The sequence below is a fragment of the Allomuricauda sp. CP2A genome, from assembly GCF_001683915.1.
Lineage (GTDB): Bacteria > Bacteroidota > Bacteroidia > Flavobacteriales > Flavobacteriaceae > Flagellimonas.
Window position 1 is genome coordinate 1 of the sequence record NZ_LXTT01000071.1, and the last position, 49,104, is coordinate 49,104.

A 49,104-nucleotide genomic window follows, 5' to 3' on the forward strand; every position below is an offset into this window, starting at 1 on the left:
TAGAAGCTGTGAATGGTATCACCACCAATTGCAATACTTGAGAACTGCCCAATCTTCATGGCTGTTCCACATCCAAATGCTATTATAAAGTGTTTTTCACCAATATAAAGGTGTTTTCGGTTCACCCCTTGCTTTAGGTGATGCCAGTGGAGTAGCATAAAAGAAATAATGCCAAGCTTATGGAATAGGGTTTCATGATCGTTTGTTTTTAGTTAACTGTTGTTTGATTTTAATCGTTCAATTTATTTAGTATTCTAAAATAGTCGAAATCAGCATATCCACCTGCTTCCTTTGTGGCATAATTAAAAAGCCCAAAGCGATACCCCATAAAATGCGGCAAGGTGTACGACATTTTCAGTCGGGTGCCCATCCTGACCCATTTATCGCCATCCAAACTATAGTAGAAATCAGCTACATCCTTTAAATCAGTGAAGTCGCACACAGCCCTAAGGTAGACTATATTTTGATCGTGTTGTAAAGCCAAACTTTCCATTTCTTCGGGTTTATCGTTCTGCGAACTCACCATCACCAATTTCTTTGTCCCATTTTCATATTTTACCCCAATTTGTCCATAGTTCTTTTGGAGCAACGCCAACCCCGCAAAATCGCCTTCCTTCATATTTGAAACATCCAAAGCGGTTGCTCCTGAACATACCGGCCCTATGGTTCTTTGGGTCAGTGTATTTCTGGCCTGAACAAAATTTTCATCTGTACGCCCGGTTGTCAATCTCAGATATCCTTTTCTATCGGTCAATGACCACAGACTGTCCACAGGGTTGTGGTTCCATTGCCAGACCAAGGGTAATTTGTGGTCATTTTCTTTTCTATTGAATTCATCACTGGCCACAATATTGGGAATCAAACCGGTACTTGCAGGCAAATCCAAAGTCTGGGGAACTTTACCGTCCACACCCAAAATGGGCCATCCATCCTCCCACGTCACTGGAGCCAGATACGGTATTCTTCCTACGGAACCATAATCCCTGAACAGGTAGGTGAACCACTTGCCATCAGGCGTATCAATCAACCCACCTTGGGCTATACCCCTATCCTGCAAGGCCACTTTGCCCTCGTATGGCCCATAAATGTTATCGGCACGGTACACCAATACGGTTCGCATACCCCCACGGGGCCATGTAATGTTAAAAAGGTAGTACTTTCCATTTACCTTGAACAGTTGGGAACCCTCTGCTCCCAACATGATGTTGTCACCTGCGGGGGCACTGGCATTTTCCATAAGCACCCTCTCGGTACCAGCCTTTACCCCGGATAAATCATCTTGCAATTCAGCGATCATCAGCTTTCCGTTGCCCCATATCATGTAGACCTTCCCGTCTTCATCAAAATGTACCGTAAGGTCGTGATATGAGGGTTCAAAAGATTTGACTTCCCATGGTCCCTTTTCAATATCTTTTGTGGAAAACACATAGGTTTTTCCTGTTGTTGCTGCAAAGGTGAACACGTAGAACATACCATTATGATACCGAATACAACTGGCCCAAGACCCTCTCCCATAGGCGTTTTTCCCATTTTCTAAAACTAGTGCATCAACATTTGCCAAGGTATCGTATGCATAGTTGACCAATTTCCAATTGACCAAATCCGTGGATTTCATGATGGGAACACCCGGACTCATGTGCATGGTTGTACTACTCATGTAGTAGGTATCCCCCACCCGTACCATGGACATGTCGGGCACATCGGCAAAAATGATGGGGTTTTGTGCTTTTTCGTTTTGTGCGCTTCCCATATGGAAGATGAGAAGCATGAGAAAAAGAACCATTAGTTTCATTTGTGAAACCAGTTGATGAACTGAATCATTCACTTTTCTGAAATTCGATACAACAGTCTTACTTTTTATCATTTTGCAAAAATGTATCTTATGAACAACCGTAAATTGTTCCCTTCTATTTTTGAGCATCCAATATAAGTGTTTATTTAACACATTGGTGTTCAATATCCAACAAATTATAGGAAATTGTTTTTTTGGCTTGCTCTATTCCTTCTCTTTTCTCAAGACGATAAGGGGAGAATTTCTAACGATTCCCAGACTGTTTCCCACTCCCAAAACAAATACCAGAAGAATTATTAGCGGCATTATCACAAGGAATGGCACTGATGAAGGTGTAAATGTCATATCAAACAGTACCCAAGCCAATAAAAAGTTGGCCAAAACGGCAAGTACCACTCCCATAAAGGCACCCAAGAACCCCAAAATGGCATATTCAATGGAGATGATGCTTAAAATCTGTGTTCCCTTGGCCCCCAAGGTTCTTAACAAAGCGCCCTGTTTGACCCGTTGGTGCTTACTGCTATAAATGGCCCCCATAAGAACCGCCACTCCCACAAAAATGCTGAAGAAGGCCATAAAGTTTATCACCCAGCTGATTTTACCCAAAATATCCTCCAAAAGGGTCAACATACGTTTTAGATCCAGAATGGAAACATTGGGAAAGGCTTCAACCAGTTCTTGTTGCAGCTTTGCCGAACTTTCATCGTCCCCCGTCCTAGTCGTCATAACTTTAAATTGAGGAGCGTTCTCAAGAACACGAGAAGGAAAAACCACTGAAAAATTAGGTTGCAATCTACTCCAATCCACCTCCCGTATACTCTGTACTTCTGTTTCCATTATCCTCCCTTGAACATTGAAGGAAACTTTATCGCCTATACCCACCATTGCCCTGTTTGCAAAATCTTCGCTGACTGAAATGGGAACATCAGCGTCCTTAACAACAGAAGCAGTCCATTCGCCATTAATGATCCGTTCAGAATTGATAAGACTGTCCCTGTACGTTACCCTGAATTCATGGTTCAATATCCAACGGCTCACTTGGGAAGTAGTATCCCTTCGAATCTCTTCTATATGCTTTCCTTTCAAGCTTTCAACCCGCATGGTCACAATGGGAATTTCATCAATAACAGAAAACCCTGAGGTTTCAATCGTATTTGATATTGCTTCTGCCTGCTCACTTTGAATGTCCATTAAAATCATATTGGCGCTATTGGCACTATCCTCAATGGATGCTTTTTGTAGGAGCATATCCTTGGTAAAATACAGCGTACTGATCAAAAAGGTTCCGATTCCAATGGCCAACACCAAAATAAGGGTCTGGTTTTGTGGCCTGAACAGATTACGTAACCCCTGTCTGGCCGTAAAACTCCACGAGTATGGAAAAAATCGTTTCAACAGCCCCATAAAGAATTTGGCGACCCCGGTAAGAATCAAGAAAACAGCGCTTAAACCTATCACAAAATATAAGGATCGCTCAAAATCTCCCAGAAGCCAAAATGAAAACCCAAGCACAAAAAGAACAATGCCCGCACCCACAGCCAAGGTTGCTTTGGATGAACGAGATTTGCCCTCTTCCACCACACGTAGCGCTTGCAATGGAGAAACATACAATGTCCTGATCAAAGGGTACAGTGCAAATAAAACGGACATGGTGACCCCTAATGCGAGTCCCAAAACAGCATTTTGGAAGGAAAACGATATCCCAACATCAATGGGCAGTAAATCTCCAAGCAGTACCGGAAACAATCGCTGAATGAAATACCCGGCCAAACTGCCCAACAGACCACCAATGATACCCATACAGGCTATTTGGACAAAAAATATGAGATAACTCTGGTATTTTGTCGCCCCCAAACATTTGAGCACCGCAATGGACTTCAGTTTCATTCGGATGTAGATACTCATTCCGCTGGCGATGCCCACACATCCCAAAAGCAGGGAAATGAACCCAACCAAGTTCAAGAACTTTCCGAAGTTTTCGTACCGTCTGCCCATACGTCTCGCCTCGGATACATGGGTGTCAATATCAGCATCCTCATTGTCAAGGACGGGGTCGAGCTCATCGTTCAGAGCCTCCATATCCTGCCCCGCATCGGCCTTAAAATAATATTTGTAGTCAATTCGGCTTCCCGTTTGAACGAGACCCGTTGCCTCAATAAAATTGAGAGGGACAAGTACCGGGGGGGCTATGGCACCAAATACGGAATTACTACCGGGCACTGTTTTTAACGCTCCAGAAATGGGAAATGTAACCGCCCCCAACTTAATACTATCACCCACTTTTAGGTTGAATTGGAGCATGGTTGTGGCATCGACCAATGCCCCATCCTTCCGAAAATCATTGACGGCCGTTTTGGGGTCGGCCTCCAAACCTCCATAAAATGGAAAATCCCCGTCAACACCACGGACTTCCATCAATTTTGTACCCTCATTGCCCGGGAATGCACCCATGGAAAGAAAATTGATTTCCCGTGCATCGGCTCCACCCAAGGAATCCATTATGCCCATGACCCGATCATTGACCGGTTTATCACTTTCAATGACAAAATCGGCGCCCAAAAGGGCCTTTGACTGCAATGAAATATTTTCTTTTAGGAGTCCACTGAACGAGTGGACACTCACAACTGCTGCTACACCAAGGGTTATGGAAAAGATGAACAACAATAGTTTACCATAGCTGGCTTTTCCATCTCGCCATGCCATTTTGAACAACCACAATACCCCCGTTCCATTTTTTTGTCCCACACTCATTAACTATAACTTTCCTCTATTTTACCCGACCTCAATCGGATACTTTTATCGGTCTTTTGGGCCAATTCCAGATCATGGGTTACAATGACCAGAGCGGTACCTTGTTCTTTGTTGAGTTCAAAGAGCAGTTTTTCAATTTTGGCTCCTGTTTCATCATCCAAATTTCCTGTGGGTTCATCGGCAAACAATATTGAGGGTTTATTGGCAAAGGCACGGGCCAAGGCCACTCGCTGTTGCTCCCCTCCCGAGAGTTGGGAAGGATAGTGTCCAGACCGATCTTCCAATCCCACTTTTGCCAATAGCTCTTTTCCTTGTTCCGAAGCTTTTTTTACGCCCCTGAGTTCCAAGGGGACAATTACATTTTCCAATGCGGTAAGGGTTGGCAATAATTGAAAGTCCTGAAAAACAAATCCAACCTTCTGATTCCTCAACCTCGCTCTTCCGTCCTCATCAAGACTGGCCAAATGGTGATCGCACAGCCAAATATCTCCTTCATCCGTAATGTCAAGACCCGCACACAATCCCAACAATGTTGTTTTCCCACTTCCTGATGGCCCAACAATGGCAAAGGTTTCGCCTCTGTCCACTTCAAAAGAAACATCGTTTAATACGGTGAGGTCGTGTTCTCCACTCCGATACGTTTTATGGAGGTGTTGAACTTTTAATATCTTTGACATAAAATGCTTTTGGTTAAAACTCTCAAAATACTAAAATTGACCCTCACCAAAAAAATTCCCCACCCCTCCAAGCAGTTAATGTTTTGTTATTTTTTAACATTCCTACTATTGGGCTGCGGTGAAAAAACCCCAGAAAAAAAAGCAGTTGAAGAATCACAAGTGGAAGAGGAAGCTGTTTCCGTTGTCAGTGATTCCAAAAATAAGATTCTCTTTTTTGGGGATAGCCTCACAGCGGGTTATGGCCTTGAAATGGGACAGTCCTACCCCTCCGTCATTCAACAAAAGATTGATTCATTGGGTTTGGATTACCAAGTTATCAATGCTGGTTTGAGCGGTGAGACCACGGCTAGTGGTAAAAATAGGTTGGAATGGGTCTTGGAGGAAGATATTTCCATCGTAATCATTGAATTGGGTGCAAATGATGGACTTAGGGGGGTGCCGCTTAAAGAAACTGAGTCCAATTTGCGTTCCATGGTGGATATGGTCCAAGTGAAGCTGCCCAATGCCAAAATTGTTCTCGCCGGAATGAAAATTCCACCAAACATGGGGCCAGAATACACCTCCAGATTTGAAAACATTTTCCCTGAACTGGCAGAAGAGGAAAATGTTCACCTGATTCCGTTCCTTCTTGAAAATGTAGGGGGAATACCAGATCTGAACCAAAGTGATGGGATACACCCTACCGAAGAGGGACAAAAAATAGTGGCCCAGAATGTTTGGGATGTTTTAGGGCCAATTCTTTAGCGGAGTCTTCTTAAAAGGTCCAAACGACCAGGAATCCCATTCAATACTGCATTCATAGTTTTTTGATTTCCAATATTGGTTGGTTCACTACCCCTTATTATGCAAACATTTCTTATTCCAGATTCACCGGTAAGGTCAAATAATCTGCTCTCTTCTTTAAAAAACTCCTCGGGTTTGTCCCAGCCAATTTCTTGAATTCCCTGATAAAATGGGATTGGTCGGCAAAGCCGTGTTCATAGGATACTTCGGTGAGGTTGATGGAGTTGGGTACCTGCATGTACTGCTGAACGGCGTTGAGCCGAGAGAGCCGCATATATTCCTTGGCGGTTATACCAAACTTTTTCTTGAACTCTCTTTGCAACTGCCTTGGACTGATGTGGACTTTTTGAATAAGTTCTTCCAAACTCAGCAAACCATGGGACTTGCGAATGATTTCGGATGCCATCCGGACATAATCGTACCCTTTGGCGTTATCCAGCATATTCTTCAACAGGAACGCTTCAGTCAAACGTATTCGTTGTTGAATATTTGTTGATTCCCTTAAACGGGAACAGTAATCCTTAAACTCATTCCCCAATACATCTGTACTATTCTCAAAGGTTGCGGTAAAAAGTGCCGGAGGAACCCCAAAAATATGGTAAATCCCTTCTGGGTTGAACCGCACACCAAATATCTGCACCTGTTCATTGAACCTAACTTCATAAGGTTTGGTCTGCAATCCTATCAAGGTGAATTCCGGGGATTTGCCCCATGTGTCTTCCTTGACCAGTTCGCAATGGTCATGGGTAAGGTGAATGATCAATTCAATACAGCCATTGGGCACTACGGATTGTACAAAGTTGTTTTCAGAATACAGGTTAAAATCTCCTGTATAAAAAGCTTGAACGTATGAGCCCAATGCTGGGGAAGGCCTGTATTCTGAAAACTTGACGTTCATTTTAAACTAATTCCGTCTATTTAATTATACTGTTGAATGTGCAAAACTAATTATAAACCGTTATATATCAACTAAAAAGCAAAGAAGTATCCACTACATTGGATTCAGTGGGCAGCATTTCATTGTCAAACGTTGCCACAATATTATTGGCCCCTCCAAAAACACCAAGCACCTTGGCTGTGGTCTCTCCGATATTCTTGAGGTCGTGGGGAACCATTTCCGGGATGAGCACCAATGCCCCTTTCCCGGCTTTTTGCTTTTCGGTTCCCACCAAAGCTTCCACTTGTCCGTCCAATATCACCAAAAGTTCCTCTGCACTATCGGTGTGCCTGCCCAAATGGTCCCCTGGTTCCAATTCAAAATAAACCGTGGCCAATTTTTTTGAGCCGTGGGCTCCCACCAATGGAAATGTAGCTTTACAATGTTGTTCCTTGTCCTCTTTTCCAATAAACTCGTTCAGTTCAATTTCAGTAACATTTACAGTTGTCATTTTGTTCGTTTTTAAATTAAATATCCTTTTACGTTTGCCTTGCCCGTATTAAAATCAACAGCTCCCAAACCAGCCACTTGTGCACGGTTTACCCATTCATATCTTTCGTCATTGGTGTGGAACTTCATGTTCAATTTTAAAGTGCCCAGATCATTGATCCCAGTTTCCTCCACTAGAATGCTGGCTCCGTCATCGGTTATGATGGTTGCATGTAGATTGAGGAAAAACCGTCCATCGGCCCTTACCTCCAAATAATCGACCCCAGTGATTTTACCATTGATCTTGTCCCCCATGACATCACCCTCAAAATAGATATCGAAACGTGCTCCACTTTTGGGAATAGGCTTACCCTCAATTACATCTTGCATACTGAACCCATATTCCACAAAATCGGTAAGGGCAACATGTTCTTCAAACAAAAGTTCCAAATCGGTTTTTTCCATTACATCCTTCATTGTCTTGATTTAAAAGTTTAAACAAAACTACAGCGACCGACAAAGGCTAAATTGGAGAAAAACGACATATTAAAGAGGATCTACGTGCAAGGTAATAGGAATCATGCCTTCCCTTTAATCGTAAAGCCTAATTTGAACTTAGAGGTTGATGATAGATTCTACAAATTCGTTTGCCTTAAACCATGGCAATTTCCACCTTCTCGAATTCAGGCTTTTCTGCTCCACAAACCAAGCAGGTGTAGTCTTCAGGCAAGTCCTCAAATTTCGTGTTTGGGTCAATTTGGGATTGGGGCTCACCAATATCTTCATCATACACCGTTAAACAGTTCTGACATTGGTGGACCGTATGTTGCGCTTGTTCCTTTTTTGTTGTCTTTTTTGTAGCTGTGGTTTTTTCTTGGCCAAGTTGTTGAAAGTATTCTTTGCTCAATTCAATCAAAAGATTGGGCAATTCTTTTTTATCCACATCTTGGGCATAGACCAAATACTGCCTTGTGTTGGGGTCAAAATCCTTAAAATAACAGACATTATAGGTCGGTCTTACCTGATAATCCAATCCGATCTGGGTCGATGGATTCCTCTCAATGACTATGGATGAAAAATGGGAACGCTTACCTACATCTTTGCTTATGCCAAAGGTAAGTCCATAAGTACTGATGTCGTTCTGATCAAAATTATTGACCAAATATCGTTTAAGTTCCAATGCTTCCTCATCATCTACGGGCAAATGCCAGTTCATTTCCAATTGGGAGTGCCGTACATTGATCCCCCTTTGGCCAAGGAATCTTTCCAGTTCGGGTCGACTTTCTTTGGAAATTCCCTTTACAATGAACGATTTCCATGGTGTGATGCATATTTTTCCGATGCTGTTGTCCAGACAGAATCCGCAGAATTCCTTTAAAAACTGAAGGTCATAACGATTGTTGCGCCAATAGAGGCCCAACCAGAATTGGTCCAATCCCATTCGGTTCATTCCCTCGTAGTAAGGAAACGTAACAAAAGGAATCTGAAGTTCCTTTTTTATGGTTTTGTTGTTATGGGTCTGTAATTTTTGGTTCAGTATGGCAAAGAGTTGATCCACATTGTCCATCGTATGGTACACTTCTTCTATGGCACTGCAAACGGAAACGATGTCCCAGCTATAGATCAATACAGGGTAATACGCACTTTTCTTCCAATGGGGCAACAGGACGTTCAAATACCAATAATCTTCCTCATCGGAAGCCACAAAATTGAGGTTCCCGCTAAAAATGGGCACCAACCGTTGTTTTGGGTCGGTGATATTGATCTTTAGCCTTGGCATAAAATCAAACTGTTCCAAAAGGTACAAGTACGTGGAACCTTTGAGCCAATGCGTAGCATCAAAAATATCCGCAGAGACATAGGAGCAGACAATATTTTGGTACAATCGATCTGCAACAATATCCGTTTTATACTTTGAGGTCTTTACCAATTGTCCTTTTTTGATGCTGTCCAATGGAAAGAGCAAATCCTGTCTTGAGCCAAAATAAACTTCCGATAGCCCTGCTGCCTCAAGCATGGCAATACTGTCTTTGAGCTCGCCCGGTGAAGTGATTCCTCCACTTATCAATATTCTGTGCAAATCGTCGTTCATAGCCTTAAACCAATGTTGTTTTCAGTTGTCCGTTCAATAATGCCTGAACTTCGGGCTTGCAACTTCCACATCCCAATCCGGCCCCTGTTTGGGAACATAACTGGGCAAAATCCGTGCATCCTCCCGCTATGGCATCTTTAATGTTTCCATCACCCACTTGACTACAGGAACAGACCAAACTTCCTTTGAGCGGCTCCATGGTTGATGAACCCCGCAGCAATTCCTCCCTTTTTTCAGAGAGCTCAATCTCTTCTTCTATGAGCCGTTTAAACTCTGCGAACTCATTTTTATCCCCCATTAAAATGGCCCCCTTCAGCGTATCATCCTTTACAATGCATTTTTTGTAAAACCTCTTGCTTACATCCATCAGTAAAATCTCTTCGTAGGTGGAATCGTTCTTCGGGGCATTTACCATCCCGATACTGCACAGGTCCAGATTCTCAAACTTCAAAATATTCATCAACACAGAACCGCTATAAATGCTTCCCAAATCACCGAGGATATAATTTGCGGCCACGTCGGCCTGTTGTTCCGCTGCCGAAGTGATCCCATAGAGTGCATTCTCAAACTCTGCAATTTCTCCCAATGCAAAAATGGACGGGTCGCTCGTCTTCAGATAGGCATTCACCAAAACCCCTCTTCTGGTTTCCAGCCCGGCACTTGTTGCCAAAGACATATTGGGTCTGGTTCCAATCGCATAAACAATGGCATTGCAGCGTAAGGTGCGGCCGGTCTTAAGATTGACCATCAATGTGTATTGGGATTCCTCATCCTCAAAAATGGTACTGACCTCATTGTCAAAAAACAATTGGATTCCCCTTTCGGAAACATCCTCGGCCAATAATTTACTGGAAACAGGGTCCAACTGACGTTCCATTAATCTGGGGGCACGCTGTATGATGCTGATGTTGATATTGATTTTCTTCAGGGCTGCGGCGAGCTCTAGTCCGAGCAAACCTCCCCCCACGATTACCACATGCTGTTCACTGGGGGGAAGCTTTGTTTTTGACAGATAATTTTTAAGCCTGTCCGCATCGCCTCTTTCCCGCATGGTAAATCTACCGGGTAGATCCATTCGCACCTCATTGGGCACAAATGCCCTACTTCCCGTGGCCATTACCATCAAATCGTAATCGTGTACCTCTCCCAAATTATCAGTAACTGTCTTTTCCTTGGGATTAATATTCTGGATACTATTATTGGGGTACAGCCTAATCTTGAGTTTTTCCAGTTCTCCCTGCTTTAATTTTTGAAGGGCCTCCCATGACAGTTCCTCGTTTACATACTCGGGAAGCAGCACACGGTTGTAAAAAGGATGTTCTTCTTTGGAAAACACATGGATCTCGTCCGTTCTGTTCTTTTCCCGATAGGTTTGGATAAAACGATACGCGGCGGCCCCTGCTCCCACAATCACTATTTTTTGTGCGGGCTTCTTGTATTTTTCCACCTGAACGGCGCAGTACTTGAAATCGGGTTCTTTGGAAATGGGGTCCACGATATCATTGGTAAGATTGTTGGCCCTACTAAAATCATCATTCAAGATCTTGCCCCAATGCATCGGTAAAAAAACCACTCTTTCCCTAATATCATAATTGATTTTTACCTTGACCCTTACACTTCCCCGCCTGCTTTTTACCTCGGCAATATCACCTTCCTTAAGGTTTCGCAGATAGGCATCCACCTTGTTCATTTCAAGGAAAGGGGATGGAATGTGGGTCAAAAGACGCTTTACTTTTCCCGTTTTGGTTCGGGTATGCCATTGATCTCTGACCCTTCCCGTGTTGAGCACCAATGGAAAATCGGGGGTGGGCATTTCTGATGTATTGTACAGATTTCGTGGTGCATTAAAATGCACTTTTCCATTAGCGGTGAAATACTTCTGATCCTGAAAAAGGCGTGGTGTCCCCTTGTGTTCGGGTGAAGGTACAGGCCATTGAAAGCTGCCCTCTTTTTTGAGGCGCGCGTGAGACAGTCCAGAAATATCAATATTGGTTCCCTTGGTCATCAAACAGTATTCGTCATACACTTCGGAGACGTTGGTATAGTCAAAGCCACCATATCCCATTTCCTGGGCAAACCGCCACAGGATCTCTGCATCGGGCAAGGCCTCGCCGGGAGCATCAATGACTTTGGGCAAATAACTTATCCGGCGTTCGGAATTGGTCATGGTGCCCTCTTTTTCCAACCAACCTGCCGCTGGCAACAGCAAATCGGCATATTCTGTGGTTTCTGAATTATGGGATATATCCTGAACGATGACAAAATTGGCCTTTTCAAGAGCCTTCTCAATTTTTTTGGCATTGGGCAGACTCACTATGGGGTTGGTGCAAATAATCCAAATGGCCTTCATTTTCCCGGATTCCAGAGCATTGAACATTTCCGTTGCCGTAAGACCGGGCTCCCCTTTGATTTCCTTCCCTCCCCAAAATTGCCGAACCTCTTCTCTGTGTTTGGGATTGCCCAAATCCCGATGGGCCGCCAGCAAACTGGCCATCCCTCCTACTTCACGACCTCCCATGGCATTGGGCTGCCCTGTCAACGAAAAAGGACCCGAACCTGGCTTTCCAATATGCCCGGTCAATAAGGAAAGGTTCAACAACGAAACGTTTTTGTCCACTCCAATGACACTTTGGTTCAGCCCCATGGTCCACATACTGATGAATCCCTTCGCATCGGCGATCATTTTGGCCGCTTTGCGTATTTCTTCAGCGGTGATCCCACATTTTTCCGCTGCTTTGCGAATGGAAAGCTCAAAAGCCTTTTGCTTGCACGCTTCAAAATTGGAGGTATGCTTTTGTATGAATGATTTATCTATTTTTTTCTTTTCAATCAACCATCTCGCCATGGCATTGAAGAGGATCACGTCTGTTCCGGGCAATATTTGCAAATGCAGGTCCGCCAATGCACAAGTCTGTGTCTTACGCGGATCCACAACAATCAATTTAACCTTGGGGTTTTGCTCCTTATGTTTTTCAATTCGACGGAACAGGATTGGGTGGCACCAGGCCGGATTTGCACCGGCAATCAGAAAACAGTCCGCCAATTCAATGTCAGCATAAGCAATGGGAACAGCATCGTTGCCCACTGTTTTTTTGTAGCCAACAACGGCGGAACTCATGCAAAGCCGGGAGTTTGTATCAATATTATTGGTACCCAAGAAGCCTTTGGTGAGTTTGTTTGCCAAATAATATTCTTCGGTAAGGCATTGTCCGGAAACATAGAGGCCAACACTATCCGGGCCATGACGATCTATGATACTTCTGAAAACCGCGGCGGCTCTTTTTAAGGCAATATCCCAACTGACCCTTTGCATGGGATGGTTGCGACTCCATCGCATTTCTGGGTACAATATGCGATCATTGGTATCCTGGGCTACGTAGTTCAACGTTTTACCTTTTGAACACAACATCCCCTTGTTGACAGGATAGTCCTCGTCTCCTTTTACGGACAGTACGCCTTTTACATCTTTGGTCACCGTAATACCGCAACCCACTCCACAATACGAACAAATGGTATTATGTTTTTCTTTTTCCTGCATCGTATTCACACCGTATTTTTCGATGTCGAAAATTATAAATTTACGTACAAATACGTAGTAAGAATATGCTAAAAGTGATGCTCTAAATCGAGAGAATGATAAAAATTGTAGTAAAAGGTTGAAAAATTGAAACCTACACTAAATTGTACTTGTTGGCTTTTTTGGAAAGATCCATTAGGTTTTTCACCTCCATTTTCTTCATTAAATTAAAGCGATGCGTCTCGATGGTGCGTTTACTGTTCTGCAATTTTTCTGAAATCTCCTTGTTGGTATACCCTGCCAAGACCAATTCCAATACCTGAAGTTCCTTATTGGTCAGGTCAAAAGGATTGCCCTTGCTTTCTTTGGATGGTGAGGAGCTTGGCTTTTTATCGGAACTGAACAGATTGTTCACAAGTACATTTGAGATATCCCCACTAAAGTACTTCCCGCCTTCTTGAACCATATGGATTGCCTTTACAAACTCAGTTTTACCAGTATCTTTCAGAAGATAGCCATTGGCCCCGGCCTTTACCGATTTAAGAATGTATTCTTCCGAATCGTGCATGGAAAGAATTATGGATTTGGTCTTGGATTTCCCTTTGGCATTTAGGCGCTCCACGGTTTCAATACCGCCCAATTCCGGCATTCGAATATCAATGATCAGAATATCTGGGGATTTTTCATCCACCATTTTAAGCGCGTCCAAGCCATTGGAAACCTCGCCTATTACATCCAAACCTGGTTCTTCCTCCAATAGTGCACGTATACCATCCCTAACCAAAGAGTGGTCATCGGCCAAAACTATGGTAATGGTCTGTTGGTGTTCCGAATCTTGCATTTCACAAAAATAGTCGAATTATTGAAATACTTTGAACATAGAAAAGGCCGCCCCATTTAAAATGGAACAGCCTATAAAACCAACTAACTCTAAATTTTACTTATCCGTTGTAAACAACTTGGGTTTTAGGATCAACATGGCCCACGCCCAATTTTGTGTGCTGGCCGCGTCTGACTCGGTGATGCCCTTAAGCTCGTACATACCGTCTGCTGGAAATAAGTGCGAGTATCCCAGTTTTAGGGCATATCCATTGAATTTTTGGGTAAACACCAAATCCACCTCGGTACCCAATGCGTTTTCTCCGCTGGGCAGGTCTTGTTCTCCCTTGAAATTCAACATCTTGGCCAATAGACCTGATTTCTCACCCAATTTGAAATTGGCACTGGCGTGAATATCAAATATTCCAACAGAGTTGGCATGATTGCCCACATAGAAATAATCCATAAGGCCGTTGAACTTGTGGTTGGTGCCATATAGTGGAAAAAAGGCGGCAGTTTCCCCGGTTGTCTGTCCATCATTTCCACTAATGATTTCAATTCCTGCACCAAGACCTACTGTGCTTGACGCCTTATAGCTGAGGTCGAGTCCCAACAAATAAGCTCCTTTGACGTCCAACTCGCCTTGTCTTTCCCCTGTTTGAAAAAAAGCGTTGGCCGCCAACCCAAAACTTCCTTTTTTATAGGTAAGATGTGCTCCAATGGTCTGCAAATTGCTTACGCCATCCGCGCTATCGTTCTCATCAAAATTTTGAAAGCCATTGTTGAGCAATACCAAGCTTGCCGCAAAGCTTTCCCACTTTTGTTTGAGGTACAGCATCTGCATGGTCTTATAACTGAAAAATCCCATGGTGTTATAGGTATTTCCAATGGATTGGAAACCACTTGGATTGTCATAATCTTGATTGAAGGCAAGGGCAAAATCCAACATAAAATCATTTTTGGAATACCTTATCAAGGCGGCATCATGGTTTCGGGCCTGTTGTGTCCAATCCACTTCACCCAAGATTCGCTGATCATCATAAGAAAGTACCTGCCTACCTAATTTTGTGGACCACCCAGAACCCAGTTGGATTTGGGCCCATGCTTCAAAAATGGCAAAGGAATTGTTCTCATCATCCGGTCGTAGTTGACGGTTTTCGCCCCACACCAAAACATCTTGGAGGCTCACATAAAAGGCATACTTTTCCGTTTGGTATGCTGTATTTAAACGAACCCGCGTAGCGGTTGCAAAACCAGGGTCGGACGCTTTGGGAATCAATCCTCCAAAACCATTTCTATATTCTGTTCTAGGTCGAAACTGCCCATCCACAACAAACTGGGCAAAGGAAAAATGCATTCCCAAAAGGCATAGGCAAACAAGGGATCCTTTTGTATTGATATACTTCATAACGCTTACTTTTTGGTTGAATTAATTAGGGAACTGTATCAGAAGAAACACTAGCCTTCCACGGTGGACATGGCCATTTTGCCCTCCATTTCCTGAAGCACAGCTTCTTCATCGGCGGTAGAGAACCTAATGGCAAAAGCACTTATGGCCGCTACGACCACAAAAACTCCAATAATAAAATATCCGCTCGACACTGCATCGGAGGCCGCGGCAGCTTGCGCGGCCTTTACCGCTTCCTCGCCCAAGGATGCATTGGCCTTTATTGCACTACTTTCTGCAACAGCCGATTTTGACTTTAAGAAAAGTGCTGCCAAAAATGCCCCAACATTACCTCCTGCCCCAACAATTCCAGAGATGGAACCAATAGCTTTTTTATTGATAAAGGGAACTACGGAAAATGTTGCGCCTTCCGCCATTTGTACCGTAAGACTGAATGCGACCAAGAAAATGATTCCCACCGCAAGACTGGTGGTCAATGAGAACACGGAAAGCATGATGCCTTCGGCCATCAAGATAAAAGTAAGAAACAAAACCCGTCCTCGAAGTCCTTTCAACTTTCCGAATCGGTCCCCAAAGAAGCCTCCCAAAGTACGCGCAAAAATATTCATCAAGGCAAAGGACAACACTATATTTCCCGCTGTAATTCTGTCCAATCCGAAAGTATTTTGCAAGTAATCGTCCATGGTGCCATACACGGTAAGTTCCATACCAAAACACGCGGCATATACCAAGAACAAAATCCAAACCCGATAATCTTTTAGAGTGCTTGCAAAGGAAATTTTATCTTTTTTCAAGACCGGCATATTCCCCGTTTTCCGTAATGCAGTAAAATTTCCTTCCGGGGTATCTTGGGTAAAGAAGTAATAGACAAGCCCCATGGAAAAACAAACCATCCCGGCAATGACCATGGAATAGCGCCATGCCATTTCATCGGCTACGCCAAAGCTCACAACCGCGGCTGCAATCAATGGCATACCTAATCTGTTGGCACCACCACCAAGGTTTCCCCATCCTGCAGATGTGGCATTGGCCGTACCTACAATATTGGGGGCAAACATTATGGACGTATGGAATTGGGTAATAACAAAGGAAGCCCCTATAAATCCAATAAAAAACCTACAGAGCAAAAACTGCAAAGGGGTTTGCACCAAACCTATCAGCACCACAGGTATGGCACCAATAATCAACAACCATGTGTAACACAGTCTGGGGCCGTACTTATCGCAAAGCTTACCAATGAGCAATCGGGCAAAAACCGTACCCGTAACAGCTAGAATAATCGAATTCCATTTTTGCGATGGGGTCAACCCTAAATCCCTTACTACATCGGGCATAAAGGGAACGATACCAAACCATGCAAAAAAACAAATGAAGAAGGCAATGGAGGATATCCAGAACGTTCTAATGGGAATACTTTTTAAATTCAATAGATTTAATCGTGTGGCTTTCATAATACGTATATTAGTAGATTAGATATTCAAATCTAAGTATTTATACGTATTTTAATGGTCAAGATGTCAAATAACTACGTATTTTTATAAAATGTTATAAATGATGTCGATCATATTATGTCATCCGAAAATTGAACGTAGGTTTTTTAACAATCTGGGAATTAAAACTTCCTGCTTGGGAAGTCCTATTATATTAAGGTATACGTTTAGAGCTCCATTCCAACAACCCTTTGGATGGCATCTTCAAAAAATAATGGGTGGTCGGCAACCACATCACCTATAACAATGATTCCCGGACACGATAAATCTATTTCATCCAACATGCGGACAGCATCCTTTAATGTGCCCGTAACACAATTCTCATTGGACAACGTTCCGTTCTGAATGATGGCTAGTGGCGTATAACTTTTTCTATATTTCCCTATTTCTCTAGCTATTTCAACCAATTTACGGACACCCATCAAAACAACCAGTGTTGCCGAAGATTGTGCCGCAAATTGAAAATCCTTGGAGAGACCACCCTCTTTTGTGGTGGCGGTCACCACCCAAAAACTGCTGCTCACTCCTCTTTTGGTAATAGATATTCCCTGGCTTGCAGGTACGGCAATAGCACTTGATATGCCCGGAACCACCTCAACAGGAATCCCAAAAGACTCAATATATTCCACTTCCTCCGACCCCCTACCAAACACAAATGGGTCCCCTCCTTTCAATCGCACTACATGACCGTATATAAATGCATTCTCCACAATCAAGGTGTTAATTTTATCTTGGGAAAAGCTATGCTTCCCGCATCGTTTCCCTACGTATATTTTTGGAGTTTGTTCAGGGGCTTCATCCAACAGAGCAGTATCCGTCAGCGCATCGTACAACACCACATCAGCCTGTTGCAAAACTTTTAAACCTCTAACAGAAATAAGGTCTGCCGAACCTGGCCCAGCACCTACCAACGTTACTTTTGCTTCTTTTGAGTATTGCTTCATTATAAATATATGTTTTGAATTTTATGAATCTCGCAACAAGAATACGTATTTATTTTCAAAAAAACACTAAATATATACGTAATTATACTTAGTTTTGATTCGTGTTTCAAAATCATGTGGATATGAAAACTGTAATTGTAGTGGGCAACGGAATGGTAGGGTATAAGTTTTGCGAAAAATTTATCGCAGCCTCCTCCGGTGATGCATATAAGCTTGTGGTTTTTGGGGAAGAACCCAGACCAGCGTATGACAGGGTGCATCTCAGTGAATATTTTGAAAACCAAGATGCAAAAGCCTTGGAACTTGCCCCCGCTTCCTGGTACAAAGAGAATGGCATTGAACTTATTACGGGGCAACGGGTCTCCGATATTAAAAAGGAAGCCAAGGAGATCCACACCGCTTCGGGCAACTCTTACGGATATGATTACTTGGTACTGGCCACAGGCTCCGTACCTTTTGTACCTCCTATCCCCGGTGTTGAAAAGGAAGGGGTCTTTGTCTACCGAACCATTGAGGACTTGGAGGACATGATGGCCTATGCCTCTCAAATCAAAGCCATTAAACCCAATGGAAAAGCAGCTATTCTAGGGGGTGGCCTCTTGGGACTGGAAGCTGGAAAAGCAGTATTCGACATGGGATTGGAACCCCACGTAGTGGAATTTGCCCCAAAATTGATGCCCAGACAATTGGACACGCGAAGCAGCAACGTACTCCGATTAAAATTGGAGTCTATGGGGATTCAGGTTCATTTGAGCAAGGCGACCAACCAAATTTTGGGCGATACGGTGATTGAGGGCATGGAGTTTGGGGAAGATGATCAACTGGACGTGGATATGCTCATCATCTCCGCGGGAATCCGCCCCAGGGATGAACTTGGCAAAACCTGTGGCCTTGAAATGGGTACCCGTGGCGGAATTGTCGTCAACAATAAAATGCAAACATCGGCTAAGGATATATTTGCCATAGGCGAAGTGGCCCTCTACAACCAAATGATCTATGGTCTTGTTGCACCAGGTTATGAAATGGCCGATGTGGCCGTAAACCAAATATTGGGCAGCCAAGACATTATCATGCCAGAAAATATAGACATGTCCACAAAACTCAAATTAATGGGGGTGGATGTGGCCAGTTTTGGCACTCCCTACATGCCAGCGGACAAGGGGTTGTCCATCATTTTTGAAAATAAGACCAAGTTCCTCTACAAGCGAATCAATGTAAGCCATGATGGAAAGACACTCTTGGGAGGAATTCTCGTTGGAGATGCTTCGGACTACAATATTCTGCATCAAATGTACCTGAACGGAATGGCTTTGCCCGATAATGCAGAAGAACTGATCGTGGGAGCACGTGGCGAAGGTGGTTCTGCCTTTGGCAGTGCAATGGATCTACCTGACACTGCCCAGATATGTTCCTGTGAAAGTGTTTCCAAAGGAAACATCTGCTCCTCCCTCCTGAATGGCGAATCGGATTCCCTTAAAGATATTATAAGCTGTACCAAGGCCACCACAGGTTGTGGAGGATGCAAGCCCATGGTCGTGGAGCTGGTCAACGAGACCCTTAAATCCATGGGGAAAGAGGTAAAAGATGTTATTTGCGAACACTTTGAATATACCCGACAAGAGTTGTACGGCATCATCAAAGTAAAGGGCATCACAAGCTATGATGTAGCCCTTGACAAATGTGGCAAAGGTGATGGCTGCGAAGTGTGCAAACCTGCCCTTGCCTCCATTTTTGCCACTATTTATAACGATACGGCCAACAAAGAAGATGTGATCCAGGATTCCAACGACCGTTTTTTGGCCAATATCCAGCGGAATGGAACCTATTCCGTGGTACCAAGGATCCCCGGCGGGGAAATAACCCCCGATAAGCTGATCGTGCTGGGAGATGTGGCCAAAGAATACAAGCTGTACACCAAAATTACAGGTGGGCAGCGCATAGATTTATTTGGGGCTGAGTTGAACGACCTTCCCGCCATCTGGAAAAAATTGATTGATGCAGGGTTTGAAAGCGGACATGCCTACGGGAAAGCATTACGTACCGTAAAAAGCTGTGTAGGTTCCACTTGGTGCCGCTATGGAATGGACGAGAGTGTAAGTTTTGCCATTGAACTTGAAGAACGCTATAAAGGAATTCGGTCACCCCATAAGTTGAAGGGCGGTGTATCTGGGTGCATTCGTGAGTGTGCAGAGGCCCGCGGCAAGGATTTTGGGGTTATTGCCGTGGAAGGCGGTTGGAACCTTTATGTATGCGGAAATGGCGGAGCTACACCAAAGCACGCCCAATTGTTGGCAGAGCAAATTGATAACGAAACGGTCATCAAATATCTGGACCGCTTTTTAATGTACTACATCCGAACCGCTGCCCCATTGATGCGTACCGCAGCTTGGCTGGAAAAACTGGAAGGCGGTATAGACCAACTCAAAAAGGTAGTGGTAGAAGACAGCTTAAACATTGCCAAGGAACTCGAAACGGATATGCAGGCCCTTGTGGACAAATATGAATGCGAATGGAGGCAAGCTGTGGAAAATGAGGAAATCGGTAAGCGTTTCAAGCATTTTGTGAATGCCGATGATAGGGACGACAACTTGGTCTTTGTCCCTATGCGGGAACAGAAAATGCCAGAACCATGGACCAACTAAAAACAAAAACTGATTATCCGTTTAATGTCATAATGGGTGTTTTTGGCGTCATGTTGAACTTGTTTCAACATCTCACCCTGCTGAATATGAGCATCTTTATGTGGCCCTGAATCAAGTTCAGGGTGACGTTAGTGATATTATGACACATTACGGACATCCAAAAAACTAAAAATATGGAAACACTATTTCAACAGTACGCCCCGGTATCTTTGGAAAAAGCAACCGTGTGGTTCAAAGCCTGCCATGAACGGGACATACCTGAAAATGGCGGGGCATGTATCAAATATAAGGACAAGCAAATAGCGGTATATCATTTTAAACGGAAACAAAAATGGTACGCCTGCCAAAACCTGTGCCCCCATAAAATGGAAATGGTACTATCACGAGGCATGATAGGAGATTCCGAAGGCATTGCCAAAGTGGCCTGCCCCATGCACAAAAAAACATTCTCTTTGGAAACCGGGGAAAACCTCAACGGGGATTTGCCCTCCATAGCCACTTTTCCGGTAAAATTGGAAAATGGCTTTGTTTATATTGGTTTTTCTGAATAGATTTAAGAAAACCAATACATATGGGCATGTCCAAAAAACTTTTGGAAGCATTCAAATTATTTGATGAGGCCAATGCACAAGACCCCAACAAGGAAATTTTTGAAGGGGCAGCATATCCTAAAGAACTTTTGTACGCCGAGCGAATGACGGATATTCTGAATGAATTTGAACCCGATGCTTCGGAAGCATTACAGTTAACGGCACGTTGCCAGCACATCTGTAGATGGGAAATACCCAGGGAATCCTATGAAATGAATCGGGTGGGCTACCTAAAGTGGAGACAGGAACTTAAAAAATTTCACGCCGAAAAGGCCAGCTCCATATTACAAAAAGTGGGCTACGATGATGAAACCATTGACAGGGTCTCTTTCCTGTTACTTAAAAAACAATTGAAAAAAGATGAGGAGACCCAGACCTTGGAGGATGTTATCTGCTTGGTATTTTTAAAATATTATTACGAGCCGTTCCAAATAAAGCACGATGACGACAAAATCATCTCCATTTTGCAAAAAACCTGGAAAAAGATGTCTCCAAAGGGTCATAAGGCCGCTTTGGCACTGTCTTTTTCGGAAAGAGGGAAGGAACTGGTCTCCAAAGCCTTATCCAACTAATGCCTAAAATGGGCACAGACAAACAAATGAAAAAGGGTGATCAACAACAAACATTGGATGTCTCAACCTTTTTGAGAATCCGAAAGTGGTATTTGTTGGCACTTTCTGCGATTGCGGTTACCATCATAGTTGCCCAAATCCTGATACAACAGCACCTCAACTCCCAATTGGATGACTCCCGTGTGATCAATGTGGCGGGCAGACAGCGTGCCTACAGCCAAAAATTGGTCAAGGAGGCTTTGCTGCTCAACCAGGAAAATCTAGGGGAAGGTGAGCAACAAGAACTTTTGGAAAAGCTGAAAAGCACTCTTTACATCTGGAAGATATCCCATGAAGGGCTTCAAAAAGGGAACGATAGTATTGGACTCCCCAAAGAGGATAATGTATCCATCTTAAAACATTTTGAAGAACTTTCCCCTCATCACAATGCCATGGTCGGTGCAGTGGAGACCATGCTGTTGCAGAAAGATACCTCAGGACAGGCATTGGCTATTTTATTGGCCAATGAAGAGCGCTTTCTGGAAAAAATGGACACCATTGTCAACGAATACGATGCCATCAGTAAAGAACGTCTACAAAAACTGAAAATTAAGGAATATCTGTTGCTGGCATTTTCTTTGTTGATTTTGATTCTGGAGGTCCTTTTTATCTTCAGGCCGTTGTCCATACAGATCAAGGAAACCATACGGAACCTGGTCAAAAGCCAGTTGCAATCGGAACAGGACGCCCAGGAAATCAAAAAAATATTCGAGGAAAAGGAAAAATCGCTCCAAGAGCTGAAGGAATTGAATTTTGTGATTGACAATGCTGCACTCTTTGCCAGTGCCCGCAGTGATGGAACCGTTGTTTTTATCAGCAAAAAATTCTTGACCCTTTTGGAAGCATCCAACATCCCCCCCAACACACATCTTTCCGAAATATTGACCACCGACGAAGGGCAACGGCAATATCTTGGGGAAGTTTTGACCAAACCCCGAAAGAGCATCAGAACTGAGGAAATTGAAATAAAGACAAAAGCAGGCAACAAATTATGGTTGGACATGTCCATTATCCCCATGCACCAAACAAGTTTAAGGCAAAGCGTGTTATTGCTGTGCTCCGACATCACGGAACGTAAAAGCAACCAAGAAAAGGTGGAACAACTTACCCTTCAGAACTATGAGGACCGTATGCGCCAAAAGCAACTACAGGCCAGTCTCATTGTAGAAGGACAGGAAGAGGAGCGGAAACGTATAGCCAAGGACATCCACGATGGTATTGGACAAATGCTCACCGCATTGCGTTTCAATATTGAATCCATCAATCTGGAACAAAAGGAACGCACCAAGGAGAAAATAGCCTACCTGAAGGAACTCACTTCAGATTTGATCAAAGGGGTGCGTACCGCTACCTTTAATCTTACCCCACCCGAGCTTGGGGATCATGGTATTTTTCCGGCGTTACAAAAAATGACATCGGAATTGAGTAAATTAACGGGTAAAAATATTCTGTTCGAGAACAAGGCCGAAGAGAACATCCGTTTTGATTCACTGGCGGAAACCAATATTTACAGGGTGACCCAAGAAGCCGTGAACAATGCCATTAAATATGCGGATGCGAATTATATTTTGGTGACCATCAACCATACAAACAATTTATTGAGTGTGGTCATTGATGATGATGGAAAAGGTTTTGACTCCTCCATTATTGACAGTCCACCAAAAAACAGTAGTGATGGCGGAATGGGCGTGTTTTTTATGAAGGAGCGCATAAGTTACATCAACGGTAGATTGTTCATCAACTCCAACCCTGGTGAAGGAACCCGGGTCTCCATCAATTACAATTTGGACAATATCGAAAAAACAAAAAAAGAAGAGCATGAAAATCAGGATTAAAGGAAATTCAATACGATATAGATTGACCAAGACCGAGGTAGAGACCTTTTGTGAAACAGGATTGTACAAAGAGACTACCCATTTTGGCAATAGCGTGTTTGCCTATGCCTTAAAAGCCAAAAAAGGGATTGATACTTTGGAGGCTTCTTTTGAGGAAAATACCATAACCCTGTACCTAACCGATGAGGAACGGTCTGGATGGGCCACATCGAACAGGGTTGGCTTTAGCGGCACCATAGATTTGCCAAATGGAGAGCAGCTTTCATTGCTATTGGAAAAGGATTTTGCCTGTCTGGACAATACAACCGAGGACCAATCGGACAACTACCCCAATCCAAAAAGTGGCACCAACGCATGCTAATCCCTTCAGTTTAAAAAGTACCATCCAACCATCAAGAATTTCAAAAGAAAAGATTGCATATTGGGAACTTGGATTACAATGGAAAAAACTCCTCAATATCCTGCTTTCCATCAATCAAATCCAATATCGTAGTGTTTTCAAGAACATTGATGAACTTGGACTTATTGGCCCCCACCAGTTTATGGAGCACACAGGGGTTGTTCATATCACAATCTCTGATACCCATAACGCAGGAGTGCACGCGCTTTTCCCCATCGATCACCCTTACAATATCCATTAAGGTACGCTTTCGGTCATCCTCACTCAAATAGAAACCACCTTTTGGTCCCCGGGCTGACGAAATAATACCATGCCGGGACAGTTCTTGCAATAATTTGGCCAAGTACGCTTCCGACACATGCACCACTTCAAAAATATCCCTGACCATGATTTTATGGTCTTCATTGGAGTTCAAAGCTAAGTAGAGTACTCCCTTTATGGCATATTTGGATGAGTTGGAAAGCATTTCTTATAAATGATGTTCAACAAAGATTAAAAGACATTTTTATCCTTTTTATGATTTATATCATGTTATAGGTCTGTACGGCTATATACTTTTGATTCGAAATTTTAACCATTTAGCCCATGAAAGCAATAGTAAAAAGTATAACGCTACTCTTCGCCCTCATCATGATCAGTTGTGGTGGAAAGAAAGAAGAGAAAAAAGATGACGGATTTAGCGTACAACGCAAAAAGGCTCAAACAGAACAGCCGGCCGAAACCAGCTCCACTGATGAGGTTAAGCCTTCCGAGCGTGTGGACATGACCACAAAGGGAGTTGGTCCCGTTACATCTGTTGAATTATCTCCAGAAATAGACCAAGCTATGGCGGAAAACGGCAAAAAGGTGTACGACCAAATGTGCCTGGCCTGCCACAGAATCGGTAAAAAATTCATTGGCCCACCACCCAATGGAATTTTGGAAAGAAGAACCCCGGAATGGGTCATGAACATGATTTTGAACCCTCAGGAAATGGTACAACAAGACCCTTTGGCAAAAGACCTACTCCAAGAGTTCAACGGATCTCCCATGGCCAACCAAGGATTGACTGAGGAACAGGCCAGAGCCATTCTTGAATATTTCAGAACCTTAAAATAAACGTTATGACATCAACCTTAAAACTTAGTTTAATGGGGCTATTTGCACTGCTGACGATTATGGGCAGCTGTAAAAACGGACCCCAAAACGAAACAAAAGATTCAGGCCAAGGCGAATCAACAGTTGCTTCGGGCTACGATAAGGGGCAAGCCTTTATAGAGGATGATGAATCCACTCCCAATGTACTGCAAATAGCATTGGAATCTCCTGACCATACCACACTTGTTGCTGCCGTACAGGCGGCAAAATTGGAAAATGTATTGGTAAACGCCGGGCCTTTAATGGTATTTGCCCCCACCAATGCTGCTTTTGATGCATTGCCCGAGGGTACCGTGGAAGACCTATTAAAGCCAGAAAACAAAGATGCCCTGGCCAATATCCTTAAATACCATGTAACCCCGGGGAACTACTCAAAGGACTTTTTGATGAATTTCAAAAAATTGGGGCAGGCCAATGATCAAAATGTAGCCGTTGAAGTAAAGGACAATGAAGTCTATATAGGCGGAGCCAAAATAGTTGCCAGTATATCGGCAGGAAATGGAATCGTCCACGTAGTGGACAAGGTAATCCTACCCCCTACCCAATAATAAATCAAAACAAAAAATCCTAATACAATGAAAATTTATAACCGATTAATAATGACCCTGGGAACAGCCTTATTGCTGGTCTCCTGTGGCCAACAAAACAAAAGTTCGAACGGGGCACTCTCATCGAGTGCTGCCGAAAAAGTATACGTAGCTCCGGGTGAGCAAGATGAATTTTACGCCTTTATGTCGGGCGGTTATAGCGGAAACCTTACCGTTTACGGGTTGCCCTCTGGAAGAATGTTCAAGGAAATTCCGGTATTCTCGCAATTCCCAACATCGGGTTATGGCTACTCCGAAGAGACCAAGCCCATGCTCAACACCTCCCACGGTTTTGTACCTTGGGATGATTCCCACCACCCGGACATTTCACAGACCAATGGTGAATTGGATGGGCGCTGGATTTTTATCAATGGGAACAATACGCCAAGGATTGCACGTATCAGTCTAAGCACTTTTGAGACCGAAGAAATCATAGAAGTGCCCAATAGTGCCGGTAACCACAGTTCGTCCTTCATTACGGAGAACACGGAATATGTAGTGGCGGGTACCCGTTTCTCTGTTCCTATCCCACAAAGGGATATGCCCATCAATGAATACAAAAGCAATTTTAAAGGATCATTGTCCTTTATCAGTGTTGATCCAGAGCATGGCCACATGGATATAAAATTCCAATTGATGATGCCCGGTTTCAACTATGACCTTTCCCATCCAGGAAGAGGAAAATCCCACGGTTGGTTCTTCTTTACCACCTATAACACAGAAGAAGCGCACACCTTGCAAGAGGTGAATGCTTCACAAAACGACAAGGACTTTATTGCAGCGGTCAACTGGAAGAAAATTGAGGAATATGTGAACAATGGTGGAGGCACCAAAATGCCTGCCAATTATGCCCATAATTTATATGATGAAAGCACTCATACAGCGACCACAACCATGAAAAAAGAGGTGTTGACGGTGGATCCCTTAAAAGTTCCCGGAGCTGTTTACTTTTTGCCCACCCCAAAATCTCCCCACGGTTGCGATGTGGATCCCTCCGGACAGTACATTATTGGTAACGGTAAATTGTCAGCAGACTTGACCGTACACTCCTTTGATAAAATGATTGCCGCCATTGAAGGCGAAAAATTTGATGGGGAAGCCTACGGTATTCCAATTCTCAAATTTGAAGATGTGTTGGCAGGTCAGGTAAAAAGTGGCGGATTGGGCCCACTCCATACCGAGTTTGATGGAGAAGGAAATGCCTACACCACTTTCTTTATCTCTTCCGAAGTGGTAAAATGGAAGTTGGGAACCTGGGAGGTCATTGACAGGAAACCGACCTACTATTCCGTAGGCCACTTGATGATTCCCGGAGGGAATTCCAGAAAACCTTTCGGCAAATATGTTGTGGCGCTAAACAAGATTACCAAGGACAGGTACTTGCCCACAGGACCTGAAATGGAGCACTCTGCCCAGATTTACGACATCTCTGGTGAAAAAATGGAGTTGATCTATGACTTCCCTACGCATGGTGAACCACACTATGCCGCAGGAATCCCAGCTGAGATTTTGGCGCCAAAATCCAAGAAAATATATAGATTGGATGAGAACAAACACCCCTATGCCGTATTATCCCCCACCGAATCCAAAGTGGTACGGGAAGGAAATGAGGTACATGTATATATGTCCACCATTAGAAGTCACTTTACTCCTGATAATATAGAGGGAATCAAAGTTGGTGATAAGGTATATTTCCACATCACCAACCACGAACAGGATTTTGATGTACCGCACGGCTTTGCCATGATCGGACAGAACACCTCGGAGCTTCTGGTTATGCCGGGACAGACCAAAACCTCGGTTTGGGAGCCCAAACAAGTTGGGGTATGGCCATTCTATTGTACGGATTTCTGTTCTGCACTGCACCAAGAAATGCAAGGATATGTCAGGGTTTCCCCCGCTAACTCCAATGTGGAGCTTAATTGGTCACTTGGTGAATAATTAAGATTGAGTCACCATTACATAAAGCGGGCTGTGTCCATGACCTGCCCGCTTTTCTTACAAATTGGAATACCATCAACCCTCCAAAAGCCACGCTCAATTTGTAACTTATAAATCATAAAAAATGAAAAAGGCTAGTATTTTAATGATTGTTGGCCCTCTCTTCTTATTGGGATTGTACATCTTTCCGCTTTGGAGCATTATGTTGGGTGCCCCGCAGTACCCGGACCCACTGGGATTGAACATCCACATAAGTGGTCTTAAGGGGGTAAGCGAGTTCGATATTCAGAACATTGATGGCCTTAACCACTATATTGGCATGCAGACACTGCCCAAGGCAAACGAAATGTGGGAATTTGGTGCTTTTCCAATTGTTATTGGGGTCATGGTGGCACTTGGGTCATTGATCGGTATTTTGGGCTATTTGAACAAACTAAGCTACAAATGGTTCTTGGGATGGTTCTTGATCATGTCCGTTCTCGGTGTATTGGGCATGTACGATTTCAATGAATGGCTGATCGACTATGGTACCAATTTGGATCCCAATGCCATTATGAAACTGACCAACACCGACGGAAGCCCAATGACCTACAAACCTCCATTGTTGGGACATGTAAAAATGCTCAATTTTGATGTAACCTCTTTACCGGCTTCGGGAGCTTGGTTAATGTTCGCTGGAATGATGCTTACGCTTCTTGCCGCATTCCTTGGGTGGAAAAACCAAAAAACAGTAAAAAGTAGATCATGAAAAAACACATAACATTGCTCTTTGTCGTGCTTATCGGGGGTATAGGATGCTCCGTGGCCCCAAAACCCATTGATTATGGCCATGTGGGCTGTCATTATTGCAGCATGACCATTGTGGACAAACAACATGCCGCACAATTGGTGACCAAAAAAGGCAAGGTCTTTAATTTTGATGCCATTGAATGTATGATGAACCAATTAAAGGATGAAGATGAATCAACCATGGCCCTTTTCTTAGTCAATGATTTTGACCAACCCGGTGAACTGGTGGATGCCAAAGAGGCTACCTATCTGATCAGTGAGAACATTCCCAGTCCCATGGGTGAATACCTAAGTGCCTTTACCAATGAAGAAGCTGCGAAGGAAACTATGACCAAGCAGGGTGGCGAACTTTATACATGGGCTGAAATTAATAAACGATTTAAACTTTGAATATGAGCACAATCGCAGATTTGGAACTGGTAAAATGCACCGGACTTTTGGCAGACAATTATGTGGGACATCTGGCCTACATTGCCAATAATGAACCCCATGTGGTACCGTCGACCTATTTTTTTGATGAGGACCAAAAATGTATTTTGTGTTTTGCATCCAACGGGCATCGAATAAACGCACTCAGAAAATGCAATAAAGTTTCTTTTCAAGTGGATAGTATCGAGTCGTTTCGTCATTGGCAATCGGTACAAGTACATGGTGTTTTTCAAGAGCTTACAGGAGATTGCGCCAAGTTATGTTTAAAGCGTTTTGCAGACGGCGTACAGCGAACCATAGATCATAAAAATGCTGAACGCCCCCATTTTTTAAGTCACTTTTCCGGAAAATTGCAAGAATCGGAAATGCCCGTGGTATATCGTATTGCAGTAACCAAAATAACAGGAAAGTCAGTAGAGAATTTTAGATAAATCAGATATAATGGAAACTGTACCTATCGGCAAAGCATATCATCGGGGTCGCCACTGTTTCGGTCTTGTTTATATTGGTAGAGTTTAGTGCACGAAGCAGAGTTATAGTATGAAATTAGATGTACAACATATAAAACGTATTCTAGGGTTTGTTTTTTTGATAGGCTTTCAAATAGGCTTGGCAAACACCTGGACCGTCTGTAGCAACTGCGAGAACAGTTCCATCAAGGAAACAATTTTACGTGCTGCTCCCCACGATACCCTATTGATTGAAAAAGGTACGTACAAAGAATTTGAGATTTTGGTGGACAAGCCCTTGGTCATCAAAGGGATTGGTTACCCCATTGTTGATGGCGAAAAAAAGGGGGAAATCTTTAGGATCACATCGGATGATGTTACGTTGGATGGACTTTTCGTCATCAATGTAGGGGTGAGCTACACCAAGGACAACGCGGCCATACGGGTGGTGCAAAGCAAAAATTTCCTCATTCAGAATATGGTATTGGAGCAATTGTTCTTTGGTATCTATTTGGAAAAATCATCACACGGCAAGGTCTACCACAATAGGATTATTGGCGAAGCTGTGGACGAATATAACTCGGGCAATGGCATTCAACTTTGGTATTCCTCGGATATAGAAGTGGCCAAAAACCATGTCCAGGGCACTCGGGATGGTATCTATCTGGAGTTTTCCGACCGAATCACCATCTCCGATAATGTGAGCATGGACAATCTCCGCTACGGACTCCATTTTATGTTTTCCAACCATGATGTGTATACCCGCAACACCTTCGAAAACAACGGTGCCGGGGTTGCCGTGATGTTCTCCAAGTTCATCACCATGAAAAACAACACTTTTCGCAAGAATTGGGGCACAGCGGCCTACGGCATGCTTTTGAAAGAAATCACTGATGCAGAAATTGTTGGGAATATTTTTGAGGAAAACACCATCGGTATTAATATTGAGGGATCTAACCGAATCAAGTATCTCAATAACGATTTTATAGGCAATGGTTGGGCCATACGAGTGGTTGGAGCCTGCTATACCAATAGTTTTAAGGGCAACAATTTTTTGTACAACTCTTTTGATATCTCCTACAACAGCAAACTGAACGATAATGTGTTCGAGGGTAACTTTTGGAGCAGCTACACGGGCTATGACCTGGACAAAGACGGTGTTGGGGATGTACCCTATCGGCCTGTCAAGTTATTTTCCTATGTGGTGAACCGCACCCCCGAGACCATTGTACTTTTACGGAGCCTGTTCATGGATATTATTGATTTTTCCGAACGGGTATCTCCCGTTTTTACGCCCGATAATTTAAAAGATGCCCAGCCCTTAATGAAAATACGACCATGACCATAGCAATAAACAACCTTCATAAACGATTTGGCAAAAACCAAGTATTGAAAGGAATAGACCTGTCCATTGACGAGGGCCGCATTTATGCCATCCTTGGACCGAACGGTTCGGGAAAAACCACTTTGATCAAGAGTATTCTGGGTATGGTAATTCCCGATAAAGGAGAAATATCCGTGTTGGAACAATCCATTAAAAAAGGGTGGAAGTACCGCAAAAAAATCGACTACCTGCCCCAGATTGCCAATTTCCCCCCAAATATCAAGGTCAAGGAATTGATCAACATGATCAAGGATCTGAGAAACGCCCCAAGTACCGAAGCAGAACTTATCCAGCTTTTTGGATTGGAACCTTTTTTGAACAAAAAACTATCCACCCTTTCCGGGGGTACCAAGCAAAAAGTGAACATTATATTAACCTTTATGTTCGATAGTCCATTGATTATTTTGGATGAGCCTACAACTGGTCTGGATCCCAGAGCATTGATTCGCTTAAAAGAATTGATTCAAAAAGAAAAAACCAATGGCAAGACCATTTTGATCACTTCGCACATCATGCAATTTGTGGAAGAAACAGCCGATGAAATCCTATACCTATTGGAAGGCGAGATTTATTTTAAGGGAAGTATCCAAAAACTTTTGGAACAGACCAAACAAACCAATTTTGAACACGCCATTGCGGCCATAACAACGGGTAGCCATGCTTAAAATATTAAAATACAGTTTTTACGATTTGATACGAAGCCGATGGAGCTACGTGTATTTTCTATTTTACCTTGCCCTTGGATTTGTGCTGTTGTTCTTGAACAACGATGTTTCCAAGGCCGTGATTACACTAATGAACGTGATCATTGTCCTGATTCCTTTGATAGGTACCATTTTCGGGGTGATGTACTACTACAATTCCCGGGAATTTACCGAGCTCCTATTGGCGCAGCCCATAAAACGTAGTTCCATTTTTATGGGACAATATTTTGGTGTGGCAGGTTCGTTGACGCTGAGTCTGGTGTTGGGCCTGGGGATTCCATTTGTGCTATATGGACTTTTGCGAAGCAATGCTATTTTTGATTTTTCCCTTTTACTGATCACCGGTGCATTTCTCACCTTTATTTTTGTGGGACTTTCTTTTGTGATTGCCATTTCCAACGAAAACAAGATAAAAGGATTTGGCTACGCAGTACTACTTTGGCTGTTCTTGGCTGTGGTTTATGATGGATTGTTTCTGATGTCGCTGATTGTTTTTGAGGAATATCCGCTGGATACCTTTTCCTTGGTGGCCACTGCGCTAAATCCAATAGATCTTTCCAGAATTTTGATACTGCTCAAGTTGGATATTTCGGCACTATTGGGGTATACCGGTGCCATTTTTAAAAAGTTTTTTGGAACCGACCTAGGTTTTCTGATTTCCATAGCAATTCTTTTATTATGGACCATTCTGCCTATCTTGGGGTTACGCTATAAAGCTGGAAAAAAGGATTTTTAAGGTTGATTGGAAACAATAAACAACTCACGGTGAAGCATCAGTCGTATCAATTGCATATCCTAATTGCCGTGATTTACTTTCTTGTGGCGGCCCTATTGGGGTTGCTGTTGCGCTCCTACCCTATTTTTGCTTTTGATTTCAACTACAGGTTTGTTGTCCATGCCCATTCTCACATAGCCCTCTTGGGTTGGGTATATGTGGCCCTAACTACGTTGTTGCATTATTGTTTTGTTGATAAGGATGCGTCCAGCAGAAGGTACAAACGTATATTTTGGTGTACGCAAGCCACCCTGGTGGGTATGTTGGTGACCTTTCCTTTTCAAGGATATGCGCTGTTTTCCATTATTTTTTCTACGCTGTTCCTAATCGTGTCGTATGTCTACTTTTACCATTTCTGGAAAAACATCAATCCAAAATACAGGCACAGCAAAGGATTGCAATGTGCAAAAGCGGCCCTGATCTATATGGTAATCTCCAGTTTGGGACCGTGGGCCTTGGGAGCGATCATGAACAGTTTAGGGGCTGAATCCATTTGGTACCGGTTGGCGATATATTTTTATCTCCATTTTCAATACAATGGCTGGATGATATTGGCCTTGGTAGGGCTTTTCATTTATGTTTGGGAACAGCGCGGTCTTGAAATTTCTTCAAAAACCTTCGCTCGCTTTTTTATAAGCCTAAATCTGGGGGTTGTGCTCACCTTTTTCCTCTCCACGCTTTGGACAAAACCTTCGTTCTGGTTCTATCTGTTGGCAGGTCTGGGAGCTTTGGCACAGCTTTATGCCTTTGCAGTATTATGGGGCATGTTAAAGCGTAACATCGATAAATTATCTTTGTCAAAAGTGCAGTTTTTACTGTTCAGAACAGTACTGGTTTTGATATGGATCAAAATAGTATTGCAACTTTTGACCGCTCTCCCCTATTTTGCCAACATGGCGGCCAACTATCTTGATCTGACCATTGGTTATCTGCATTTGACCTTTCTGGGCATCATCAGTATTGGCCTGTTCCTATTCATGGATTATTTTAGCTTGTTTCGAATATCGAAGAAATCTTACTTATGGTATTTTTTGGGGTTCCTTCTCACCGAAACTCTCATTTTTTATAGGGGTATGGCTGCGTGGCTGCAGTGGAACATCTTCAATGGGCATTTAGAAATCTTGGTGCTGCTCACTCTTTTAATTCCTTTGGGGATTGCAATGATGCTCATAGAAAACCGAGCCCCCAATTAAGTTTTTTGTATGAACCTATATGACCTCCCCTACAATGGCGTATATTTGATTTCTTTCAGAGAAATCTTTTCAAAAATAATAAAGGACAATTTTGTCCGAATTAAATTTAATGGTATCTTTGTACCTGTAAAAGTTCCCTATGATGTTTTCAAAAGCCTGTGAATATGGCATTCGGGCAGCGGTTTATATTGCGCTGCAATCCTTGGATGGAAGACGTGTCAGTGTCAATGAAATTGCCGAGGAAATAGATTCACCCATAGCTTTCACAGCCAAGATTTTGCAACAACTCTCAAGGAACAACATCATCCACTCCGTTAAAGGGCCCACTGGTGGGTTTGAAATTGCTCGGGAAGATATGGATGCGGTAAAATTGAACATGATAGTCAAAGCCATTGATGGTGACAAGATTTATGTGGGCTGTGGTCTGGGACTCAAAGAATGTAATGCCCAAAAACCCTGCCCCCTGCACGACAAATTCGTTGATATCCGTACCGATTTGAGCAAAATGCTAAAAAGTACCAGTTTATTTGAACTGGCCACGGGATTGGAGGTTGGGTTGACCTATTTGAAACGATAAAAAAAATTTGAATAAATAAAGGACATTTTTGTCCGATTAATGAAAATATATTTAAAATCATTTATTATGAACGATACCTTGGATAAAACAATAGGGCAAATGGTAGCAGAGGATTACCGGACTGCCCAGATTTTCAAAAATCACAAAATAGATTTCTGCTGTAAAGGCAACCGCACGCTCCAAGAGGTTGCAGAGAAAAAAGGGCTCGATTTGGACAGCCTGGTTCAAGAACTTGATACGGTACAAAATCAAAACCAAAGTGACCAGCCCGATTTTAAAACCTGGCCTTTAGATCTTTTGGCCGACTATATTGAAAAGAAGCACCATCGTTATGTGGAGCAACAAATTCCAATTCTAAAACAATACCTAACTAAACTTTGTAAGGTACACGGAGCACGTCATCCTGAACTGCTCGACATTTTTGAACATTTCAATGCATCCGCGGGTGAACTGGCCATGCATATGAAAAAAGAAGAACTGGTACTTTTTCCGTGGATACGTAAAATGGTGAGTAATCCCACAAATGAACAGCCGCATTTTGGAACCGTTAAAAACCCTATCAAAATGATGATGGAAGAGCATGATAATGAAGGGGAGCGTTTCCGAAGAATAGCTGAATTGAGCAATGATTATACCCCTCCGGCAGATGCATGTAACACCTATCGGGTAGCTTTCTCGCTTTTACAGGAATTTGAGGAAGACCTTCACCGTCACATCCATTTGGAGAACAACATCCTCTTCCCCAAGGCTGAAATTTTGGAAAACAACGTATGAAGCAACTGATTTGAATATGGGAGGCACACCCATTAAATGACATAGTGCCCATTTAGAAAGTATATCGTAAACATCATAAAAAACAACAATGGAAAATTCAACAACACTTCCAATGACCCATACTGGAACCGAACACAAAGCAAATGGGTTAAAAAACATTTACGGACAAACGTTAAATGAGTTCAAAAAAAGGCAACTGGGCTATTCTACCATTGCCATCATAGGCCAAAGCTGCCTTGGTTCAGCAGCAGCCATGGTACTTTTGATGGGAGAAATGGATATGATCTTAAAAATGACACTCCTCTTTTTCGTTACCATCTTCTGCATGGCGTTCAATGGAGCCGTATTGGCACAATTAAAACCATTGACCACGTTTAATCTTCTGATCTTAAGTGTTGTTTTCAGTACTTTGGTCATTATTGCCCATATGTTTTAATCCATTTTGATTGGTGAAAAGGCAGCTGAAATCAAGTTCAGGGTAGAAAAAATGGCTGGGATGTTTCAATTAAAAATTGATTATTTTCAGAAAATGAACTAGGTAAATGGTTATGGAAGTAAAACTTTCCGAGATTTTTAGGTATGAGCCCAATGTGCTGCAATACAGAAAAGAATCACTGCTGGCTTTGGACCTTAAAATGGAGTTTGTGGAACGTTTGACCAAACATTTAGGATTGACCTTTGTGGAAAATGAAAAAGAAGAGGGCAATCTGTGCTATGCCCAAAATCAAAATATTAGGCCTGGATATAGAATGGTTTTTTCAAAATTGGATGTTCTAAATTACTTGGACAATCTTTTACAGCCTGGAATTTACCATATTGAATCGGACACTGTATTTTTCAACCAATCAATGGATTTGTAAGGCGAATCAAAGTTTTGTGCAATCAGTCACGGTGTATCTGTAAAAATTGCATCCAATAAGAAATAGCTACAATAGGCTTCTCTGCAAATGACAGCTAAATCAAGTACATTCTTATCTGGGTGACCTTACTTTCCAACCAATACACCGGTGTCTCATACATTTAAAGTTTCCAAAAGTGCTTTATTGGAAGGTTATAGCATCTTGGATGCAGCCCATCATACCAATAAAAATGCATGCCCCAACAAGAATACCTGACTTAAAAGATGGATATTGATGCCCCACCCCACATAATTTTAACAAAGATTAATGGATAGTTAAATAAATAAAATTTTAATTAATCATCGCATAAAGAAGATTATATTTCAACCATTTATAATATCTTTTTCGATTGAATATTTGGCTGCCCAAGAGTAGCCGTCAAAATATTTGATTGTTCAGCCTTTAACCAGAACTATGTGTGATTACTTAAAAAGAATAAAATTTACAATATTCATAGCCGCTTGCTTGGGGATGTTGGTCAACTGCTCCCAAAAAAATCAAAAAAAGACCCTTTTTCAACTACTGGATTCTGAAGAAACCCATGTCGACTTCAACAATGCACTAACTTCCACAGATTCGTTGAACATTCTGGATTTTGAATATATGTACAACGGGGCCGGGGTTGCCATAGGCGATATCAACAATGATGGGCTCAGTGATATGTACTTTAGCGGCAACCAAGTCTCTGGTAAACTGTACTTGAACAAAGGAAATCTAACCTTCGAAGATATCACGGATAAAGCAGGGGTAGCTACCACTGGATGGAGCAATGGGGTTTCCATGAGCGATGTGAACAACGATGGCTTTGTTGATATCTATGTCTGTAGGGGCGGCCCCAGGGAAACAAAGGAAGAAGACAAGGGCAATCTTCTCTTTTTAAACCAAGGGGATGGTACTTTTAAAGAATTGGCCCAAGAAATGGGGGTTGCCGATACAGGGTATAGCATCCAAGCCCTTTTCTTTGATTATGACAAGGATGGCCATAAAGATCTGTACGTACTCACAAACGCCTTGGTCGATTACAATAGAAATAACACAAAACCCATTGAGGTAAAGGGTGAAGCTGCCAGTACAGACCGTTTATACCGTAACAACGGGGATGGAACCTTTACCGACGTAAGCCAACAAGCCGGAGTAACCATTGAAGGTTTTGGACTGGGCATCACGGTATGCGACATCAATGAAGATCTTTGGCCGGACCTCTACATTTCCAATGATTTCTTGACCAATGACATTCTCTATGTCAACAATCAAGATGGCACGTTTACCGACAAAGTAAAGGAATACATCAAGCACCAGAGTTATAACGGTATGGGCAATGATGTGGCCGATATAGACAATGATGGCAAATCTGATATCATGGTACTGGATATGTTTCCGCAGGACAACAAACGTATCAAACAGACCATGATGAAACCCAGTTATGACACCTATACCAGAAACCTTATGAAGGGGTATTCCCCTCAATTCGTCCGTAACACGCTCCAATTGAACAACGGCAATGGTACCTTTAGCGAGGTGGGGCAATTGACCGGACTTCACAATACAGATTGGAGCTGGGCACCACTCATTGCCGACTTTGACAATGACGGATGGAAGGATGTCTTTATTACCAACGGTTATCGCAGGGACATTACCAATCTGGACTATGTGGTGTATAGCGAACAAAACAGTGTGTTTGGTGAGAAAAAAGTCAACGAAAAGGATCAACTTGATAAGCTCACCTCCCTGCCTGAGGTTAAACTGCACAACTATATCTACAAAAACAACGGGGATCTTACCTTTACCGATATGGTGGATGAATGGGGCTTTGATCTTCCCACTTATTCAAACGGTGCGGCCTATGCCGATCTGGACAATGATGGCGATCTTGAGATCGTTGTCAATAATATTGATGACAAAGCCAGTATTTACAAGAACAACACCATAGAACAGCAGGATTCCATTCAGAACAACAGCCATTTCCTAAGGGTAAAATTAACCGGAACGCTAGACCCAACAGGAACAAAGGTGTCCCTGTACAATGACGGATCTTCCCAACATCAATCATTTTCCCCGGTCCGTGGCTACCTTTCCAATGTGGAGCAGGCATTTCACTTTGGCCTGGGCAAATCCACCGAAATAGATTCGCTAAAAGTGGTTTGGCCCAATGGATTTGAACAGACCATCCATGGTCTCCAAGCCAACAAGACCGTAGTTTTAAATCAGAAGGATTCCGAACCCGCTTCCACTGAAAATAAGGGAATGAAGACTTTGTTCACCAAAACAAATGAGGCATTACAGATCAATTATCAACATGCCGAAGACATCTTTATAGAATTCAAATGGCAACCATCTTTGATGCGAATGTACAACCAATTGGGACCTGGCCTGGCCGTAGGCGACGTAAACGGGGATAATTTGGAAGACTTTTATGTGGGAGGAAGCAAGGAAAAAAAGGGCGGGCTCTTTTTGCAACAAGCAGATGGAACCTTTGCGCCCAAGGAATTTGGTGGTGAAGAACCACGTGAAGATATGGGGCTCGTTTTTGCGGACATTGACTCTGATGGGGATTTGGACCTGCTATCCGTTCATGGTGGCGGTGTCTGGGAAATGACACGAAAAGATTATAAAGATCTTATCTACATCAATGATGGGAAAGGAAATTTCTCATCCAAAACTTTGTTGGAACGGGAATCCAGAGGGTCTGTGATTCGTCTTGCAGATATGGACCGCGATGGGGATTTGGACATTTTCATTGGTGGACGGGTAATCCATGGCGCCTACCCTACCAGTCCCAAAAGTTATCTGCTACAAAACAATGGCGGTTCATTTGAGGATGCCACTGAAGCAGTTTTTGGTTCCGATGGAAGATTGGGCATGATCTCTGATGCACTTTGGACCGATTTTGACGATGACGGTTGGGTGGATATGATCATGGTAGGCGAATTTATGGAAATACAATTTCTGAAAAATGAAAAAGGCAGGTTGGTGAACATCACTTCACAAACCGGCCTTACCAACCATAATGGTCTCTGGAACAGTATTGTTTCCGGTGATTTTGATGCTGATGGGGACACCGATTATATTATGGGCAACCTAGGCCTTAACAACGATTTTAAAGTAAGTCCAGAAGAACCCTTGACCCTATACGCCAAAGATTTTGATGAAAATGGCAACATAGACCCCTTGGTAAGTTGTTTCAGAAATGGCAGCGAACACCTCATACATCCCCGGGATGTGCTCATTGACCAGATCAATGGCATGCGAAATCGGTTTTTGGACTATGAGTCCTATGCCAATGCCGATATGAGTAGTACGCTATCCAAAAAAGATTTGGACGGAGCCCAAGTTTATACGGCCACCAATTTAGCAAGCACCTATGTGGAAAACTTGGGAAATGGAAAATTCAAATCAAAATCATTGCCCCTTCAGGCCCAGTTTTCACCAATTTATGGCATGCAGGTTCACGATTACAATGCCGATGGTCGTTTGGATGTTCTTGTGGCAGGAAACCACTTCAGTGTAGAACCCTTTATGGGCCGGTACGATGCTTTTGTTGGGCTCTGTTTGTTGGGAGATGGGCAGGGTAATTTCAAAACAGTGCCCACAAATGAAAGTGGCTTGGACATCAGTGGAGATGCCAAGGGAATGGCAACCATACAATCAGCCAGTGGGGAAAAGAGTATTTTGGTAGGTCAAAATTCCGGTACGCTGCAATCATACAGTTACGGAGCCAAAATGGAACAGCTTATGGCAAACCCCATGGATGCTTATGCCATAGTTCACCTAAAAAATGGCAGCTCCTTTAAAACCGAATTTTATTACGGGGGGTCGTACCTAAGTCATTCCTCCCGTAGTTTAGGATATGAGACTGTGACCACAGACTACATTGAGATTGTCGATTATCTTGGCAAGAAAAGAAAAATAGAAGTACAACCATAAGCTTTCAATTGCAATAGGAACAGTAGTGATGAAAAGAAAAAATCTGGCACTTAAAAAAGGACTTTTTATAGCATTTTGCGCGTTTATGCTCGTAGGGTGCAAACAACAGGTGGATGAGGCCAAATTGCAACAATTGACCGAAACGGCTGTGATGGATTGGAACTCCAAATTGACAGATGTTATTGTTGCGGACATTTTTACGCCGCCGGTTTCAAGTAGAATTTATGCCTACTGCAATGTTGCGGCCTATGAAGTTATGTGCAAAACGGATACAAGTTTTCAAAGTTTTGCCGGTAAGCTCAATGATTTGGACACCACTCCCGATCCTGAAGAAGGTAAAGAGTACAATTTTCCCGTTGCTGCCATGGTAGCATTCTCCAGTGTGGGTAAAAATCTGGTGTTCAATACAGAGGCCATGGAAAAATTACAAAGCGATTATCTCGATGAAATCAGATCTACAAACCTCAACAAGGCTACAATCGAGAACTCCATCGCTTTTGGGAACCAAATGGCAGACCATATTATGGCATGGGTCAAAAAAGATGGATATAAAGAGCGTAGTGCCATGTCCCGCTATCAAATTAATCATAACGATCCAGGAACATGGCAGCCCACTCCCCCAAATTATATGGAAGCCATTGAGCCCAACTGGAGTACCTTAAGGCCATTCACCTTAAAGGCGTCGGACCAATTTGTACCCGCACCGCCCACCCAATTTGATTCCATCCCATCATCGCAGTTTTACAAGGAGACCATGTATGTCTATGAATCGGTAAACAATCTCAACGAAGAAAATTTGGCCAAGGCCAAATTCTGGGACTGCAACCCAAATATTTCCTATACCCAAGGACATGTCATGTACTACAAGCAGCAAATCTCACCGGGCGGACACTGGATCATGATCGCATGTCAAGTGGCAAAAGCTGAAAAACTAAATCCAATGAAGGCTTCTGAAGTTTTGGCCAAAACAGCTGTAACCATTGCCGATGCCTTCATAAGCTGTTGGACCGCAAAATACGAAACACAGCTCATTAGGCCCGAAACCTATATAAATAGGTATATTGATCCAGACTGGAAACCCATCCTACAAACCCCGGCGTTTCCGGAATACACCAGCGGACACAGTGTAGCCTCTAGCTCGGCAGCCACGATGCTTACCCATCTTCTAGGGGATAATTACAGTTTTGTGGATTCCACAGAAGTAAATTACGGGCTTCCTCCCCGCTCTTTCAAGTCCTTTAGACATGCTGCGGATGAAGCTGCAATCAGTAGGTTATATGGAGGAATCCACTATATGCCAGCCATAAAAAATGGGGTTGAACAGGGAAAAAAGGTTGGGGAACATGCAATTGCCATTCTAAACTAAAGTTCACTTGATCACTGCCTTAACTTTCACTTTATTAGTGTTCCAAAGCAGACCATTTTTCTGCTTCCAAGTTCAACAGAAATGGTCAAGAAGGATATGATTTATTTTATTTTGGCGGGAAAGGATTTCTTGGCAACACGGAGTGATCTGTTCAACGGTTACCTCACGCATATTAGCCGATTTTGGGGATGGAAAAACTTATGGAAGTCTGTAAACCATGGTAAATTTCAGGACCGAATCCTTTAGCAATCAATTTCAGGCAGGTGCTGAAGTCGGGCACCTATTTTTTGATAAACTGTATTTCGCATATTGGAAAAACTGTCTTCCGGTGAAGGATTCCAAGGTGGCTCCTTTCTTTATGGGGAGGGCACAACATTTACTTCTTATGGATTCAATGCGATTTACAAGTTAAGGGCGCACTTGAGTTTGGTGTCTTCTTATTCAGACTATGTCGGTTTCTTGGTCGAGCGAAAAAATATTTATGATGGGGGAACCTTTTCTCTGGGCATTTCCATAGAGTACTAAGAACATTCTGCAAACAAAAGCACCTTACTTCCATTTGTATGTTTCATCTGGAGGTAAGGTTCGCTATTTTAAGGAATTAAAAACCAACATGCTTAAATTATATTCATAAATTTATGATTGAATGTAAATGGTGTCCACTTTGTTGATTTTGGTGCCGAAACATGAATTATTCAATCCTGTGTCGAGTAAAAAATCTCTGATAAATTATGTGAACAACTTTGTTGAACTGTCCAGCGAGGAAACCCATCAATTGGAATCAAGTTTTGAAGAAGTAAAAGTAAAAAAGAGACAGTTCATTGTCCAGCCCGGGTTTACCAACATGCATAGGGCATTTGTGGTGAAAGGCGCATTTAGAGCATATATCATAACCAATGATGGGCAAGAGCACACCCTCCAATTTGCCATAGAGAATTGGTGGATTTCAGACTTTAACAGCTATATCTACCAACATCCTGCAACCCTTTTCATAGTTGCCTTGGAAGACAGCACTATTTTACAAATAGAATATAACCAAGAACAGGAACTTAAAAAATCCAACCACAAGTTCGAGACCTTTTTTAGGATCATGGCCGAAAAAGGACTTGCCTTTGAGCACCGGAGAATTCTTTTTAACCTCACCAATTCCGCAGAGGCCCGGTATGAAAATTTTTTGTTGAATTTCCCCAATTTTGTGAACCGGGTGCCACAATATGCCCTAGCTTCCTATCTGGGCATGACCACAGAATTTCTTTCCAGAATCAGAAACAAGAGAATCAAGAAAAGTTGAAGTAGTTCAACTTTTTTTCTTGACCTACTTCATTTTTATTGGCTTCCAATCAGAAGACATTTGTCCTGTCAATATTGACAAATAATTAAAACATTAAAAATGGAACAATCATTAAATGAAGTCCTGTCGGCCAAAAATGAAATGGTCAAAAATGGACAAATTGTGGAGGCCACCGAAAAGTATTTTTCTTCGGATGCCAAAACGTATGATTTTGATGGAACGGTGACCAACGACAAAACCGAGATGCTCTCAAAAATGCAAGGGTTTGCTGGAGCTATTGCCAAAGTCAACGGTATCACCCTACATCATGCATCATTGTCTGGGGATGTCTCTTTTGCAGAATTCACCTTTGACTTTGACATGAAAGACGGCAGTAAGATCTTATGGCACGAGATCCTGCGAACAGTCTGGCACAATGGACAGATTGTGGAGGAACAATATTTTAAAGGATAAAAGGTTCGCCATGGGATTTGTAACAAAAAAAATACATGCGTACCTGGATTATCCGGTAGCGTTGGCGTTGATGACCTTACCCTTTTTATTGGGATTGGGGTCTTCTAACCCAATGGCTTGGAAACTTTCCTTCATTGTGGGTATAGCGGCATTGGTGTTGACCCTTTTGACAGATCACCAGTTCGGGGTATATAGAATCATCCCTTACAAGGGTCACCTCATTGTCGATGGCATGGTAGGAGCCTTATTTGTCATTGCCCCTTTTTTATTGGGCTTCGAAGGTATGGATGCCTACTACTATTGGATCAATGGCATCGCCGTATTAACGGTGGTCAGTTTACATAAACCAGAAAATAATTTACAAAAAGCAAAAAATTAAATCATTATGAAATCATTACTATTGGCGGCAACGCTACTAATCGCATCATTGGGTTATTCACAGAACTTAAAAGAAAGTAATAACATCGATGACAGTAAAATTGCATTGCAAGGGTACAGCCCAGTCTCATATTTGGATTTGGGCATTGCACAAAGAGGACTTAAGGAGTACAAAGCCACCCATAACGGGATAGCATATTACTTTACAAGCGATGCACAAAAGAAAACTTTTGAAGCTTCGCCCGAGAAATATCTTCCCCAATATGGCGGTTATTGCGCTTTCGGGGTGTCCGTTGGAGCAAAATTTAGGGTAGACCCCACAAAATTTGTTGTAAAAGATGGGAAATACTATTTATTTCTCTATGATGTAGAAGTGGATGCCCAACAACTTTGGTTGGCCGAGAATCACCAACAAGTGAAGAAAAAGGCAGATGCCAATTGGAAGAAGTTAAGCAAGTAACACCAAAAAAGCCCATTGGAAAATGCTTCCTTTGGGCTTTTTTTTATTCAATTCTCTTATGTCTACAGGCAGTTCCACCTTTTCGTCCATATTTAAAATGAAGACCGATAAGAACAGTAACTGTAATTTCTGCCAACGAATTTCTACTAATTTGGCAAGATAAAATCTATAGCACCGGTTCAATATGAAAATTAGTTTTAGACCATGCAGCCCTGCGGATTTCGATATAATCACAGATTTCATAATCAATCTATACAATGAGGATCCCGGTCTTATACAAATGACCAAAGAAAAAGCGTTCAACACCCTGGATGTGCTTTCAAAAAGAAGTGATCTAGGCACTGTTTTGGTTGTTGGGGACAAAGAAGAAATCATAGGGTACTGCATTCTCATCAATTATTGGAGCAACGAATACGGGGGGAACATTTTGCATATTGATGAGCTATTTATAAAAGAGGACTATCGCTCAAAAGGGATAGGTTCCCAACTGATCTATCAATTGGCCAAATCCAAATTTGCCAATGCCGTAGGTCTTCAGCTAGAAGTTACCCCTGGTAACCCCAGGGCCAAAAGATTGTACGAAAAACTAGGTTTTAAAATTCGTAAAAACATGGCCTACGAAATGGGATTGGACTAATGTTCCCAAATCAATTTGAAGGCCTCTTGGCATGAATCAAATTTTCCGCCAGTTTTTTTAACCGAAAAACGGGCTCTTGATTTCTTTGCAGCTTACTTTCAATTATGGCGTTCTCGAACAGGGAATAAATTAGATAAGCCAACTCCTTATCCTTCAATTCGTACTTAAAAAAAAGAAGTAGCCCGCTTTTATGGTTTTGAATCTCGTCATAGACCAATTCTTTTTCCGGACTGGTTTCGGAAAGCATATTTAAAAAGCTACAACCTCTAAAATCGTCTGCGATATTTCGGTCAACCAAAAAATCGAATGCAGACAAGACTGTATATATAATTTAACATATATTTATGTTTTAAGGGTGACCAAAAAGAGACTAGATCCTACTGTAATTCAAAAAATCAGTATTCTGAAAAAATAAGATCTTATATCACGGTCATCTTGTTTTAGCCAAAAATGCCTTGGCCCTTAAGATAAAGGCATCTTTGCTGGGGCCGGTATGGGCACTATGTGCAACATTTGGCAATGTCCAAACATCTACGTGGGTCAGGCATTTTTGGGCTCTGGCCCTACTCTAGTGGTATGGAAAAAATTTGATGCCTTACCAAGTAGCACTCCAGACCTGATTGTATCCATAAAAACGGCCTGAAGGGCAAATATGCCCTTCAAACCGCCCTCACTTCAACAACCAATCAAAGTTTAGTAATAAAGCAAAACATCATGAAGTGAGTATACAGAGCAACAGCTTAGAAACTTGGGCTACACAAATAATTTAACCCTAAATTGCCCCCATTCCTAACAAGACTGCTCATTCTTTTATCAACTCAACACGGCAATCAATCCTAACTTCTCGCCCAATGGAAAGCCCCCCGGCCTCCATAATGGAATTATATTTAAGGCCATAGTCATATCGATCCAGGACACCCCATATTTTCAACCCGGCACGAGTACCTCCCCAAGGATCCTTGACTATGCCGCCAAATTTTGCATTCAATGCAATCTTTTTTGTGATCCCGTGCATTTGCAAAGTCCCGGACAATCTATACTCGCCGTTGTTGGATTTATGAAATTCATCCGATTTGAACACAATCTGGGGGTACTTGTCAACATCAAAAAAATCAGGGCTCTGTAGATGCTCATCCCGTTTTTCATCTTCCGTATCTATACTTTTCGACTGGATTACGACGCTTATCTTGGCATCTGAAAAATCTTTCTCATCCGATACCACATTTACCGAATAGTCCTTAAACTCCCCTACCGTCTCCGAAACAACCAAATGGTCAATGGAAAACCCCAATGTGGAATGTGAGGGATCTATTTTCCAAACTGTACTTTGGGCAAACCCAAGGCAAACAACATTCAAGAACATCAACAGCGACACGCTCTTATGCAATTTCTCTTTTTTCAATTTGAACAATTTTTAATGTTTATCAAGGCAAAATTGAATCAAATCAACTGGAAGAAAAACAAACTATATTAAAAAAACCGATTAAACTAGATTAACGTTTTCAATCTGGGTGTTCCGCAGTTCACTTCTGATCTTGCTGAGAAATTCTTTTGTAATCCCCAAATATGATGCAACCATATACTGTGGGACCTTTTGTTCAATTTTAGGATACTTGGCCAGAAAATTTAAATATCTTTCCTTAGCGGTCAATGAGAAATTTGATAGTATTCGTTTCTCAGAAGCGATGAATGCTTTTTGAATTATCAATCTAAAAAAGCGCTCAAGCTTTGGGATTTTCCAATATAAAATCTCCAAGTCGTCATAGGTAAACTGAATGACTTCTGTATCATCCAAACATTGGATATTGTATGTGGAAGGATTTCTTAAAGTGAAACTGCCCATATCGGAAGTCCACCAATTTTCAATGGCAAACATCACAATGTGCTCATTTCCTTCCGCGTCAAGATAGAAAGTTCGGGTACACCCGCTAAGCAAAAAGTTCTCCGTATCACAAATATCACCCTGTTGAACAATGTATTGGCCTTTTAAATATTTACGCTTCAAAGTATGTGACAACAAGAGTTTTTCTTCTTCCTCGGTTAGTTGTATATATTTGCCAATATATTCCAACAATTTATTTTTCCCAATTCGATTCAAGATGTTCAGTTTTAGAATTTACCATTAAAAAGAGTGTGTCTAGTTAGTGTATTTTTTAATTGCTTCCTTTCACTATACTGGTTAAAAAGCATCTCTATTTTAATCCAATGCGACCTTTCCCAAATTGTACCTATGAATAATGTAACTTTGTAATTTTCAGCACATAAGTATCCATTTATACATGAAGACCTCAACAACCATTATCATCTTTTTTGTATTGACCGTGATCAATGGACAAAAAAAATTGGACAGCTTGCAAAATGTGTTGGCCCAGGATACGCTTTCTGAAATTGAAAGAGTGGATGTCCTGAACGAACTGGGCTATGAATATTGGATCGTGGACACGGAAAAATCCGTCAATTTTGGGGTCCAAGCAGAAAAATTGGCAAGCGAACTGGGCTATGTTCCCGGAATGGCCAAGGCCAGAAGAATAATTGGCGTTTCGTATTGGGCCCAAGGCAACCCGAAATCTGCCTTGGAAAACCTAGTGGAGTCCAAAAACATGTTTGAAGAAATTGGGGATGATGTCGGCCTGGCCAATTGCTTTCTGAATATTGGTATGGTCTATGCCGATATCGATGAATTTCCCAAAGCCAAGGAACTCTATGAAAAGGCAATTGAAAAATTCACTGTCCTTGACCTAAAGGACAGAATAGCGACCACATACACCAAAATGGCCGATATCTTCCTTGCACAGAACAACCTATCTGACGCCAAAAGCTTTTTGAACAACGCCCTGGCCATACATTCAGCAAATAATTTTACGTATGGGATGTCCGAGGCACATAACAGGTTGGGGAAACTTTTCATGGACGAGGGAGAACTGGAGCAGGCCGAATACCATATCAGACAGTCCACTATTTTGGGAAAAGAAGTGGGCGATGAAGACGGAAAAATAAGCAATCTTGTTTTGTATGGACAATTGTTGCGGTTGCGCAATGAATTTGAAGCATCGGAAATCCATCTAAAGCTGGCCTTGTCCGGTGCGGACCAAAAGAATTTAAAAAAATACAAGCTGAATGCGCTCCGGGAATTGAAACTTCTAAAGAAACAGGAAGGAAAACTGAAAGAATCCCTTGGATACTATGACCAATACATTGCCCTTAAGGACTCTATTTACAATACGGACAAATCCAAGCAGATAGCCGCTTTGGAGTTTGAAAATGAATTGAGGGAAAAGGACAACCAATTGGCATATCTTAACCAAACCAAACGGACAGACTCAAAAATAAAATGGATTTTGGGAATCGGTATATTTATGATCACCCTTCTCTCAATTTCCTTGATATGGAGTTTAAAACTGAGGAACAAAAAGCAACAGGAACTTTTGGTTTCCCAGGAAAATCTCAATGCAACAACCATTGAAAATCAAAAATTGAAACAGATTGAGCTGGAAAACCAACTACATTTCAAAAACAAGGAGTTGGCCTCCTACGCCCTTAACTTTGTCCAAAAAAATGAGTTGTTCGAGAATCTGTACTCCCAATTGAAAGCCCTCAAGAATGCCTCACAAAAAGACAAGGCCAAGTACTTTAACCAAATAGAGCAGGTTATAAGACAACACAGATCACGGGAAAAAGATTGGGAAGATTTTAAAGTCCATTTTGAACAGGTACATTCCAACTTTCTTGCCGCACTCAAAGAAAATTTCCCTGAACTCAGCAGCAATGATCTGAAAGTTGCAGCCCTTGCCCGGTTGAATTTGAATATTAAGGAAACCTCCAATATTTTGGGGATTTCTCCCGAGAGTGCCAAAACGGCACGGTATCGGCTTAGGAAAAAACTGAAAATGACCCAAGACGACGATCTTTTTTCCTTTCTTTCCCAATGGGATCAGGAAATCTGATGGATTTTTCCGTTCAGGGCACTTTCCATTTAACACAATTTTGAACATTGATTTTCAAGGAAATACAGAGTTCTGTCCACTCATTGTTTACCTTTTTTTAAGAATTCAGAACCATTTGTCCACTAAGTATAAGGCCTTGGTGCACACAGCATGGACGTGATTCCTATATAGTTTTCCCCATCGACTCGATACGTTTGCACTCCTCAAAAAGAACCCATGGCATTTGAGCCATTTTAAGGAATTTTTTGAAAAAACAGTAAATCAACAATACGCAAAACTATCAAGGACAGATATGGCCGTACATGAGCAAAATAGTATCCTGTTGGGCATGGAACGACTCCGCAAAATGCTCTTCTATCCTATTTTGGGGATCGTTGGACTTTCCTTGGGACTGATGGCATACACCTTTGGTGTGGACGATAGTCTTATTGATAGCAAGCAAAATATGGATGTCTATTATCAGAACTACAACATTTCCATTTTGGGAGATTCTGACAAGAGCAAGACCATAAAATATGGTTTTGAACTGTTTCAACATACCCCGAAATATCTGGGTCCGGAGAGCAAAAATCCATATGCCGGAAACCATCTCTCCTGTAACAACTGCCACCTTTCATCTGGAACCAAGCCATACGCTGCCCCTTTGATCGGTATTGCAAAACGTTTCCCGCAGTTCAGGAACAGGGAAAACAAAATGGGATCTCTTGAGGAACGTATCAATGGTTGCATGCAACGTAGCATGAACGGTAGCGTACTCCCAGAGAACAGCAAGGAAATGAAAGCGTTCGTAGCTTATCTGGAGTGGTTGGGCCGTTATGCGCCGGAGGATGGAAAAATAGAAGGACAAGGTTTTGTGAAGATACAGATTCCAGACCGGCCAGTGGATCTTGAAAATGGGAAAAAAATCTTTGCCAAACATTGTGTGGAATGCCATGGCGATGACGGCCGAGGGAAATTGGCCGTGGAAGGACAGATTTACCAATACCCTCCGCTCTGGGGCAAGGATTCCTATAATAATGGCGCTGGAATGACGCGGGTGATAACAGCCGCAAGCTTTATCAAAGCCAATATGCCCTATGGCACCACTTACGAAACTCCTATTCTGACCGATGAGGAAGCCTATGATGTTGCAGGGTTCATCAATCAACAACAAAGGCCCAAAAAAAGAAATCTCGATAAAGACTTTCCAGACCTTAAAAAGAAACCAGTGTCCACACCTTATGGCCCCTATGTGGACAATTTTCCATTGGTTCAACATCAATTGGGGCCTTTTCAACCTATTATGGAGTATTACAA

General features: G+C 42.5%; 47 protein-coding genes. 31 read left to right on the forward strand and 16 right to left on the reverse strand.

The window, feature by feature from the left end; all coding sequences use genetic code 11:
* Positions 1-229: 229 nt before the first annotated feature.
* From A7D14_RS08590 to A7D14_RS08600, 3 genes are all read right to left on the reverse strand, one after another.
* On the reverse strand, positions 230-1,792 hold the full coding sequence (locus A7D14_RS08590) for a glycoside hydrolase 43 family protein (protein ID WP_067032933.1): 1,563 nt from the start codon (positions 1,790-1,792) through the stop codon (positions 230-232).
* Positions 1,793-1,996: 204 nt separating this feature from the next.
* Complete coding sequence (locus A7D14_RS08595; protein ID WP_067032842.1) at positions 1,997-4,543, reverse strand: ABC transporter permease; 2,547 nt, start codon at positions 4,541-4,543, stop codon at positions 1,997-1,999.
* Positions 4,543-5,220: an ABC transporter ATP-binding protein gene (locus tag A7D14_RS08600; protein ID WP_067032845.1), complete on the reverse strand. Its 678-nt coding sequence runs from the start codon at positions 5,218-5,220 to the stop codon at positions 4,543-4,545. The genes A7D14_RS08595 and A7D14_RS08600 overlap by 1 nt, the downstream gene beginning before the upstream one ends.
* A gap of 36 nt (positions 5,221-5,256) precedes the next feature.
* Between A7D14_RS08600 and A7D14_RS08605 the strand changes: the two genes are divergently transcribed.
* Complete coding sequence (locus A7D14_RS08605; RefSeq protein ID WP_255307421.1) at positions 5,257-5,964, forward strand: arylesterase; 708 nt, start codon at positions 5,257-5,259, stop codon at positions 5,962-5,964.
* A gap of 112 nt (positions 5,965-6,076) precedes the next feature.
* Here A7D14_RS08605 and A7D14_RS08610 read toward each other — a convergent pair whose 3' ends face one another.
* From A7D14_RS08610 to cobA, 9 genes are all read right to left on the reverse strand, one after another.
* On the reverse strand, positions 6,077-6,901 hold the full coding sequence (locus tag A7D14_RS08610; protein WP_067032848.1) for a helix-turn-helix transcriptional regulator: 825 nt from the start codon (positions 6,899-6,901) through the stop codon (positions 6,077-6,079).
* Between the two features lie 67 nt (positions 6,902-6,968).
* Positions 6,969-7,391, reverse strand: a complete 423-nt coding sequence (locus tag A7D14_RS08615) for a cupin domain-containing protein (RefSeq protein WP_067032850.1) — start codon at positions 7,389-7,391, stop codon at positions 6,969-6,971.
* An 11-nt stretch (positions 7,392-7,402) separates the two neighbouring features.
* A complete protein-coding gene (locus A7D14_RS08620; protein ID WP_067032852.1) occupies positions 7,403-7,846 on the reverse strand; it encodes a DUF3237 family protein in 444 nt (147 codons plus the stop codon).
* A 175-nt stretch (positions 7,847-8,021) separates the two neighbouring features.
* Positions 8,022-9,461 carry a rubredoxin gene (locus tag A7D14_RS08625; protein WP_067032854.1) on the reverse strand — a complete coding sequence of 480 codons (1,440 nt, stop codon included), beginning with the start codon at positions 9,459-9,461 and terminating at the stop codon, positions 8,022-8,024.
* Positions 9,462-9,465: 4 nt separating this feature from the next.
* Positions 9,466-12,999: a nitrate reductase gene (locus A7D14_RS08630; protein WP_067032856.1), complete on the reverse strand. Its 3,534-nt coding sequence runs from the start codon at positions 12,997-12,999 to the stop codon at positions 9,466-9,468.
* A 133-nt stretch (positions 13,000-13,132) separates the two neighbouring features.
* Positions 13,133-13,819, reverse strand: coding sequence for a response regulator transcription factor (locus A7D14_RS08635; protein WP_067032858.1), 687 nt, complete (start codon positions 13,817-13,819; stop codon positions 13,133-13,135).
* 96 nt (positions 13,820-13,915) lie between these two features.
* Positions 13,916-15,205, reverse strand: coding sequence for an alginate export family protein (locus A7D14_RS08640; protein ID WP_067032860.1), 1,290 nt, complete (start codon positions 15,203-15,205; stop codon positions 13,916-13,918).
* Between the two features lie 50 nt (positions 15,206-15,255).
* Positions 15,256-16,656, reverse strand: a complete 1,401-nt coding sequence (locus tag A7D14_RS08645; RefSeq protein ID WP_067032862.1) for an MFS transporter — start codon at positions 16,654-16,656, stop codon at positions 15,256-15,258.
* A 206-nt stretch (positions 16,657-16,862) separates the two neighbouring features.
* Complete coding sequence (gene cobA, locus A7D14_RS08650) at positions 16,863-17,639, reverse strand: uroporphyrinogen-III C-methyltransferase (protein WP_067032870.1); 777 nt, start codon at positions 17,637-17,639, stop codon at positions 16,863-16,865.
* 122 nt (positions 17,640-17,761) lie between these two features.
* Here cobA and nirB point away from each other — a divergent pair, with 122 nt between their 5' ends.
* From nirB to A7D14_RS08675, 5 genes are all read left to right on the forward strand, one after another.
* Positions 17,762-20,281 carry a nitrite reductase large subunit NirB gene (gene nirB, locus A7D14_RS08655; protein WP_067032872.1) on the forward strand — a complete coding sequence of 840 codons (2,520 nt, stop codon included), beginning with the start codon at positions 17,762-17,764 and terminating at the stop codon, positions 20,279-20,281.
* A 173-nt stretch (positions 20,282-20,454) separates the two neighbouring features.
* A complete protein-coding gene (gene nirD, locus A7D14_RS08660; RefSeq protein ID WP_067032874.1) occupies positions 20,455-20,832 on the forward strand; it encodes a nitrite reductase small subunit NirD in 378 nt (125 codons plus the stop codon).
* A 20-nt stretch (positions 20,833-20,852) separates the two neighbouring features.
* A complete protein-coding gene (locus A7D14_RS08665; RefSeq protein WP_067032876.1) occupies positions 20,853-21,443 on the forward strand; it encodes a DUF4202 domain-containing protein in 591 nt (196 codons plus the stop codon).
* 8 nt (positions 21,444-21,451) lie between these two features.
* Positions 21,452-23,317: a type IV pili methyl-accepting chemotaxis transducer N-terminal domain-containing protein gene (locus A7D14_RS08670; RefSeq protein ID WP_083158040.1), complete on the forward strand. Its 1,866-nt coding sequence runs from the start codon at positions 21,452-21,454 to the stop codon at positions 23,315-23,317.
* On the forward strand, positions 23,301-23,678 hold the full coding sequence (locus A7D14_RS08675; RefSeq protein ID WP_067032878.1) for a DUF7009 family protein: 378 nt from the start codon (positions 23,301-23,303) through the stop codon (positions 23,676-23,678). The genes A7D14_RS08670 and A7D14_RS08675 overlap by 17 nt, the downstream gene beginning before the upstream one ends.
* 73 nt (positions 23,679-23,751) lie before the next feature.
* Here the strand turns inward: A7D14_RS08675 and A7D14_RS08680 are convergent, their stop codons facing one another.
* Complete coding sequence (locus A7D14_RS08680; protein ID WP_067032881.1) at positions 23,752-24,183, reverse strand: RrF2 family transcriptional regulator; 432 nt, start codon at positions 24,181-24,183, stop codon at positions 23,752-23,754.
* Positions 24,184-24,302: 119 nt separating this feature from the next.
* On the opposite strand from A7D14_RS08680, the gene A7D14_RS08685 reads away from it, so the two are divergent.
* From A7D14_RS08685 to A7D14_RS08790, 23 genes are all read left to right on the forward strand, one after another.
* Complete coding sequence (locus A7D14_RS08685) at positions 24,303-24,815, forward strand: c-type cytochrome (RefSeq protein ID WP_067032884.1); 513 nt, start codon at positions 24,303-24,305, stop codon at positions 24,813-24,815.
* Between the two features lie 5 nt (positions 24,816-24,820).
* The gene (locus tag A7D14_RS08690; protein WP_067032887.1) at positions 24,821-25,402 is read left to right on the forward strand and encodes a fasciclin domain-containing protein; all 582 of its coding nucleotides are present in this window, start codon (positions 24,821-24,823) and stop codon (positions 25,400-25,402) included.
* A 27-nt stretch (positions 25,403-25,429) separates the two neighbouring features.
* The gene (nosZ, locus tag A7D14_RS08695; RefSeq protein WP_067032890.1) at positions 25,430-27,382 is read left to right on the forward strand and encodes a Sec-dependent nitrous-oxide reductase; all 1,953 of its coding nucleotides are present in this window, start codon (positions 25,430-25,432) and stop codon (positions 27,380-27,382) included.
* A gap of 124 nt (positions 27,383-27,506) precedes the next feature.
* Positions 27,507-28,130 carry a hypothetical protein gene (locus A7D14_RS08700; RefSeq protein ID WP_067032893.1) on the forward strand — a complete coding sequence of 208 codons (624 nt, stop codon included), beginning with the start codon at positions 27,507-27,509 and terminating at the stop codon, positions 28,128-28,130.
* On the forward strand, positions 28,127-28,561 hold the full coding sequence (locus tag A7D14_RS08705; protein ID WP_067032896.1) for a nitrous oxide reductase accessory protein NosL: 435 nt from the start codon (positions 28,127-28,129) through the stop codon (positions 28,559-28,561). The genes A7D14_RS08700 and A7D14_RS08705 overlap by 4 nt, the downstream gene beginning before the upstream one ends.
* 2 nt (positions 28,562-28,563) lie before the next feature.
* Positions 28,564-29,031: a pyridoxamine 5'-phosphate oxidase family protein gene (locus A7D14_RS08710; RefSeq protein WP_067032898.1), complete on the forward strand. Its 468-nt coding sequence runs from the start codon at positions 28,564-28,566 to the stop codon at positions 29,029-29,031.
* Positions 29,032-29,140: 109 nt separating this feature from the next.
* Positions 29,141-30,391 carry a nitrous oxide reductase family maturation protein NosD gene (locus tag A7D14_RS08715; RefSeq protein WP_067032900.1) on the forward strand — a complete coding sequence of 417 codons (1,251 nt, stop codon included), beginning with the start codon at positions 29,141-29,143 and terminating at the stop codon, positions 30,389-30,391.
* Positions 30,388-31,098, forward strand: a complete 711-nt coding sequence (locus A7D14_RS08720; protein WP_067032902.1) for an ABC transporter ATP-binding protein — start codon at positions 30,388-30,390, stop codon at positions 31,096-31,098. Before A7D14_RS08715 ends, A7D14_RS08720 begins: the two co-directional genes overlap by 4 nt.
* Positions 31,091-31,873: an ABC transporter permease gene (locus A7D14_RS08725; protein WP_067032904.1), complete on the forward strand. Its 783-nt coding sequence runs from the start codon at positions 31,091-31,093 to the stop codon at positions 31,871-31,873. The genes A7D14_RS08720 and A7D14_RS08725 overlap by 8 nt, the downstream gene beginning before the upstream one ends.
* A gap of 29 nt (positions 31,874-31,902) precedes the next feature.
* Entirely contained in the window at positions 31,903-33,105 is a 1,203-nt protein-coding gene (locus tag A7D14_RS08730; RefSeq protein WP_067032940.1) for a hypothetical protein, read from the forward strand.
* A gap of 142 nt (positions 33,106-33,247) precedes the next feature.
* Positions 33,248-33,682, forward strand: a complete 435-nt coding sequence (locus A7D14_RS08735; RefSeq protein WP_067032906.1) for an RrF2 family transcriptional regulator — start codon at positions 33,248-33,250, stop codon at positions 33,680-33,682.
* A 66-nt stretch (positions 33,683-33,748) separates the two neighbouring features.
* Positions 33,749-34,456, forward strand: a complete 708-nt coding sequence (gene ric / locus A7D14_RS08740) for an iron-sulfur cluster repair di-iron protein (protein WP_067032942.1) — start codon at positions 33,749-33,751, stop codon at positions 34,454-34,456.
* A gap of 88 nt (positions 34,457-34,544) precedes the next feature.
* Positions 34,545-34,892 carry a hypothetical protein gene (locus tag A7D14_RS08745; RefSeq protein WP_083158036.1) on the forward strand — a complete coding sequence of 116 codons (348 nt, stop codon included), beginning with the start codon at positions 34,545-34,547 and terminating at the stop codon, positions 34,890-34,892.
* A 112-nt stretch (positions 34,893-35,004) separates the two neighbouring features.
* Positions 35,005-35,316, forward strand: a complete 312-nt coding sequence (locus A7D14_RS08750; RefSeq protein ID WP_141673314.1) for a hypothetical protein — start codon at positions 35,005-35,007, stop codon at positions 35,314-35,316.
* Positions 35,317-35,769: 453 nt separating this feature from the next.
* On the forward strand, positions 35,770-39,279 hold the full coding sequence (locus A7D14_RS08755) for a VCBS repeat-containing protein (protein WP_067032910.1): 3,510 nt from the start codon (positions 35,770-35,772) through the stop codon (positions 39,277-39,279).
* Between the two features lie 28 nt (positions 39,280-39,307).
* Positions 39,308-40,645, forward strand: coding sequence for a vanadium-dependent haloperoxidase (locus A7D14_RS08760; protein WP_067032913.1), 1,338 nt, complete (start codon positions 39,308-39,310; stop codon positions 40,643-40,645).
* Positions 40,646-40,726: 81 nt separating this feature from the next.
* Positions 40,727-40,891 (forward strand): hypothetical protein, encoded by a 165-nt coding sequence (locus A7D14_RS20020; RefSeq protein WP_176712389.1) that lies wholly within the window; start codon positions 40,727-40,729, stop codon positions 40,889-40,891.
* Between the two features lie 63 nt (positions 40,892-40,954).
* Positions 40,955-41,170, forward strand: coding sequence for a hypothetical protein (locus A7D14_RS08765; RefSeq protein WP_067032915.1), 216 nt, complete (start codon positions 40,955-40,957; stop codon positions 41,168-41,170).
* A gap of 208 nt (positions 41,171-41,378) precedes the next feature.
* A complete protein-coding gene (locus A7D14_RS08770) occupies positions 41,379-41,936 on the forward strand; it encodes a Crp/Fnr family transcriptional regulator (protein ID WP_255307422.1) in 558 nt (185 codons plus the stop codon).
* Between the two features lie 99 nt (positions 41,937-42,035).
* Positions 42,036-42,389, forward strand: coding sequence for a hypothetical protein (locus A7D14_RS08775; RefSeq protein WP_067032917.1), 354 nt, complete (start codon positions 42,036-42,038; stop codon positions 42,387-42,389).
* 10 nt (positions 42,390-42,399) lie between these two features.
* Positions 42,400-42,768: a hypothetical protein gene (locus A7D14_RS08780; protein ID WP_176712390.1), complete on the forward strand. Its 369-nt coding sequence runs from the start codon at positions 42,400-42,402 to the stop codon at positions 42,766-42,768.
* A 6-nt stretch (positions 42,769-42,774) separates the two neighbouring features.
* Positions 42,775-43,227, forward strand: coding sequence for a YHS domain-containing (seleno)protein (locus tag A7D14_RS08785; protein ID WP_067032921.1), 453 nt, complete (start codon positions 42,775-42,777; stop codon positions 43,225-43,227).
* Between the two features lie 184 nt (positions 43,228-43,411).
* Positions 43,412-43,864: a GNAT family N-acetyltransferase gene (locus A7D14_RS08790; protein ID WP_067032923.1), complete on the forward strand. Its 453-nt coding sequence runs from the start codon at positions 43,412-43,414 to the stop codon at positions 43,862-43,864.
* Positions 43,865-43,874: 10 nt separating this feature from the next.
* On the opposite strand, the gene A7D14_RS08795 is transcribed toward A7D14_RS08790, so the two are convergent.
* The 3 genes from A7D14_RS08795 to A7D14_RS08805 all read right to left on the reverse strand — a co-directional run bounded on the left by A7D14_RS08795 (position 43,875) and on the right by A7D14_RS08805 (position 45,962).
* Positions 43,875-44,180: a hypothetical protein gene (locus A7D14_RS08795; RefSeq protein ID WP_141673316.1), complete on the reverse strand. Its 306-nt coding sequence runs from the start codon at positions 44,178-44,180 to the stop codon at positions 43,875-43,877.
* Positions 44,181-44,666: 486 nt separating this feature from the next.
* The gene (locus tag A7D14_RS08800; protein ID WP_141673318.1) at positions 44,667-45,266 is read right to left on the reverse strand and encodes a YceI family protein; all 600 of its coding nucleotides are present in this window, start codon (positions 45,264-45,266) and stop codon (positions 44,667-44,669) included.
* A gap of 81 nt (positions 45,267-45,347) precedes the next feature.
* Positions 45,348-45,962, reverse strand: a complete 615-nt coding sequence (locus A7D14_RS08805) for a Crp/Fnr family transcriptional regulator (RefSeq protein ID WP_255307423.1) — start codon at positions 45,960-45,962, stop codon at positions 45,348-45,350.
* 181 nt (positions 45,963-46,143) lie between these two features.
* Between A7D14_RS08805 and A7D14_RS08810 the strand changes: the two genes are divergently transcribed.
* Both A7D14_RS08810 and A7D14_RS08815 read left to right on the forward strand, forming a co-directional pair.
* Entirely contained in the window at positions 46,144-47,808 is a 1,665-nt protein-coding gene (locus A7D14_RS08810) for a tetratricopeptide repeat protein (RefSeq protein ID WP_067032929.1), read from the forward strand.
* Between the two features lie 292 nt (positions 47,809-48,100).
* A partial coding sequence (locus tag A7D14_RS08815) for a c-type cytochrome (RefSeq protein WP_255307424.1) occupies positions 48,101-49,104 on the forward strand: 1,004 nt, incomplete at its 3' end.

What these genes read in the sequence shown, in the direction of transcription:
- A7D14_RS08590 (WP_067032933.1), bottom strand. Translation starts at nt 1,792, where the DNA reads ATGAAACTAATGGTTCTTTTTCTCATGCTTCTCATCTTCCATATGGGA.
- A7D14_RS08595 (WP_067032842.1), bottom strand. Translation starts at nt 4,543, where the DNA reads ATGAGTGTGGGACAAAAAAATGGAACGGGGGTATTGTGGTTGTTCAAA.
- A7D14_RS08600 (WP_067032845.1), bottom strand. Translation starts at nt 5,220, where the DNA reads ATGTCAAAGATATTAAAAGTTCAACACCTCCATAAAACGTATCGGAGT.
- A7D14_RS08610 (WP_067032848.1), bottom strand. Translation starts at nt 6,901, where the DNA reads ATGAACGTCAAGTTTTCAGAATACAGGCCTTCCCCAGCATTGGGCTCA.
- A7D14_RS08615 (WP_067032850.1), bottom strand. Translation starts at nt 7,391, where the DNA reads ATGACAACTGTAAATGTTACTGAAATTGAACTGAACGAGTTTATTGGA.
- A7D14_RS08620 (WP_067032852.1), bottom strand. Translation starts at nt 7,846, where the DNA reads ATGAAGGATGTAATGGAAAAAACCGATTTGGAACTTTTGTTTGAAGAA.
- A7D14_RS08625 (WP_067032854.1), bottom strand. Translation starts at nt 9,461, where the DNA reads ATGAACGACGATTTGCACAGAATATTGATAAGTGGAGGAATCACTTCA.
- A7D14_RS08630 (WP_067032856.1), bottom strand. Translation starts at nt 12,999, where the DNA reads ATGCAGGAAAAAGAAAAACATAATACCATTTGTTCGTATTGTGGAGTG.
- A7D14_RS08635 (WP_067032858.1), bottom strand. Translation starts at nt 13,819, where the DNA reads ATGCAAGATTCGGAACACCAACAGACCATTACCATAGTTTTGGCCGAT.
- A7D14_RS08640 (WP_067032860.1), bottom strand. Translation starts at nt 15,205, where the DNA reads ATGAAGTATATCAATACAAAAGGATCCCTTGTTTGCCTATGCCTTTTG.
- A7D14_RS08645 (WP_067032862.1), bottom strand. Translation starts at nt 16,656, where the DNA reads ATGAAAGCCACACGATTAAATCTATTGAATTTAAAAAGTATTCCCATT.
- cobA (WP_067032870.1), bottom strand. Translation starts at nt 17,639, where the DNA reads ATGAAGCAATACTCAAAAGAAGCAAAAGTAACGTTGGTAGGTGCTGGG.
- nirB (WP_067032872.1), top strand. Translation starts at nt 17,762, where the DNA reads ATGAAAACTGTAATTGTAGTGGGCAACGGAATGGTAGGGTATAAGTTT.
- nirD (WP_067032874.1), top strand. Translation starts at nt 20,455, where the DNA reads ATGGAAACACTATTTCAACAGTACGCCCCGGTATCTTTGGAAAAAGCA.
- A7D14_RS08665 (WP_067032876.1), top strand. Translation starts at nt 20,853, where the DNA reads ATGGGCATGTCCAAAAAACTTTTGGAAGCATTCAAATTATTTGATGAG.
- A7D14_RS08670 (WP_083158040.1), top strand. Translation starts at nt 21,452, where the DNA reads ATGGGCACAGACAAACAAATGAAAAAGGGTGATCAACAACAAACATTG.
- A7D14_RS08675 (WP_067032878.1), top strand. Translation starts at nt 23,301, where the DNA reads ATGAAAATCAGGATTAAAGGAAATTCAATACGATATAGATTGACCAAG.
- A7D14_RS08680 (WP_067032881.1), bottom strand. Translation starts at nt 24,183, where the DNA reads ATGCTTTCCAACTCATCCAAATATGCCATAAAGGGAGTACTCTACTTA.
- A7D14_RS08685 (WP_067032884.1), top strand. Translation starts at nt 24,303, where the DNA reads ATGAAAGCAATAGTAAAAAGTATAACGCTACTCTTCGCCCTCATCATG.
- A7D14_RS08690 (WP_067032887.1), top strand. Translation starts at nt 24,821, where the DNA reads ATGACATCAACCTTAAAACTTAGTTTAATGGGGCTATTTGCACTGCTG.
- nosZ (WP_067032890.1), top strand. Translation starts at nt 25,430, where the DNA reads ATGAAAATTTATAACCGATTAATAATGACCCTGGGAACAGCCTTATTG.
- A7D14_RS08700 (WP_067032893.1), top strand. Translation starts at nt 27,507, where the DNA reads ATGAAAAAGGCTAGTATTTTAATGATTGTTGGCCCTCTCTTCTTATTG.
- A7D14_RS08705 (WP_067032896.1), top strand. Translation starts at nt 28,127, where the DNA reads ATGAAAAAACACATAACATTGCTCTTTGTCGTGCTTATCGGGGGTATA.
- A7D14_RS08710 (WP_067032898.1), top strand. Translation starts at nt 28,564, where the DNA reads ATGAGCACAATCGCAGATTTGGAACTGGTAAAATGCACCGGACTTTTG.
- A7D14_RS08715 (WP_067032900.1), top strand. Translation starts at nt 29,141, where the DNA reads ATGAAATTAGATGTACAACATATAAAACGTATTCTAGGGTTTGTTTTT.
- A7D14_RS08720 (WP_067032902.1), top strand. Translation starts at nt 30,388, where the DNA reads ATGACCATAGCAATAAACAACCTTCATAAACGATTTGGCAAAAACCAA.
- A7D14_RS08725 (WP_067032904.1), top strand. Translation starts at nt 31,091, where the DNA reads ATGCTTAAAATATTAAAATACAGTTTTTACGATTTGATACGAAGCCGA.
- A7D14_RS08735 (WP_067032906.1), top strand. Translation starts at nt 33,248, where the DNA reads ATGTTTTCAAAAGCCTGTGAATATGGCATTCGGGCAGCGGTTTATATT.
- ric (WP_067032942.1), top strand. Translation starts at nt 33,749, where the DNA reads ATGAACGATACCTTGGATAAAACAATAGGGCAAATGGTAGCAGAGGAT.
- A7D14_RS08745 (WP_083158036.1), top strand. Translation starts at nt 34,545, where the DNA reads ATGGAAAATTCAACAACACTTCCAATGACCCATACTGGAACCGAACAC.
- A7D14_RS08750 (WP_141673314.1), top strand. Translation starts at nt 35,005, where the DNA reads ATGGAAGTAAAACTTTCCGAGATTTTTAGGTATGAGCCCAATGTGCTG.
- A7D14_RS08755 (WP_067032910.1), top strand. Translation starts at nt 35,770, where the DNA reads ATGTGTGATTACTTAAAAAGAATAAAATTTACAATATTCATAGCCGCT.
- A7D14_RS08760 (WP_067032913.1), top strand. Translation starts at nt 39,308, where the DNA reads ATGAAAAGAAAAAATCTGGCACTTAAAAAAGGACTTTTTATAGCATTT.
- A7D14_RS20020 (WP_176712389.1), top strand. Translation starts at nt 40,727, where the DNA reads ATGGTCAAGAAGGATATGATTTATTTTATTTTGGCGGGAAAGGATTTC.
- A7D14_RS08775 (WP_067032917.1), top strand. Translation starts at nt 42,036, where the DNA reads ATGGAACAATCATTAAATGAAGTCCTGTCGGCCAAAAATGAAATGGTC.
- A7D14_RS08780 (WP_176712390.1), top strand. Translation starts at nt 42,400, where the DNA reads ATGGGATTTGTAACAAAAAAAATACATGCGTACCTGGATTATCCGGTA.
- A7D14_RS08785 (WP_067032921.1), top strand. Translation starts at nt 42,775, where the DNA reads ATGAAATCATTACTATTGGCGGCAACGCTACTAATCGCATCATTGGGT.
- A7D14_RS08790 (WP_067032923.1), top strand. Translation starts at nt 43,412, where the DNA reads ATGAAAATTAGTTTTAGACCATGCAGCCCTGCGGATTTCGATATAATC.
- A7D14_RS08810 (WP_067032929.1), top strand. Translation starts at nt 46,144, where the DNA reads ATGAAGACCTCAACAACCATTATCATCTTTTTTGTATTGACCGTGATC.